The sequence below is a fragment of the Halomonas sp. H10-59 genome (assembly GCF_040070555.1).
Taxonomy (GTDB): domain Bacteria; phylum Pseudomonadota; class Gammaproteobacteria; order Pseudomonadales; family Halomonadaceae; genus Halomonas; species Halomonas litopenaei.
Map to the genome: position 1 here is coordinate 2,340,482 of NZ_CP098828.1, position 57,671 is coordinate 2,398,152.

General features: G+C 63.5%; 52 protein-coding genes and 1 tRNA gene (1 of these 53 cut by a window edge). 33 read left to right on the forward strand and 20 right to left on the reverse strand.

All coding sequences use genetic code 11. From position 1 onward, the window contains the following. Window positions 1-2,372 carry the 5' portion of a bifunctional acetate--CoA ligase family protein/GNAT family N-acetyltransferase gene (locus NFG57_RS10130; protein WP_348816128.1) on the reverse strand. 376 nt of this gene lie to the left of the window's left edge, so only the first 2,372 of its 2,748 coding nucleotides appear in the window; its start codon is at window positions 2,370-2,372; the stop codon falls past the left edge of the window. Between the two features lie 228 nt (window positions 2,373-2,600). Between NFG57_RS10130 and NFG57_RS10135 the strand changes: the two genes are divergently transcribed. Both NFG57_RS10135 and NFG57_RS10140 read left to right on the forward strand, forming a co-directional pair. Next, window positions 2,601-3,536, forward strand: coding sequence for a histone deacetylase family protein (locus NFG57_RS10135; protein WP_348816129.1), 936 nt, complete (start codon window positions 2,601-2,603; stop codon window positions 3,534-3,536). 327 nt (window positions 3,537-3,863) lie between these two features. Further along, window positions 3,864-4,496, forward strand: a complete 633-nt coding sequence (locus NFG57_RS10140) for an XRE family transcriptional regulator (protein ID WP_045992207.1) — start codon at window positions 3,864-3,866, stop codon at window positions 4,494-4,496. Between the two features lie 31 nt (window positions 4,497-4,527). Here NFG57_RS10140 and NFG57_RS10145 read toward each other — a convergent pair whose 3' ends face one another. Then, on the reverse strand, window positions 4,528-5,385 hold the full coding sequence (locus tag NFG57_RS10145) for a formate dehydrogenase accessory sulfurtransferase FdhD (protein WP_348816131.1): 858 nt from the start codon (window positions 5,383-5,385) through the stop codon (window positions 4,528-4,530). Between the two features lie 236 nt (window positions 5,386-5,621). Between NFG57_RS10145 and NFG57_RS10150 the strand changes: the two genes are divergently transcribed. The 11 genes from NFG57_RS10150 (at window position 5,622) to glp (ending at window position 16,465) form a co-directional block, all read left to right on the forward strand. Further along, window positions 5,622-6,053 carry a DUF3305 domain-containing protein gene (locus NFG57_RS10150; protein ID WP_045992209.1) on the forward strand — a complete coding sequence of 144 codons (432 nt, stop codon included), beginning with the start codon at window positions 5,622-5,624 and terminating at the stop codon, window positions 6,051-6,053. Beyond that, on the forward strand, window positions 6,050-6,862 hold the full coding sequence (locus NFG57_RS10155) for a DUF3306 domain-containing protein (protein WP_348816132.1): 813 nt from the start codon (window positions 6,050-6,052) through the stop codon (window positions 6,860-6,862). The genes NFG57_RS10150 and NFG57_RS10155 overlap by 4 nt, the downstream gene beginning before the upstream one ends. A 119-nt stretch (window positions 6,863-6,981) precedes the next feature. Then, a complete protein-coding gene (locus NFG57_RS10160; RefSeq protein ID WP_348816133.1) occupies window positions 6,982-8,784 on the forward strand; it encodes a 4Fe-4S binding protein in 1,803 nt (600 codons plus the stop codon). Next, on the forward strand, window positions 8,781-9,440 hold the full coding sequence (locus tag NFG57_RS10165; protein WP_045992211.1) for a molecular chaperone TorD family protein: 660 nt from the start codon (window positions 8,781-8,783) through the stop codon (window positions 9,438-9,440). The genes NFG57_RS10160 and NFG57_RS10165 overlap by 4 nt, the downstream gene beginning before the upstream one ends. 2 nt (window positions 9,441-9,442) lie before the next feature. After that, window positions 9,443-9,655, forward strand: coding sequence for a twin-arginine translocation pathway signal (locus NFG57_RS10170; protein WP_045992212.1), 213 nt, complete (start codon window positions 9,443-9,445; stop codon window positions 9,653-9,655). A gap of 18 nt (window positions 9,656-9,673) precedes the next feature. Beyond that, a complete protein-coding gene (locus tag NFG57_RS10175) occupies window positions 9,674-12,529 on the forward strand; it encodes a formate dehydrogenase subunit alpha (protein ID WP_348816134.1) in 2,856 nt (951 codons plus the stop codon). A 34-nt stretch (window positions 12,530-12,563) separates the two neighbouring features. Beyond that, on the forward strand, window positions 12,564-13,187 hold the full coding sequence (gene fdh3B / locus NFG57_RS10180; protein ID WP_045992214.1) for a formate dehydrogenase FDH3 subunit beta: 624 nt from the start codon (window positions 12,564-12,566) through the stop codon (window positions 13,185-13,187). A gap of 9 nt (window positions 13,188-13,196) precedes the next feature. Continuing rightward, window positions 13,197-14,240, forward strand: coding sequence for a formate dehydrogenase subunit gamma (locus NFG57_RS10185; protein ID WP_108133400.1), 1,044 nt, complete (start codon window positions 13,197-13,199; stop codon window positions 14,238-14,240). Between the two features lie 149 nt (window positions 14,241-14,389). Further along, on the forward strand, window positions 14,390-14,719 hold the full coding sequence (locus tag NFG57_RS10190; protein ID WP_108133399.1) for a DUF1244 domain-containing protein: 330 nt from the start codon (window positions 14,390-14,392) through the stop codon (window positions 14,717-14,719). Between the two features lie 20 nt (window positions 14,720-14,739). Next, the gene (gene moaB / locus NFG57_RS10195; RefSeq protein ID WP_045992220.1) at window positions 14,740-15,252 is read left to right on the forward strand and encodes a molybdenum cofactor biosynthesis protein B; all 513 of its coding nucleotides are present in this window, start codon (window positions 14,740-14,742) and stop codon (window positions 15,250-15,252) included. Beyond that, a complete protein-coding gene (glp, locus tag NFG57_RS10200) occupies window positions 15,242-16,465 on the forward strand; it encodes a gephyrin-like molybdotransferase Glp (protein WP_348816135.1) in 1,224 nt (407 codons plus the stop codon). The genes moaB and glp overlap by 11 nt, the downstream gene beginning before the upstream one ends. 68 nt (window positions 16,466-16,533) lie before the next feature. Here the strand turns inward: glp and NFG57_RS10205 are convergent, their stop codons facing one another. From NFG57_RS10205 to NFG57_RS10230, 6 genes are all read right to left on the reverse strand, one after another. Further along, window positions 16,534-17,109, reverse strand: coding sequence for an ACP phosphodiesterase (locus tag NFG57_RS10205; RefSeq protein WP_348816137.1), 576 nt, complete (start codon window positions 17,107-17,109; stop codon window positions 16,534-16,536). A gap of 10 nt (window positions 17,110-17,119) precedes the next feature. After that, complete coding sequence (locus NFG57_RS10210) at window positions 17,120-17,473, reverse strand: TusE/DsrC/DsvC family sulfur relay protein (RefSeq protein WP_348816138.1); 354 nt, start codon at window positions 17,471-17,473, stop codon at window positions 17,120-17,122. A gap of 9 nt (window positions 17,474-17,482) precedes the next feature. Next, window positions 17,483-17,773, reverse strand: a complete 291-nt coding sequence (gene tusB, locus NFG57_RS10215) for a sulfurtransferase complex subunit TusB (RefSeq protein WP_108449307.1) — start codon at window positions 17,771-17,773, stop codon at window positions 17,483-17,485. Window positions 17,774-17,885: 112 nt separating this feature from the next. Continuing rightward, window positions 17,886-18,266, reverse strand: coding sequence for a DsrE family protein (locus tag NFG57_RS10220; RefSeq protein WP_348816139.1), 381 nt, complete (start codon window positions 18,264-18,266; stop codon window positions 17,886-17,888). An 81-nt stretch (window positions 18,267-18,347) separates the two neighbouring features. Then, window positions 18,348-18,740 carry a sulfurtransferase complex subunit TusD gene (gene tusD, locus NFG57_RS10225; protein ID WP_348816140.1) on the reverse strand — a complete coding sequence of 131 codons (393 nt, stop codon included), beginning with the start codon at window positions 18,738-18,740 and terminating at the stop codon, window positions 18,348-18,350. Between the two features lie 121 nt (window positions 18,741-18,861). Further along, entirely contained in the window at window positions 18,862-19,533 is a 672-nt protein-coding gene (locus NFG57_RS10230; protein ID WP_348816141.1) for a Bax inhibitor-1/YccA family protein, read from the reverse strand. Window positions 19,534-19,852: 319 nt separating this feature from the next. Between NFG57_RS10230 and NFG57_RS10235 the strand changes: the two genes are divergently transcribed. From NFG57_RS10235 to NFG57_RS10250, 4 genes are all read left to right on the forward strand, one after another. Beyond that, window positions 19,853-19,942 (forward strand) — tRNA-Ser (locus tag NFG57_RS10235). A 389-nt stretch (window positions 19,943-20,331) separates the two neighbouring features. Beyond that, window positions 20,332-21,657 carry an MFS transporter gene (locus NFG57_RS10240; protein ID WP_287164677.1) on the forward strand — a complete coding sequence of 442 codons (1,326 nt, stop codon included), beginning with the start codon at window positions 20,332-20,334 and terminating at the stop codon, window positions 21,655-21,657. Window positions 21,658-22,123: 466 nt separating this feature from the next. Beyond that, window positions 22,124-24,337, forward strand: a complete 2,214-nt coding sequence (locus NFG57_RS10245) for an arylsulfatase (RefSeq protein WP_348816142.1) — start codon at window positions 22,124-22,126, stop codon at window positions 24,335-24,337. A 70-nt stretch (window positions 24,338-24,407) separates the two neighbouring features. Further along, the gene (locus NFG57_RS10250; RefSeq protein WP_124804775.1) at window positions 24,408-24,605 is read left to right on the forward strand and encodes a hypothetical protein; all 198 of its coding nucleotides are present in this window, start codon (window positions 24,408-24,410) and stop codon (window positions 24,603-24,605) included. A 205-nt stretch (window positions 24,606-24,810) separates the two neighbouring features. On the opposite strand, the gene NFG57_RS10255 is transcribed toward NFG57_RS10250, so the two are convergent. After that, a complete protein-coding gene (locus NFG57_RS10255; RefSeq protein WP_045993710.1) occupies window positions 24,811-25,608 on the reverse strand; it encodes a M48 family metallopeptidase in 798 nt (265 codons plus the stop codon). 215 nt (window positions 25,609-25,823) lie between these two features. On the opposite strand from NFG57_RS10255, the gene gdhA reads away from it, so the two are divergent. Together gdhA and NFG57_RS10265 are read left to right on the forward strand one after the other, a co-directional pair. Further along, complete coding sequence (gene gdhA, locus NFG57_RS10260; protein WP_045993711.1) at window positions 25,824-27,176, forward strand: NADP-specific glutamate dehydrogenase; 1,353 nt, start codon at window positions 25,824-25,826, stop codon at window positions 27,174-27,176. 231 nt (window positions 27,177-27,407) lie between these two features. Beyond that, window positions 27,408-28,184 (forward strand): hypothetical protein, encoded by a 777-nt coding sequence (locus NFG57_RS10265; RefSeq protein WP_124804776.1) that lies wholly within the window; start codon window positions 27,408-27,410, stop codon window positions 28,182-28,184. Window positions 28,185-28,306: 122 nt separating this feature from the next. Here the strand turns inward: NFG57_RS10265 and NFG57_RS10270 are convergent, their stop codons facing one another. Further along, the gene (locus NFG57_RS10270) at window positions 28,307-30,013 is read right to left on the reverse strand and encodes a potassium/proton antiporter (protein WP_348816143.1); all 1,707 of its coding nucleotides are present in this window, start codon (window positions 30,011-30,013) and stop codon (window positions 28,307-28,309) included. A gap of 188 nt (window positions 30,014-30,201) precedes the next feature. Here NFG57_RS10270 and NFG57_RS10275 point away from each other — a divergent pair, with 188 nt between their 5' ends. Further along, a complete protein-coding gene (locus NFG57_RS10275) occupies window positions 30,202-31,428 on the forward strand; it encodes an ABC transporter substrate-binding protein (protein ID WP_348816144.1) in 1,227 nt (408 codons plus the stop codon). A 55-nt stretch (window positions 31,429-31,483) separates the two neighbouring features. On the opposite strand, the gene NFG57_RS10280 is transcribed toward NFG57_RS10275, so the two are convergent. Then, window positions 31,484-32,263, reverse strand: a complete 780-nt coding sequence (locus NFG57_RS10280; RefSeq protein ID WP_348816145.1) for an alpha/beta fold hydrolase — start codon at window positions 32,261-32,263, stop codon at window positions 31,484-31,486. A 236-nt stretch (window positions 32,264-32,499) separates the two neighbouring features. After that, window positions 32,500-33,189, reverse strand: a complete 690-nt coding sequence (locus NFG57_RS10285) for a 7-cyano-7-deazaguanine/7-aminomethyl-7-deazaguanine transporter (protein ID WP_108133390.1) — start codon at window positions 33,187-33,189, stop codon at window positions 32,500-32,502. A 711-nt stretch (window positions 33,190-33,900) separates the two neighbouring features. Here NFG57_RS10285 and NFG57_RS10290 point away from each other — a divergent pair. Continuing rightward, entirely contained in the window at window positions 33,901-34,230 is a 330-nt protein-coding gene (locus tag NFG57_RS10290) for a metalloregulator ArsR/SmtB family transcription factor (RefSeq protein ID WP_045993715.1), read from the forward strand. Window positions 34,231-34,405: 175 nt separating this feature from the next. Here the strand turns inward: NFG57_RS10290 and sohB are convergent, their stop codons facing one another. Next, entirely contained in the window at window positions 34,406-35,437 is a 1,032-nt protein-coding gene (gene sohB, locus NFG57_RS10295) for a protease SohB (protein ID WP_348816147.1), read from the reverse strand. Between the two features lie 143 nt (window positions 35,438-35,580). On the opposite strand from sohB, the gene NFG57_RS10300 reads away from it, so the two are divergent. After that, a complete protein-coding gene (locus tag NFG57_RS10300) occupies window positions 35,581-35,889 on the forward strand; it encodes an SCP2 sterol-binding domain-containing protein (protein WP_045993717.1) in 309 nt (102 codons plus the stop codon). 38 nt (window positions 35,890-35,927) lie between these two features. Here the strand turns inward: NFG57_RS10300 and nudC are convergent, their stop codons facing one another. From nudC to NFG57_RS10320, 4 genes are read right to left on the reverse strand one after another with little or no spacing between them, the layout of a single operon-like run. Further along, window positions 35,928-36,704, reverse strand: coding sequence for an NAD(+) diphosphatase (gene nudC / locus NFG57_RS10305; RefSeq protein WP_348816148.1), 777 nt, complete (start codon window positions 36,702-36,704; stop codon window positions 35,928-35,930). Next, complete coding sequence (gene dnaQ / locus NFG57_RS10310) at window positions 36,704-37,480, reverse strand: DNA polymerase III subunit epsilon (RefSeq protein WP_045993719.1); 777 nt, start codon at window positions 37,478-37,480, stop codon at window positions 36,704-36,706. Before dnaQ ends, nudC begins: the two co-directional genes overlap by 1 nt. A 47-nt stretch (window positions 37,481-37,527) precedes the next feature. Further along, window positions 37,528-37,962 carry a ribonuclease HI gene (gene rnhA, locus NFG57_RS10315; protein WP_231498692.1) on the reverse strand — a complete coding sequence of 145 codons (435 nt, stop codon included), beginning with the start codon at window positions 37,960-37,962 and terminating at the stop codon, window positions 37,528-37,530. Between the two features lie 23 nt (window positions 37,963-37,985). Next, window positions 37,986-38,687: a methyltransferase domain-containing protein gene (locus NFG57_RS10320; protein WP_231498691.1), complete on the reverse strand. Its 702-nt coding sequence runs from the start codon at window positions 38,685-38,687 to the stop codon at window positions 37,986-37,988. A 208-nt stretch (window positions 38,688-38,895) separates the two neighbouring features. Between NFG57_RS10320 and gloB the strand changes: the two genes are divergently transcribed. From gloB to NFG57_RS10355, 7 genes are all read left to right on the forward strand, one after another. Further along, window positions 38,896-39,663: a hydroxyacylglutathione hydrolase gene (gene gloB / locus NFG57_RS10325; protein WP_348816149.1), complete on the forward strand. Its 768-nt coding sequence runs from the start codon at window positions 38,896-38,898 to the stop codon at window positions 39,661-39,663. 194 nt (window positions 39,664-39,857) lie between these two features. Then, entirely contained in the window at window positions 39,858-40,931 is a 1,074-nt protein-coding gene (locus NFG57_RS10330; RefSeq protein WP_308812443.1) for a transglycosylase SLT domain-containing protein, read from the forward strand. Between the two features lie 45 nt (window positions 40,932-40,976). After that, window positions 40,977-42,803 carry an extracellular solute-binding protein gene (locus tag NFG57_RS10335; protein WP_108133385.1) on the forward strand — a complete coding sequence of 609 codons (1,827 nt, stop codon included), beginning with the start codon at window positions 40,977-40,979 and terminating at the stop codon, window positions 42,801-42,803. A 190-nt stretch (window positions 42,804-42,993) separates the two neighbouring features. Further along, a complete protein-coding gene (locus NFG57_RS10340; protein WP_083970510.1) occupies window positions 42,994-44,067 on the forward strand; it encodes a microcin C ABC transporter permease YejB in 1,074 nt (357 codons plus the stop codon). Between the two features lie 2 nt (window positions 44,068-44,069). Continuing rightward, on the forward strand, window positions 44,070-45,143 hold the full coding sequence (locus NFG57_RS10345; protein WP_231498690.1) for an ABC transporter permease: 1,074 nt from the start codon (window positions 44,070-44,072) through the stop codon (window positions 45,141-45,143). Continuing rightward, window positions 45,133-46,722, forward strand: coding sequence for a dipeptide ABC transporter ATP-binding protein (locus tag NFG57_RS10350; protein WP_045993726.1), 1,590 nt, complete (start codon window positions 45,133-45,135; stop codon window positions 46,720-46,722). Before NFG57_RS10345 ends, NFG57_RS10350 begins: the two co-directional genes overlap by 11 nt. A 206-nt stretch (window positions 46,723-46,928) precedes the next feature. After that, window positions 46,929-49,223, forward strand: coding sequence for a GGDEF domain-containing protein (locus NFG57_RS10355; protein ID WP_052704431.1), 2,295 nt, complete (start codon window positions 46,929-46,931; stop codon window positions 49,221-49,223). 65 nt (window positions 49,224-49,288) lie between these two features. On the opposite strand, the gene NFG57_RS10360 is transcribed toward NFG57_RS10355, so the two are convergent. Continuing rightward, entirely contained in the window at window positions 49,289-49,984 is a 696-nt protein-coding gene (locus tag NFG57_RS10360; protein ID WP_045993727.1) for a pseudouridine synthase, read from the reverse strand. Next, on the reverse strand, window positions 49,984-50,799 hold the full coding sequence (locus tag NFG57_RS10365; RefSeq protein WP_108133382.1) for an amidohydrolase: 816 nt from the start codon (window positions 50,797-50,799) through the stop codon (window positions 49,984-49,986). Before NFG57_RS10365 ends, NFG57_RS10360 begins: the two co-directional genes overlap by 1 nt. Window positions 50,800-50,875: 76 nt before the next feature. Here NFG57_RS10365 and NFG57_RS10370 point away from each other — a divergent pair, with 76 nt between their 5' ends. Together NFG57_RS10370 and rarD are read left to right on the forward strand one after the other, a co-directional pair. Further along, window positions 50,876-51,019 (forward strand): hypothetical protein, encoded by a 144-nt coding sequence (locus NFG57_RS10370; RefSeq protein WP_222569494.1) that lies wholly within the window; start codon window positions 50,876-50,878, stop codon window positions 51,017-51,019. Then, on the forward strand, window positions 51,016-51,915 hold the full coding sequence (rarD, locus tag NFG57_RS10375; RefSeq protein WP_045993729.1) for an EamA family transporter RarD: 900 nt from the start codon (window positions 51,016-51,018) through the stop codon (window positions 51,913-51,915). The genes NFG57_RS10370 and rarD overlap by 4 nt, the downstream gene beginning before the upstream one ends. Here rarD and NFG57_RS10380 read toward each other — a convergent pair. Then, window positions 51,891-54,320 carry an EAL domain-containing protein gene (locus NFG57_RS10380; protein ID WP_348814261.1) on the reverse strand — a complete coding sequence of 810 codons (2,430 nt, stop codon included), beginning with the start codon at window positions 54,318-54,320 and terminating at the stop codon, window positions 51,891-51,893. The two genes, rarD and NFG57_RS10380, sit on opposite strands and share 25 nt — an antisense overlap. Before the next feature lie 285 nt (window positions 54,321-54,605). Here NFG57_RS10380 and NFG57_RS10385 point away from each other — a divergent pair, with 285 nt between their 5' ends. After that, the gene (locus tag NFG57_RS10385; RefSeq protein WP_348814262.1) at window positions 54,606-55,763 is read left to right on the forward strand and encodes an FAD-dependent oxidoreductase; all 1,158 of its coding nucleotides are present in this window, start codon (window positions 54,606-54,608) and stop codon (window positions 55,761-55,763) included. A gap of 99 nt (window positions 55,764-55,862) precedes the next feature. Beyond that, on the forward strand, window positions 55,863-57,575 hold the full coding sequence (gene sulP, locus NFG57_RS10390) for a sulfate permease (protein ID WP_286985384.1): 1,713 nt from the start codon (window positions 55,863-55,865) through the stop codon (window positions 57,573-57,575). The last annotated feature ends 96 nt before the right edge of the window (window positions 57,576-57,671 follow it).

The following is a 57,671-nucleotide window of genomic DNA, read 5'->3' on the forward strand; positions in this document are numbered from 1 at the left end:
TTGATATGGGCCAGGCGCGACAGATCGCCCTGGCTTAAATCGGTCTTGTTGTGGAAGTAGCGAAAGCGGATGCTCTCCTCGGACAACTGCCCGTGGAAGTCGGTAATCAGCGGGGCATCTTCAGCCCGAATGGGCCTGAACTCGACGTCCCAGCCGTTTCTGAGCTTGACCCACTCCCTCAGTTCTTCGGGATAGGGCATGATCGCGAAGCGCGCAGGAGAACCGAGGTCCATGGCGAAGTCCACCGCCACCATGCCGTCTCGATTGAGCAGCAGCGGGTTGATCTCGAGACCACGCAGCCGAGGCAGGTCGGTGGCCATCTGCGACAGGGTCACCAGTAGTTGGCACAGCCTTTGTTCATCGCGCTCTGGATCACTCGAGTGCTCACGAATCAGCCGCGCGGCGTGGGTACGAGACACCATGTCCGCGGCCAGCGTCATGTTCAAGGGCGGCAGAGAGACCTGTCGATCCGCCAGAATATTGACCTTGTAGCCGCCGATGCCGAATAGAATCAGTGGTCCGAAGACCGGGTCCCGGGTGATGCCTGCGCACAGCTGCATCGAATGCTTGCCCCGTTGCATGGGCTGGAGACAGAACTCTCGCACGCGAAAGCCGGGAAATTTCTCGGAGACCTTCTCGCTGAGGCGATCCACCGCCTCGGCCACGTCGCCGGGTCTGGCCAGATCCTGGACCAGCCCCGCCGACAGCTTGTGAGGATGTCGCCGGTAACGAAATGGCCGACTGTTGCCGTCGTGCACGATCTTGATCGCGAAGGGGCCCGTCAGCTCCCGGGCGGCCTCCTCGGCGGCCTGGGCACCGTCGGGATAGCGACTCTCCGCCACTGGCAGGCCGTAGGCCTTGAGCACCTGGGCGGTCTCGCTATGGGTCAGGCTCTCGCGACCATCGGCGAGCACCTCGTCGATCAGCCGGTGGCAGCGCTCTCGCACCTCGGCCGAGGTCGAAAACGGCAGGCTCGGGGGCGTCTGCTGCAATAACGACTGGACCCGCTGATAGTCGACCATGTGCATGAAGGCCTTCACCGCCTTCTCCGGCGACAGATAGGTGGGCACACCCGCTTCGTGACACAGGTGACGAGCGCCGATCGCCTGTTCGAAGCCCATCCAGCTGGTCAACAAGTTACGCCGAAAGCGCTTGCGTTCACGGATCAGCGCCTCGGCGGTCGCCTTGGAAGGCGCCAGACGCGTCGGAGCATGGACCACCAGTACGGCGTCCACATTGGGGTCGGCGGCGACGATCTCCAACGCCGCCACGAAGCGTTCCGGGGTGGCGTAGCCCCCGAGATCCACCGGGTTTTCGCCGGGCTTGCTGATATCGAGGTCTCGCTCGCGCAGCGACGCCTGGGTAGCCTCCTCAAATTCGGCCAGACGACCTCCGGCGTTGATCAACTTGTCGATGGCCAGCATGGCCGGTCCCAGCCCGTTGGAGACGATCGCCAGACGGTCGCCCTTGAGTGGGCGCATCCGTGACAGTGTCTCCAGTGCGTCATACAGCTCGTCGGAATCGTTGACCCTTACCACGCCAGCCCGCGCGAAGGCCGCGTCGAAAACCCGATCACGGTGGGTGACGCCTGGTGTCGGTGGCAGGCCGCTGAGGTCGGCTTGGCTGGTCCTGCCACTCTTGATCGCCAGTACCAGCCGATTGCGCGACGCATCACGCACGGCGGTCATGAAGTGCTGGGCGTCGTGCACTCGCTCAAGGTGCAACAGGATCGCCTGGGTGGGCGAGTTCTGGTTGATGTAGTCGATCAGGTCGGGAAGCATGACATCGACGCTTTCCCCCAGCGTCAGCAGGTGAGAAAAGCCGATCCCGCGCCCGGCCGCCCAGTCGATCATGGCGTTGGCCAGCATGCCCGACTGCCCCAGATACGCCACCTTGCCCCTGGGCACCGTATGACTGGAGTAGGACGCATTGAGCCGTCGTCCCGGCACGATCAAGCCCATGCACTCCGGCCCCAGTATCCGGATGCCGGAGGACCGGGCCGCATCGAGCATGCGCTGGCGGATCGACGACTTGCCGCCTTCGTCCTGTTCGAGCTGACTGCCACCGGACAGTACCAGGGCCGCGCGCACCCCGCGTTCACCCAGCCGGCTCAACAGTTTCGGCAGGGTCGAGACCGGCGAACACAGGATCGCCAGGTCCACCACCTCGGGAAGTTGTGAGGTGCGAGCGACGCACTCGACCCCGTGGACGCTGGCGTACCCCTTGGGGTTGACTGCCCACAGCTTGCCGCCGTAGCCGCCGTCAAGCAGATTGCGAATGACCTGCCCACCCGTGGACTCTGGCTTCTCGGAGGCACCCACCACGGAGATCGAGGCGGGATCGAAAAAGCGACGAAGAAACTGGGTGCTCACAGGTGGTCTCCTCAGGCGACGGGTAGCCGACACCCTGGCGGCGAATTGTGCGCACTTGCGCACTTGAACGTTATGGAAATAGTGCCGGAGTGTGGCGCTACCCCACAACCACGTCCAGCGCTAGCTTGACCAGGAACAAGGCATCCTTGGCATCACGCTTCGACCATTTGCCACTGTCTCGGGGTTCGTATTACTCCTAAGGTGGCGCCAGACCAGTCGGAGATATCGATGATCACAGCCTTTCTCAGTCACCCGTACTGCCAGCGTCATGACATGGGGCCGGATCATCCCGAGAGTCCCTTGAGACTCGATGCCATCAGGGCGCAACTGATGCGCTCTGGCGTGCTGCAACACGCGATGCAGGCAGACGCTCGGGAGGCCACTGAAGAGCAGTTGCAGCGCGTGCATCCCGAGGCGCACCTCGCTCGGCTGGAGCAGACTTCGCCCCAGGAGGGGCACGCCTCGATCGACGCCGATACCCTGATGAACAGCGACAGCCTGCAGGCCGCACGTCTGGCCGCCGGCGCCGTGGTCAAGGGGGTCGATCAGGTGTTCCGCGGTCAGGCCGACAATGTCTTCTGTGCGGTCAGGCCTCCCGGTCACCACGCCGAGGCCCAGGAGGCTATGGGCTTCTGCTTCTACAACAATGTTGCCGTCGGCGCGGCCCACGCCCGCGCCGTCCACGGAGCGCGGCGCATCGCCATCCTCGACTTCGATGTCCACCAGTGCAACGGCACCATCGACATCTTCAAGAATGACCCCGAGGTGATGGTCTGCACCAGCTTCCAGTATCCCTTCTACCCCTGGCGCTATCTGGATACCCCTTACCCCAACGTGGTCCACACGCCGCTGCCCGCCGGCACCGAAAGCGCTGGTTTTCGCGCGGCCATCGAGCGTGACTGGTGGCCCGCTCTTGAAGACTTCGGCCCTGAGCTGATACTGGTCTCGGCGGGCTTCGACGCCCATCGCGACGACCCCATGGCAGAGTTGTGTCTCGCCGACGAGGACTACCACTGGATCACCCAGGGTATCCTCGATATTGCCCGGCGACATGCCGAGGGCCGCGTCGTCTCGGTGCTGGAAGGGGGCTATGACCTGGCGGCGCTGGGACGTTCGGTGGAAGCCCATCTGCGGGCCCTGCTGGGGTTGGCCTACCAGCCCTGACGACGGCGACTGGAGCCGTCATGGCGAATCGCCTTTCACCTGGTGGCTTGGCTCACCCCCTTGCCCTTGCTTTGCCTTGTCCTTGCTTTGCCCTGCCCCTGCCATCGGCCTGTGTTTCCCGATGCCGGGAAACATGTCCGGGAAATATCGACGCGCCGAACTGCCTCATGGTGGACTCGGCCGCCAGGCTGTCAGCAAACTCCAGTAGCAGGCCGGGGCAAATAGTCCAGATAGAAAACCCGGGTCGAATGCCCGCCGAGACACAGGCAGGGAGTGGCGACGCTGTGGTAGCCTAGAGGAAACCTGGTTTCCTATTGTGAACACGACATGGCGCAACACACCGATCAGGAGGCGGCACTCAAGATCGCCTCCGGCCGCAAGGCCTTCGTCGAACCCCTTCGTCTGGGGGAGCGACTCAAGGAGATTCGTCTGGCCAACCAGTGGACCCTGGAGGACGTCAGCCAGAAGACCGGTCTCGCGCGCTCGACCCTGTCGAAGATCGAGAACGATCAGATCTCGCCGACCTTTACCGCCGTGCAGAAGCTGATCGGCGGCCTCGACATCGACCTGCCCCAACTGCTGTCACCGCCCAGGCAGCAGACTCGCACCATGGGCAGGCGAGACATGACGCGCCGCGGCGAAGGCCAGCGCCACCCTACCCCAACCTACGAACACGAGCTGCTCAGCTGTGAGCTGGCGCAAAAGCGCATGATCCCGTTCAAGACCATCGTGCGCGCCAGACACTTCGAGGAATTTTCCGAGTGGGTGCGCCATGATGGCGAGGAATTCCTGATGGTGCTGGACGGCGAGATTCTGCTGTACTCGGAATTCTACGAGCCGCTGCGCCTGGTTGCAGGCGACAGCATCTACTTCGACAGCGACATGGGTCACGCGCTGGTTTCGGTGAGTGAAGAGGACGCCACCGTACTGTCGGTCTGCACCCGTCGCGAGAACACCTGAGCGACAACGTCTGGAAAGCCTCCGATCACGCCTAGTCTTTCGTCTGCCGGCGCTTGATATCTCCGGGACGCCGGGCCGGCTGTGCGTCGAAGTCGAAACGCTCGCGCCCATGGACAATCTGGAGCCTGCGCCCCTTGGCCCGAGCGATCAGCAGCACGCCGAAGCGCCGGGCCAGCTCCACGCCCTTCTGGGTAACGCCTGAGCGCGACACCAGCACCGAGATACCCATCTGGGCCACCTTGAGCACCATCTCAGACGTCAGCCGTCCGGTGGTATAGAAGATGTCCGCCTGGCCGAGCGGCAGGTCGTCGAGCCACTCTCGGCCAGCCAGGGTGTCCACCGCATTATGCCGGCCCACGTCTTCGACAAAGTCGAGCACCACGGTCTGGCGACATAACGCACAGCCATGGACCGCCCCCGCGCTGCGGTAGGTCTCGTTGTAGTCTCCCAGGTTGTCGAGCAGCCGATAGATCACCGACTGACTCACTCTGGCCTGGGACAGCCGGGTCTGTGGCACCGCATCGAGCAGGCGGCCGAATACCGTGCCCTGGCCGCAGCCGGTGGTAACGGTGCGCTGGCCTAGCCGTTGCTCCAGATCCTCCGGCGAATGGCGAGTGACCACCGCCGCAGCCTCGACTTCCCAGTCGACCATCACCGCCTCGAGGTCTTCGCGCTGCGTAATCAACCCCTGATTGCGCAAATAGCCCACCACCAACGCCTCCGGGTCCGCTCCCAGCGACATCAGGGTGACGATTTCCCGCCGGTTGAGGTACACCGTCAGCGAGCGCTCCGCGGCGATAGCCTGACGGTGCGACTCGCCGAACTCATCGACGACGTCGATCTCGATGGTAGGCGGCAACAGGGCGTGACTACGTTGTATGGTCGACATCTCGATCCCCGATAAACGTTCCCGATAAACATTCCCAACAAACCTTTCCGATAGACCTTCCCATCGGACAATAAGCGCTGAGGTGGCCGGATAACGTCGAATTGACGGCGTGATGCGGAAACTGCTTTGCTAATACTACTTGCTGACACGAGTCGGCCGATAAAAGCAGTCGGAACCACGGATCAGGTTCGACGGCATGACTGACCGCATCCTGCCATTGCCAAGGACATTACGCCATGACGAGGCTAGCCAATCGCCGGCCACTCAGTGTGACGATCACGCCACAGGACAAGGTGATCAAGGGCTTTCGCCAGCGCAGCTGGGCAGTCGAGCGTCTGGAGCCTGGCGATCAGGGGCCCAGCGTCGTGACGCTGGTGCTCAGTCTGACCGAGCGGGCGGCTTATCGGTTCAACCTTCAGGCCGCGGCCCCACGTCTGTTTATCCGCGCCGGACACAGCGACGGAGAGCCCCACATCGATGCCATCACCGCCAGCCAGGACGTCGCGGCCAATTGGATGGACGGAGAACACCGAGTGCTCGCCACAGAGATGCCACTGGCGATCCAGGCCTGGATAGAGGCCTATCTGGTGGCCCATGGCGAGGCGCCGATCGAGGGACGCAAGAAAAAGCGCAAGGGTGCCGGACGTGCCCGGGAGAACACCCCATGAGTCGACTGTCACAGTGGTCCCGCAGAAAGCTCAAGGACCCGTCGGTTGTCGACGGCGCCCCCCCTGACGCAACCGCCGCCAGTGATGCTGCTGTCGACACGCAGGGAGCCCCCGCCGCCCCAATTGCCAGCAGCGATGCCGAATCGTCCCACTCCGAGGTCGATACCGCTGCCGCGCCCGAGCACGATGAGCACCACGGCGCACCACCCGCGGACACGACCTCTGATGCGGACGTCGAGCTACCGCCTCCCGAGTCGCTGGCGCCCGGCAGCGATATTCGGGCATACCTCGCCTCGGGCGTGGACCGGGCGCTCAAGAAACGCGCCCTGCGCCAGCTGTTTCGCGGTGAACGCTACAACCTGCGCGACGGGCTGGATGACTATGATGATGACTTTCGCGCCAAGCTGACCCCCTTGCCCAGCGAGACCGCCCAGCGCCTGCGCCGGTGGTGGGATAACGTCGATGACGAGGAGACCGCGGAAGATAGCGTCGCCGACTCAGCGGGCGAAACGCCAGACGCTCTTTCAGACACCCCGCCAGACGCCCTGCCAGACACCCCGCCAGGGCACAGCGATCAGGGAGACGGCGCTAGCGACGAGGACGTCGCCGATACCACCACGACGCCATCACCGTCACAGTCACAGTCGCAAGCCAACGCCACAACGTCGGAGGCCATGACACAAGCTGGCGAACGAGGTGTCAGCCACACCTCCGCATCCGCCAAGGCAGGCCGTGCAGCGCCAGCCGCTGGCCGGGCGCTGGCTGCCAGCGAGGAAGATCCCGAGGGGCCTGGTCCCACCTCGTCATAGCGGTGCTTACCGCCTTCGACCAAGGAGTGTTGGCGCATTTGATGTAGAGCGCTCACACTTGGGGATGACACATAAGAAAAAAATCATAACGAACACAAAGTTTTCGACCGTGAGTCAGCATGAACCAGAAAATCGCAACCGTGCCGGTGGACACCGAGGTCAACCGGCAGGCCCGTGAGCGAGCCCTTGGCGCCGTCTCCTGGCCGCTCAATCTCGTCGCAGCAACGGTGGGTTACCAAAGCCATGGCCATCTACTGGCGATTGGCGACAGCGCGTCCCTGCTGGAAGTGCTGGAGCGTGCACGAGGGCTTGAACAAGGGCTTGCCAGTATCACGCTGGTGGTGACCGATGTGCCGGATGATGCTCTGTTGCAGCGTGCCGAGGCTGCCGATGTGCAGCTCCAGCCGCTACTCGCCTCCCAACTCGGACGGCTGCACCTGGAAGGCTACCTTGGCCACTTCAGCGCCTGGCTCGACGGCCATGAGGGCCCCATCGAGCTTGCCCGGGCACTGCTGGGCCGAGAACACCATGACCTGGTGCTGGATCTGACACCGACACCGCGCCTGCCCCTGGAACTGCCACCTCCCGGCTATTTTCATGCCCCGGTCGCCGGTGAAGCGCGCACGACACTGATCGACGGCCTCGGCGACTATATCGGTGAATTCGAAAAGCCCCGCTACTTCGAGGTCCACGCCGATCGCTGCGCCCACTCCACTCGTGGCTTCGGTGGCTGTACCCGCTGTCTGGAAGTGTGTCCCGCCGACGCCATCAAGAGCGTCCCCGGACGCATCGATGCCCGCATCGAGATCGATCCCTACCTGTGTCAGGGGGTCGGTAGCTGTACCAGCGCCTGCCCCACCGGGGCCATCGAATTCCGCCAACCGCATAGCCTGCGTCAGCAGGACACCCTGCTCGCCTGGCTCGACCACTACCACGCCGCCGGCGGCCAGTCGGCGGTGCTGCGCTTCGTTCAGGCCGATCACGCCCAGCACCTGCAACCCGACGCGGCCGGCCACGTCATCGATGTGGCGCTGGAAGATCTGGGTTCTGCCGGCGTCGACCATTGGCTGTCGGCCATTGCCGCCGGCGCCTGCGAAGTGCGCATCCAGGCCTACTCCGACATGCCGGACAGGCTGGTCGCTCACCTGGAGGATCAGCTGGCCCAGGGCAGAGCGATCCTCGAGGCGCTGGGGCATGATCCCGGCCGACTGCAGTGGTTCAGCGACGAGGAGCAGGAAAGCTCGCTCGCCCTGCCTCGCCATGCGGGTCTGACGCCCCAGCTGCGCTCCCTGGAACAGGCTCAAGCGTTCGGGAGCGACAAGGACACGCCGTCGGCCACGGTACAAATGGCCGGCGGGCGAACCGGCAATACAGGGGCAACAGATGGCGCAGAAGCGCCGGGCAAGCGCGAGCGTCTCACCCTGGTACTGGACCATCTGGCCACCACTGGCCATGTGGACGGCGAGCGGCACCCGATGCCTCCGGGCAGCCCATTCGGGGGCATCGAGGTCAATGCCGATGCCTGCACTCTGTGCATGGGCTGTGTTGCCAGCTGCCCGACCGGCGCGCTCGGCGCCGGAGGCGACACCCCGCGCCTCGACTTTCGCGAAGCAGACTGCGTCCAGTGCGGCCTGTGCAGCAAGAGCTGTCCAGAATCCGCCATCCGCCTGTCTCCCGGCTTCCTCGCCAGCGCGGAACGCAGCCAGTGGCGAGTGTGCCACGAAGACGCACCCTTTCACTGCATCGTCTGTGGCAGCGCCTTCGCCAACGCCCGCACCATCGCCGCCATCCAGCAGAAGCTGGCCAACCATGCGTACTTCAGTGGTGACCAGGCACGTCGGCTGGAAATGTGTCAGGACTGCCGGGTCAAGGACGTATGGCACAAGATGGCGACCAATCCGGAGGCCCAGCTCAAGCTATGACCACGCACGACATTCCTGACTCCCGCACCGAAGAAGCCGATCTGAGGGCCGACATCTACGCCCTGCTGGCGGCACTGCTGCGCGAGCCCCCCAGCGAAGCCCTTCGCCAGTGGCTTGCCGGCCTCGAGGGAGAGCCGGACGACATTCGTCTGAGCCAGGCCTGGAGCCGGCTGGCCGCTGCTGCTGCCGACAGCGACGTCGAACGCCTGGAGCGTGCCCACTTTCGTCATCTGATCGGGGTCATCCAGGGCGACGTGCTGCCCTACGCCTCCTACTACCGCGAAGGCGGCCTGATGGAAGCATCACTGGTCGCACTTCGACGGGATCTCAAGACGCTGGGCATCCAGCGCTCTGCCGACGTCTCGGAGCCGGAAGATCATCTGGCGGCAATGTGCGAGGTCATGGCGATGCTGATCGGCCAGAACGATCAGCGAGCCGGCAGCTTCTTCCATCGCCACCTGGCACCCTGGGCCAACCGCTGCATGCACGATCTTGCCCGGGTCGACACCCCCTTCTATGCGGCGCTGGGTGAACTGGCGACGCTGTTTTTCCAGCGCGAGAGCGCCATCCTGATCGACAACACTACCCTTGGAACCCCTGTGCCCGGCACCAGCGTCCACGAGGACCGAGGCCAGGCCCTTGGAGCAGGAGAATGAGCATGAGCACAACGCCCAACACTCAACGCCGTCGTCTTCTCAAGGCCCTGGGGGGCGGCACCGTGGCCGCCGGTGCCGCGGTGGTGGTCGGCCAGGCCTCGGTTGCTGTGGCGCGCGATGACAGCGCCACGACCGCCACCGAGAAAGCCGATGACAGCGCCGGTTACCGCGAGACAGAACACGTACGTGCCTTCTACGCATCCCTGCGCGACTGACAACAAGGAGAGCCTGCCATGCGACTGACACGTACCTCCACCACACCCAAGGTCTCCGGTCTCGGCATTTCCCGGCGCCAGTTCCTCAAGCGCAGTGGCGCAGCGACCAGCGGTGTCGCCGGTCTTGGACTGTTCGGCTCACCGATGATGCAACGCGCCGAGGCGGTCGAGAAGACGCCCTACAGCGATGCTCCGGTGGAAACCCGCCGCACCATCTGCTCCCACTGTTCGGTGGGCTGTGGCGTCTACGCCGAGGTCCAGGAAGGGGTCTGGACCCACCAGGAACCGGCCTTCGATCACCCGATCAATCGCGGTGCCCACTGCGCCAAGGGCGCTTCACTACGCCAGCACGGTCACTCCACCCGCCGCCTCAAGTACCCGATGAAGCTGGTCGGGGGCGAGTGGCAACGTCTGTCCTGGGACCAGGCCATCGACGAAATCGGTGCCAAGGTGCTGGAACTGACCGAGCAGCATGGCCCGGACAGCGTCTACTGGCTCGGCTCGGCCAAGTTCAGCAACGAACAGGCCTACCTGATGCGCAAGTTCGCGGCGCTGGCCGGTACCAACAATACCGACCACCAGGCGCGCATCTGCCACTCCACCACCGTGGCGGGCGTCGCCAATACCTGGGGCTACGGAGCGATGACCAACTCGCTCAACGACCTCCAGAACAGCCGCTCGATCATGTTCATCGGCTCCAACCCCAGCGAAGCGCACCCGGTGGCGATGCAGCACATCCTGCTGGCCAAGGAGCGCAGCCAGGCCGAAATCATCGTCGTCGATCCGCGCTTCACCCGCACGGCGGCCAAGGCCGACCACTACGTGCGGATCCGGCCGGGTTCCGACGTGGCCTTCATCTGGGGCCTGCTCTGGCACATCTTCGAGAACGGCTGGGAAGACCAGCAGTACATCGACCAGCGCGTCTACGCCATGGACGAGGTCCGCAACGAGGTCGCCAACTTCCCGCCGAGTGAAGTGGAGCGCATCACCGGGGTGCCGGAAGCCGCCATGTACGATACCGCCAGGCGGCTGGCGGAAAACCGTCCCGGCTGCATCGTCTGGTGCATGGGTGGCACCCAGCACACCACCGGCAACAACAACACCCGTGCCTACTGCATCCTCGAACTGGCGCTGGGCAATATCGGCAAGTCAGGCGGCGGCGCCAACATCTTCCGGGGGCACGACAATGTCCAGGGGGCGACCGATCTCGGCCTGATGTCGCATTCGCTACCCGGCTATTACGGTCTGTCGGAAGCCGCCTGGAAGCACTGGGCGCAGATCTGGGACCTCGATTACGAATGGCTCAAGAGCCGCTTCGATCAGACCGAGTACGCCGACGGCTACCCCATGCACTCCAGCGGCATCACGGTATCGCGCTGGATCGATGGCGTCCTCGAGGAAGACCAGGACATCTCCCAGCGCACCAGCCTGAAGGCGATGTTCTACTGGGGTCACGCGGTCAACTCCCAGACCCGCGGCACCGAAATGCAGAAAGCCATGCAGAAGCTCGAGATGATGGTCATCGTCGACCCCTATCCTACCGTCGCCGGGGTCATGCACGATCGCAGCGATGGCGTCTATCTTCTGCCGGCGGCCACCCAGTTCGAGACCTACGGCAGCGTCACCGCCACCAACCGCTCTCTGCAGTGGCGTGACCGGGTGGTGGAACCCGCCTTCGAGGCCAAGCCCGACCACACCATCATGTACCTGCTGAGCCAGCGCCTCGGCTTCGCCGACGAGCTGTTCAAGAACATTCAGATCAACGGCGAGGAGCCGCTGATCGAGGACATTACCCGGGAGTTCAACCGCGGCATGTGGACCGTGGGTTACACCGGGCAGAGCCCGGAGCGGCTCAAGACCCACCAGCAGAACTGGCATACCTTCAGCTTCCGCGATCTGCGTGCCGAAGGCGGCCCGGCCGACGGCGATTACTACGGCCTGCCATGGCCCTGCTGGGGTACCGCAGAGCTCAATCACCCCGGCACCCCCATTCTGTACGACACCAGCAAACCGGTGTCCCAGGGCGGCCTGACCTTCCGTGCGCGTTTTGGCATCGAGCACGAAGGCACCCCGATTCTCGCCGACAACTCGTTCAGCGCTGGCTCCGATCTCGAGGACGGCTACCCCGAGTTCAGCGCCCAGATGCTCAAGGACCTGGGCTGGTGGGATGAGCTGACCGACGAAGAAAAGGCCGCGGCGGAAGGCAAGAACTGGAAGACCGACCTGTCCGGCGGCATCCAGCGCGTTGCCATCGCCCATGAATGCTCACCTTTCGGCAACGCCAAGGCGCGCTGCAACGTCTGGACCTTCCCCGACCCGATTCCCAAGCACCGCGAGCCGCTCTATACCTCACGCCGGGATCTGGTCGAGGACTACCCCACCTGGGATGACGTCGCCTCGCACTACCGCCTGCCGACGCTGTACCAGAGCATTCAGCAGAATGATGCCAGCAAGAAGTACCCGATCATCATGACTTCTGGCCGCCTGGTCGAGTACGAAGGCGGCGGCGAGGAAACGCGCTCCATGTCCTGGCTGGCCGAGCTGCAGCAGGAGATGTTCGTCGAGATCAACCCTGCCCTGGCCAACGACCTGGGGGTCAAGGACGGCAACATGGTGTGGGTGGAAGGCGCCGAAGGCGGCCGTATCAAGGTCAAGGCCATGGTGACGCCTCGGGTAGCACGGGAAGTGGTGTTCATGCCCTTCCACTTCGGCGGCATGTTCCAGGGCGAAAGCCTGGCCGACCGCTATCCGGATGGCACCACGCCTTACGTGATCGGTGAGGCGGTCAACACCGCCACCACCTACGGCTACGACTCGGTGACCCAGATGCAGGAAACCAAGTGCACCCTGTGTCGCATCGAACTCGCCAGCTAGACACCGACGTCACCGAACCAACAGGAGTTTCGACATGGCCCAGATGAAATTCATGTGTGACGCCGAGCGCTGCATCGAGTGCAATGGTTGCGTCACCGCCTGCAAGAACGCCAACGAGGTCGAGTGGGGCATCCAGCGCCGCCGGGTGGTCACCCTGAACGACGGCGAGCCGTCCGAGGTGTCCATCTCGGTGGCCTGCATGCACTGCGATGACGCACCCTGCATGGCGGTCTGCCCCACCGACTGCTTCTACAAGACCGACGACGGCATCGTGCTGCACGACAAGGATCTGTGCATCGGCTGCGGTTACTGCCTGTACGCCTGCCCCTTCGGCGCGCCGCAGTTTCCCCAGCAGGACGCCTTCGGCGAGCGCGGCAAGATGGACAAGTGCACCTTCTGCGCCGGCGGCCCCGCCGACAGCCCCGAAGAAGAGTACGAGAAATACGGCGCCAACCGCATCGCCGAGGGCAAGCTGCCGCTGTGCGCCGAAATGTGCTCGACCAAGGCGCTGCTGGCAGGCGATGCCCAGACCGTTGCTGACATCTTCCGCGAGCGGGTGGTGCGCCGTGGTCACAAGGATGGCGCCTGGTCGGATATCGGCAATGGCTCGCCCTCGGCGATCGACGCCATGGCCTACGACGCCACACGTAACCAGTGAGGAGGCCCCATGAACCTTCGTGATGCCTTGCCTCGACCGGGTGGAGCCCTGGGGCTGGTGCTGCCGGCACTGCTGCTGTTGTTGCTGGCCTGCGCCGCTCCCGCCATGGGTGCCGACCCCAATGCCGAGATCGCCACCGCCGTGCCCAGCGCCGACGCCGACACCTGGCGCCAGGTGAAGGATGGCGAGTCCTTTATCGATACTCGCCATGATTCGACCTACAGCCTGATCAACCAGAGCGGCGAGAGCTGGCGCCAATGGCGCAACAAGTGGGTCTCGCCCTTCGGGCTGATCGCCGTGGGCGGCATGCTGGCGATGATCACCATCTTCTATCTGATCGTCGGCCGCAGCCGCCTCGATGAGCCACGCACCGGGCGTAAGCTGTTGCGCTGGTCGGTACTCAGCCGGGCGCTGCACTGGACCCTGGCGACGCTGTTCATCATCCTGGCGCTGACGGGCCTCAACATTCTCTACGGCAAGTTCGTGTTCAAGCCAGTGTTTGGCGACGCCTTCTGGGCTGCGATGATCAGCGGCACAAAGTTCCTGCACAACTACATCGGTCCGTTCTTCGGTCTGCTGCTGATCTTCGTGCTGTTGCGCTTTCTCAAGCACAACTGGATCAAGGCCCACGATATCGAGTGGTTCAAGCAAGGCGGCGGCATGGTCGGCGACAAGCATCCAGACGCCGGCTTTGCCAACGGAGGCGAGAAGGCCTGGTTCTGGCTGTTGGCCACGGCCGGCATGGTTGTCTTCGTCAGTGGCCTGGTACTGGATTTCCCGAACTTCGACCAGAGCCGGGACACCATGCAGTGGGCCAACATCATCCATGCGGTGGGTGCCCTCGCGCTTACCGCCGTCTCCTTCGGTCACATCTATATCGGCACCCTGGGGACCGAGGGTGCGCTCGAGGGCATGACCACCGGCTACGTCGACGAAAGCTGGGCCAAGCAGCACCACAACCTGTGGTACGAAGAGGTCAAGGATCAGGCCGAGGCCCCGGCTGACGTCGAGGCAACGGACGATACCAAACCGGAATCTCCCAGCCCCTCCTGAGCGCAGCCCCACCCACGGTGACCGCTATCCCTCTCGCCGCCCCGGGCTCACTTGGGGCGGCATTCTTTTGCCGCTGTTCTTGTGACGGTCTTGCGTTACCATCGTGGGACAGTCGCCCGACTGATCGTTTTCTGTTACTGGAGTCCCCCATGCAGCACCTCGATGAGGCCACTCGCACCGAACTCGAGGCGGCCGCCTTCCGCCGCCTGCTTCGCCACCTTGACGACAACAAGGATGTGCAGAACATCGATTTGATGATTCTGGCGGACTTCTGCCGCAACTGCCTGTCCAAGTGGCTGGTCGCCGCTGCCGAAGAGCGCGGTGAGACGCTTGACTACGAAAGCGCCCGTGAACACGTCTACGGCATGCCCTACAGCGAATGGAAGGACATGTATCAGGCCAAGGCCACCCCCGAACAGATGGCGGCCTTCGAGGCTCGCCAGCAGGCCAAGCAGCAGCGTACCGGTGACAAGGAGTGACGCCAGTGAGTCAGGACAGCATGATCGGGTTGAAGGTGGCGGTGCTGACCGTCTCCGACACCCGCACCGAAGACACCGATCGCAGCGGTCAGGCGCTGGTGCAGCGACTCGAGGACGCCGGCCACCAGCTCGCCGACAAGCAGATCGTGATCGACGACATCTATCGTATCCGCGCGGTGGTGTCAGGCTGGATCGCCGACCCCGAAGTGCAGGTGATCCTGACCACCGGCGGTACCGGCTTCACCGGACGGGATTCCACCCCGGAGGCGGTATCGGCCCTGCTCGACAAGCGCATCGAGGGCTTCGGCGAGCTGTTCCGCCAGCTGTCCTATCAGGAAATCGGCAGCTCCACCGTGCAAAGCCGCTGCCTGGGAGGCATGGCCAATCACACCGTGGTGTTCTGCCTGCCGGGCTCCACCGGCGCTTGCCGCACCGCCTGGGACGGCATCCTTGCCGAGCAGCTCGACAGCCGTCACCGGCCCTGCAACTTCGCCAATCTGGTGATACCGGAGCGGGGGCAGCATGACGTCTAGCCACGCAGCGTCACTGGCGCCCATGGAGGACGCCCTGGCCACCCTGCTCGATGGCGTCGCGCCGCTGCCGGTGGAGCGCCAGCCCTGCGAACAGGCCGAAGGCCGTGTGCTGGCAGCCCCGGTCGTGGCGGCCCTGGATGTACCGCCGTTCGACAATAGCGCCATGGACGGTTACGCCCTGCACCATGAAGACGCCGGACAACGCCTGCCGGTGGCCCTGCGAGTGGCCGCCGGGGCCCCGGGCGAGCGACTGGAGCGCGGCCGCTGTGCCCGCATCTTTACCGGTGGCCAGCTGCCCGAAGGCGCCGACTGTGTGGTTATGCAGGAGAAGGTCCAGCGCGAGGGTGATGAGGCCGTCATTCCCGCCGACATCCCGGCGGGCGACAACGTGCGCCGGCGGGGCCGCGACGTACGCGCAGGCGCCCCGCTGCTGGACGCCGGCACTCGGCTGGACGCCGCCGCACTTGGCCACCTGGCAGGCCAGGGTATCGTCGAAGTGGACGTCCACCGCCGACCCAGGGTGGCCTTGCTGTCCACCGGCGACGAGATCATCGATCCGGGCAAGCCCCTGGCAGCTGGCCAGATCTACAACTCCAACCGCCCCATGCTCAAGAGCCTGCTGGAGCGCTTCGGCGCCGAAATAGTGCTCACGCGCAGCGTACCGGATAGCCCGGAGGGTACCCGCGCCTGTCTGAAGGAGGCCGCCGAGGTAGCGGACCTGGTGGTCTCCACCGGCGGCGTCAGCGTCGGTGAGGAAGATCACGTCAAGGCGGCGCTGGAGTCACTGGGCACGCTGAACCTGTGGCGCCTGGCCATTCGTCCCGGCAAGCCGCTGGCCCTGGGCCAGATGGAAGGTCCTGGCGGCACGCCGGTGCGGTTTGTCGGCTTGCCCGGCAATCCGGTGTCCAGCTATGTCGGTGCCTGGCTATTCTTGCGCCCGCTGCTGGGTGCCCTGCAGGGCTGTGAGTCCATGGCGGAGCTACCGCGGCTATGGGCCCGCAGCGACTTTGCCACCTCCACCGGTCCGCGCCAGCACTACATGCGGGTGCGCCTCGCCTTCGGCCCGGAAAGCGTCAGCGCCCTGGCGTTTTCCGACCAGAACTCCGGAGTACTGTCATCCTGCATTGATGCCGACGCCCTGGCGGTGATCCCGCCCCATTGCGAGATAGCGCCGGGCGACAAGGTGGAATGCCTGTGGCTGCGTACCTGGTAGCGGTCCGCTGAAGCAGCGCGGTAGTCGCTAGGCGCGGTCCGAAAAGTCGACGAGCGAAGGTTAGAGCCCTAGGAACCCGAGGTCTCGAGTTCCGTGCGGGTATCGCGCCACAGGGTCGCAAAGTCGTCGTCCAGTTGACGATAGTCATCGCGCAGATGCGGTACCAGTTCGGCCAGTCGGTTGGGCCCGGACAGGCGTGAGCCAATGCCGGCGATGGCACGGCAGGTGAAGGCGAGGTTTGCGTAGCGGCGCAGCCAGTCCTCACGCACCAGTACCGGCACCATGGTGGCCAGCCGCTGCGGTGCGCCGTGGTACTCGAACAGTCGATAGCATCGCTCGATCACGACCTCGCGCTCGTGCGGGTCGCTGGTAGCCAGATCCCGAGCGAGAAAGTGGTCCCACATCAGATCCAGGGCGATACCGGCCACACGACGACTCGCCACAGGTGCCCGACGTCGAGCGGCAAGTACCGAGGGATGGCGATCGACGAAGGCGTCCACCCGCCGGTGATGATGTATGCCTGCGGCGACGCCTTCGGGCCACTGGCCGAGATCGCGCCCCTTGACGCCGTCGGCGATCAGGTTGCCGAGCAGAAAGTCGTCGTCACCGGCACGGACAAGCCAGGCGTGGGCGAGAAAGTTCAACGCCTCACGTCTACAGGCAGTTGGTTGGTTTGGGCAGGCCCGCCAAGCGGGCGCCCAGCTTGGGGGGACTGCCGGGGAACAGCTTCATCAGGTACAGCGAGCTCCCCTTGTCCTTGCCCAGCGCCTGGCCCACCGCCTTGACCAGCGGGCGCATGGCCGGTGCCTGCTCGAAGCGCGCATAGAAGTCTCGCAGGACGTCGATCACCTGCCAGTGTTCGTCGCCGAGGGTGATGCCCTCTTCCGACGCCAGCGCCTCGGCGACGGCGGGACTCCAGTCATCGAGATTGACCAGATAGCCTTCCGGGTCCAGGGGGACGGAGGCCTGGCCGAGTTCCAGGGTTCGTGCAGTTTCAGTGCTTGCCATCGTGTTACCTCAGTACCAGCTGACCACTTTATCGGCCTCTTCGGTGAGCCTGACAAAACCGTCCACGTCGACGACTTCGATGCCGGTGGCACAGTGTTCGCTCAAGCCGCGCGCCTCGAGATCTTCGGCCAGCGCCAGTAGACGACCGGGCAGAGACGACCACAGCGCCTGCTGGGCCGGCAGAGCGCCAAGCACGGCGTCTTCGATCAATAACAGCTTGTCGTCTTCTGCCAACGCCCGTAGCGCCTGCCGATAGACCGTCGACTCCAGCGGTGAACGATTGAGGGTGTGCAGTATCATCCCGATTCCTGGTAGTGGTCGTGGGTGAGTCCAGTGGCTGACGTCGATGGGTAAAACCTGGCGGGAGCGAGCCCCGACAGAGACGCGGTCTGGAGTCGTCTGTGACGCCGATTCAGAAGGTCAGCACCAATGCGTGCTCCGCCATCAGGGCGGCAATGGCGTCACCCTCGATGACAATGGCATCCGGCGTCAGCGTCTCAGGCGCCACGCCCAACTCGGCAAGTCCTGCCCCATCCACGAACAGCCGGTCGATGTCGTACATCTCGAGCATGGCCAGCGTCGGCTGGGTGCCCTTCTGCCCCAGCGGGCCGGCGCCCTGCCCCGGCACCAGTGCCGCCACGCCACTGGCCAGGAACAACAGGGATACCCGGCGTCCGAAGGCGGCGGCCACCAGCGCCGTGTCGAGACCTTCTTTCACGTAGCTGGTGCCATGGGGGCCATGACGAAGAATCACCAGCAGATCCCCCGAATCGTCGTTGGGTTCCTCAATCATCGACCTTTCACTCTTCTCGGTTCAGCGTTGCCCTGCTCGGGACCCATTGCCTGGCGGCAGTCGGCAGCAGCTCGGTGTTGTTCAGGCACCAAAGGTTACCAGCCTGTCACACTCGAGGCCCAGGTCCACCAGCTGGCCGAGGCCGGTCAGCTCGAACGGCGCCTGGACGCTGTGGCCTTGCTTGCCGTGCCTGGCCGCCTCGTCGGCGTCGACGATGCCTCGGCGCAGTGCGGCGGCGATGCACACCTCGAGACGCACGCCATGCTTCTGGTTCAGCGTGGTCCAGCCGTCGACCAGATGAGGCTCGTCCTGGGGCGGCGATGCCAGGCGCGCGGCATTGTGAACGCCATCGCGATAGAAGAAGACGGCCTCCAGGTGGTGACCGCGGGCGATCACCGCACGGGCGAAGCGCAGCGCGCTGTGTGCGGCCTGATGGCTGTAGGGGGCACCCAGCAGCAGGATGGCATAACGCATGGTATTCCCTTGGCTCCCGCCAACGTCGGGAGTTGAACAAAGCGGGTCATCAAAAACACGTCGGCCCCGCCAAGGCGGGGCCGACAGTGTACGACAGTTGTGCCAGAACGTCTTGCGACGATCAGTCCTGGCTTACCACGCCCAGCAGCGACAGCAGGCTGATGAACAGGTTGTAGATCGACACATAGAGAGTGATGGTGGCGAGGATGTAGTTGGTCTCGCCGGCACGGTGCACGATCTCGCTGGTCTGGTACAGGATCGCCGCGGAGGAGAACAGCACGAAGCCAGCCGATACCATCAGCGACAGCGACGGAATGTTGAAGATCAACGCCGCCACCATGGCCAGGATCAGCACGATGGCGCCAGCCATCATGAAGTTCGCCAGGAAGCTGAAGTCCTTGCGAGTGATCAAAGCCACCGCCGACAGACCAAAGAAGGTCAGGCCGGTCATGCCCAGTGCGGTCATGATCAGCTCGGAACCGTTGGACAGCGTCAGATAGGCGCTCAGGATCGGGCCGAGGGTGAAGCCCATGAAGCCAGTGAAGGCAAAGGTCGCCAGCAGGCCGAGGGCCGAGTTGGCGGTCTTGTGGACCAGGAACATCAGGCCGTAGGCGCCGATGAAGAACACCAGAATGTTCATCTGCTGTACACCGAGGGCCACGGCAGCCCCTGCGGTGATGGCAGAGAACAGTAGTGTCATCGCCAGCAAGCCGTAGGTGTTGCGCAGAACCTTGTTCGTCGCAGCGACCTGCGTCTGGGTCTGACGATTCACCTGTGACTCTTGATAAGCCATGTATCCAGAGCTCCCTGTTGGTTGACATGCATTCGACACAGCATGCCCCCAGCAAGTTCCCGACGCAAGCCGCCTGGCGACGGGGTTTCAACGCCATTCAAGCGATCAGACTGGCCCATGGGCCCGCCATGGGCGGCGCGAACACTGTTTCCTATCGGCGACAAAAAATTGCTTAGCTGCACAATTTTTGCGCAGTCACCCTATTGCAACAGCTCCCTTGAAGGCATCAGGGAGGGGTGTCGCTCTATCGCGTAAGACATTGATCGCACAGAAGTGTTGACGTGAGGAGAAAAGCTGGTAAAGTACACCGCCGTGAGCCGGAGGGATGGCAGAGCGGTTGAATGCACCGGTCTTGAAAACCGGCAAGGGTTAACGCCCTTCCAGGGTTCGAATCCCTGTCCCTCCGCCACCTCGAATCCAGAAGGGGATCAGTCGACAGACTGATCCCCTTCTTCGTTTCTTCCCTCTTCCCTCTTCCTACAACAGCTCCCTGCCTGTCGGCACGCCAGTCCTTCGACGGTCTCGAGGCGCTGCCCCGCCATGGTTCTTCACACCAGGGACTGCACACCAGCTACTGCACACCTGGTTCGGTACACCAGCCCCCCAGCAGCAAGGTTTGTTCACCGGTTGTCGTGAAAAGGTCACCGATTGTCGTTGATGGATTGGCGACAACGCCGCAAATCGTGCACCCTGCTTGCATCTGTTGCTCCAGGCAGCACGACAGGGACGAACCAGACACGATGCATCAAGGCGCCAGAGCACTTCAGGTGGCGCAACGTGCATGTCGGAGGAGCTAGCATGAGGTCTCTTTCCAGCACCGGTTTTGCGATTTTCGGCGCGGCCCTGGTCGCCATCAGCTACGGACTCGCCCGTTTTGCCTTCGGCCTGTTTGTCCCCCAGATTCGCGATGAGCTGTCGCTGACGCCTGATGCCATCGGCATCATCGGCGCCCTTCCCCTCATCAGCTTCCTGCTGTCCACGGCGGTGGCGCCTTACGCCACCGATCGTCTTGGCGCCCGCTACGCAGCGGTACTGTCCGGGCTTTTCGGTATCGTCGGCCTGGCACTGATCAGCCGAGCGGCCGATGCGACCATGCTCAGCATCGGGGTGTTCGCCTGCGGCATCTGTACCGGCCTGATGATGCCCGCACTCACCGCCGGGATGCAGGCGCTGGTGAGACGCTCACTGCATGCTCGTGTCAGTTCGGTCATGAATGCGGGAACCAGTATCGGCGTGATCGTCGCCGTACCAACGGTACTGTTCATGGCCGACGCCTGGCGACTGGCCTATCTGTCCTTCGCCCTGCTGACGGTCATCGGCGTGTGCGCTACCTGGCTGTACCTACCCTCGGTGTCGCGCATCACGCCTTCCAACGCCGCCGACCCACCTGCATTGCGTGAACTGCCGTGGTCACGGCTCGTGAGGCTCACCCTGTTTTCCTACGCGATGGGCTTCATCTCGGCCGCCTACTGGATCTTTGCTCCGGACCTGGTGGTGACCCTTGGCGGTCTGTCACCAAGCGCCACGGGGTGGTTGTGGCTCGCCGTCGGCATCGCCGGTCTAGGCGGTGCGGTGGTGGCGGATCTGGCCGACCGCAACAATCCGCCCATCACCCAGGCCTTGATGCTGACCATGCTGGCGGCAAGCCTGGCATTGCTTGCCGCCAGCCCCGCCCAACCCGTGCTGGCGGCATTCTCCGCTCTGGTCTTTGGCCTCGCCTACATGAGCTTGACGGGTCTTTACCTGATGACCGGCATTCGCCTGCTGCCCGGACGCCTGGCGATGGGGCCGGTGCTGCCTTTCATGGCCGTGTCGCTTGGCCAGGCCACCGGCTCGCCGGTCATCGGCGCTCTGCTCAATGTCTTCAGCTATGCCGAGGGGTTCGCCATTTTCGCGTCAATCGGCATCCTGGTTGCCCTGCTGTCGCCCTTGTACCCAGGCCATATTCATCAGGTGGGCGATGAAGAGGTGGAAGATCCGCCGGGCCTCCAGTCCGCCTACGATCTACAGCTTCAGAACGAAGCGGGCGAGCCACTGGAGGACCCTGAATACTTGGCTGGAGAAGACCCACGAGATGAGCCGACCGCCGGTCTTGAACACAGCCATAAAGAAGAACGGGGCTGACCCACGGCGCAGCCCCAAATAGCGCTATGCCCGGCATAAGCCATGCCCCTGCCAGGACCATGCGGCAATCGTGACCGGGGTCAATCACCCCAGATAACGTCGCGTCATCTCCCCTCAGTGTTATCGCCGCCGATAGCTCGGCCTGCTGTGATAGGCGCTCAACGATTTCTGAACGAGTCGCTACCGAAACACAGCAACGATTGTCGCCAGGGACACGCCCGTCGAGCCAGCGTTTCCATGCGCAGCAATCCGCTATCGAGGAAGGTGTGTCATGCAGAGGTCCGCGCAAAGGTCCATGCAAGTCATGGTCGGCGTTCTCGCCGGCCTGGTGCTGCTCTCTCCCGTATCGGGCCCGGTTGGGGCAAGCCAGCCCGAGACCGGTCGGCCCGAGACGGACGGAGCGTTATTACCCTTCGCCCCCGCCCCCATGCCGAGCGATGTACCACCTCGCCTCCAGGACGCCACCATGCAGTGGCCGGACGAGCCGTCCCACCTGCCGGAAGACGCCCCCAATGTTCTGATCGTCATGCTGGATGATGTGGGCTTCGGGGTGTCCGAGGTCTTCGGTGGCGAGATCAGGATGCCAGCGCTGTCGCGCCTGGCCGATGAAGGCATCGAGTACACCGGCTTTCATACCACGTCCATCTGCTCTCCCACGCGGGCGTCCCTGCTGACCGGTCGCAATCATACCCGGGTGGGCTCCGGTACCATTGCCGAACGGGCGGTGGCCTTCGACGGCTATACCGGCGTGATTCCGAAGAATGCCGCCACCATGGCCGAGGTGCTCAAGCAGTACGGCTACCACACCGCCGCCTTCGGCAAGTGGCACAACACCCCGGCGGTCGAGACGACAGCGATCGGCCCCAAGGATCGCTGGCCCACCGGCTATGGTTTCGAGCACTTCTACGGCTTTCTGGGGGGCGAGACGTCTCAGTGGGAGCCACGCCTGACCGTGGACACCCTGCATGTCGAGCCCCCCGAAGACGATCCCGACTACCACCTGACCGAGGACCTGACCGACCAGGCGCTCGCGTGGCTCGCCGACTACCGGGCCTTCGATCCGGACAAGCCGTTTTTCATGTACTGGGCGCCGGGTGGGGCCCACGGCCCCCATCACGTTGCACCGCAATGGGCCGATCGCTACGACGGCCAGTTCGACGATGGCTGGGATGCCTACCGCGTGCGTACCCACCAGCGACAGCTCGAGATGGGCATCATCCCGCCGGGCACAGCACTCACGCCACGCGACGACAGCCTGCAAGGGTGGGACGAGATTCCCGAGAGCCAACGCGACTTCCAGACTCGCCTGATGGAAATCTACGCCGGCTTCGTGGAGCACACCGACAGCCAGGTCGAGCGTCTGCTCGAGGGCATGGCGGAAATGGGGCTTAGAGACAATACCCTGGTCATCTATATTGTCGGCGACAACGGCTCCAGCGCCGAAGGCCAGCACGGCTCGATCAGCGAACTGCTGGCCCAGAACAATATCGGCAGCAGTGTCGCCCAGCAGCTGGAGGTACTGGATCGCATGGGCGGCCTCGACGTTCTCGGCAGCCCCCAGACCGAAAACATGTACCACGCCGGCTGGGCCTGGGCAGGCAGCACACCCTTCAAGGGCACCAAGCTGCTCGGTGCCTATTTCGGCGGGACCCGCAACCCCATGGTCATCTCCTGGCCCGGCCATATCGCACCGGATGAGCAGGTACGTCACCAGTTCCACCACGTGGTGGATATTGCCCCGACCCTCTACGACATTCTGGACATCCCGCTGCCGGACGTCGTCAACGGCTACCCGCAGATGCCGATGGACGGTATCAGCCTGGCCTACACCTTCGACGACGCCGATGCCCCCGGACGCAAGCACCACCAGTTCTTCGACAATAACGGCAGTCGAGGGCTCTACCTGGATGGCTACTTTGCCGGTACCTTTGGCCCGCTGGTTCCCTGGGATACCTCGAGCGCGGCACAGCGGATCGCCGACTGGGATTCCGCCGACGATGTGTGGGAACTCTACGAACTGCGAAGCGATTTTTCCCAGGCCAGAGATCTGGCCGATGCTCAGCCTGAGCGACTGGCCATGATGAAACAACGCTTCATGGATATCGCCGAGGACAACAAGGCCTTCCCCACCGGTGCGGGCAACTGGCTTCGCGTCCACCCCGAGGACCGGGTCAAGACGCGCTACGATCACTGGACCTTTACCCAGACGACCCAACGCATGCCGGAATTTTCGGCCCCCGGCGTTGGTCGCCAGAGCACCCGGGCCAGCCTGCGTATCGACACCGGCCAGGGCGATTCCGAGGGCGTGCTGTATGCCATCGGAGGTGCCGGCGGCGGGCTCAGCGTCTATCTTGATCAGGGCAGGCTGACCTACGAGTACAATATGCTGCTGATGGAGAATACCCGCATTCACACAGCCGCCCTGGCCCCGGGTAGCCACGACATCATCATCACCACCCGGATCCCGGTGCCCGGTAAAGCGGCGCAGGTGACGATCGAGGTGGATGGACAGACCGCGGCGGAAGGTCAGGTGCCCTCGACGGTTCCCCTGGCCTTCAGCGCCAGCGAGACCTTCGACGTGGGCCGCGATCTGGGCTCCCCCGTCTCACGCCACTACGCAGAGCGACGCCCTTTCGCCTTTGGCGGCAAGATAGAAGCCTTTACGATCGAGCTGCTCTAATTGGTGAGGCTTTCGAACTTTACGTCGGCAATCAGGGTCATACCCGTGAACTATGCCGAGATGGATGGACATGAAGCATTATCGTGTAGAGAGTTATCAGACAAGAACGATGAAGCGCACTCGCTGGGCGGTGGTGGCATTTTCGGATTCCTCTCCCAACGCCTCACGGCGGGTGGTCTCTCGCCACGATGGACAGGACGAAGCCAGGGCCGCCGCCGCGGCCCTGGCCTTTGAAGACAAGCTCGGTCGAACGCCTACCAACGTCTGACCCACCTGTTGATCTGATTTTTAACGCCGTATTACCCAGCGCAGGCGCTTTTGGCACAAGCCCTAGGCGCTGTCAGAAAAGTCGACGAGCGAAGGTTAGACAAGGCAAAAATCGGTGAGAAAGCGCAGTTTACGGGGTGTAAATGAGCATTTTGATCCGATTTTTAACGCCGTATTACCCAGCGCAGGCACTTTTCAGACAAGCCCTAGCAGCGGCTGGGCGAAACGCCTCTGTAAACCTCCTTGGCCTGCACCATCTCGGCACGCAACCCTTCGATACGTGACTGATGCCCCGGATGAGTGGACAGGATCTCCGGCGGTTGATCACCGCCAACCGATGCCATATTGCGCCAGAGGGCGACGCTCTCGCCGGGATCGAATCCGGCGCGCGCCATGATGGCCAGCCCCATCACGTCGGCTTCGGACTCATGGGCACGACTGAACGGCAAGGCGATACCGAGCTGGCTGCCGATGCCCAGCGCCTGGAGCAAGGGCTCCTGACCCACGTCGCCCTCGCTCATCAGTCCTACCACCAGCAGCACGGCCTTGATGCCCAACTGCTGGGTCAATCGTTCGTTGCCATGGTCGGCGAGCACATGGGCGATCTCGTGACCGACCACCGCGGCCAGCTGGGCGGGCGTCTGAGCGACCTGCAACAGCCCCGAGTGCACGCCGATGCGCCCTCCCGGCAAGGCAAAGGCATTTGGCGAGGGATTGTCGAACACGACCACCTGCCAGTCGTCAGGCATCTCGACCTTGGGATAGACGAGCCGCGCCGACTTGATCAAGGCGTCGCTGACACATTGGACCTCGGCTTTGATGGCGGCATCGGTGGAAAGCGGTAGCTGGCTTCGCATCTGCTCAAAGGCGTCACCCCCCATGTCGCTCATCACGAAGCCAGGCACCAAGGCAAGCTGGCTACGCCCGGTGGGTGTCTCGTCGCAGCCCCCCAGCCCGACGGCCAGCAATAGCGTCAGTACCACGGGAAAATAGGATCGTTTCATCGAGCCTGACCTTTTCATGAAAAGCTGCTGGGCGACCATCGCCCTATCGTCTGAATGATGCCGTTTGTCACGGTGTTTGACTACGGCCGACGTCAGACGCATCTGGAATTCGCCATAAAGCGCATCCTGCTGTCTGACCAGCCGCCCCACTCCTATAGTGAACGAGCCAGCGACGGCACAACGCCGAAGGAAGCCTCAAGAAAGGAGACGCGGCCGTGGATTACCTGCACAACACTCTGGAAGGGCTGAAAGCCACCAGTCCCGCCCAGGCGGAGTTCTATGCCGCTGCAGAGAAGATCCTGGCGTCCCTGAGGCCCCTGCTGGAGTCAGACGCCCGCTACCTCGAGCACGCCATCATCGAGCGACTGGTGGAGCCCGAGCGCCAGCTGATGTTTCGCGTCTGCTGGACCGACGACAACGGCAAGATCCAGGTCAACAAGGGGTACCGTGTCCAGTTCAACTCGGCTCTCGGCCCCTACAAGGGGGGCCTTCGCTTTCACCCCAGCGTCAACGCCAGCATCATCAAGTTTCTCGGGTTCGAGCAGATCTTCAAGAACGCTCTGACTGGACTCGCGCTCGGTGGCGCCAAGGGCGGCGCCAACTTCGACCCGCGCGGACGCTCTGACGGGGAAATCATGCGCTTCTGCCAGGCGTTCATGACCCAACTGGTGGATCATCTTGGGCCCACCGTGGATGTCCCTGCGGGCGATATCGGCGTCGGCGCCAGAGAGATCGGCTACCTCTATGGCCAGTACAAGCGACTGACGCGACGTCACGAAGGGGTGATTACCGGCAAGGGGCTGGACTGGGGCGGATCGCTGGGCCGCAAGGAGGCCACCGGCTACGGCGCCGCCTACTTTGCCCAGCACATGCTGGCAGCCCGGGGTGAAGAACTACGCGGCAAGACCTGCCTGGTCTCCGGTGCAGGCAATGTCGCCATCTATACCATCGAGAAGCTCCATCAGCTGGATGCCCTGCCGGTCACCTGCAGCGATTCCGGTGGCTGCCTCCACGACCCGGACGGCATCGATCTGGAGGCTCTCAAGCGCTTGAAGGAGGTCGAGCGCGTCTCGCTTGAAGGCTACCTGAAGGATCACCCCCGGGCCCGCTTCATTGCGCTGGACGACTACCCCGCCGACGGCCACGCCGTCTGGCGCATCCCTGGCCAGGTCGCCTTTCCCTGCGCGACCCAGGGCGAGGTCACCCTGGCCGACGCCGAGGCGATGCTCGCCAATGGGCTCGAGTGTCTATGCGAGGGGGCCAACCTGCCGACCCTGCCGTTGGCGGTGGACCGTCTGCTGGAGGCCCGCATCGCCTACGCCCCCGGCAAGGCGGCCAACGCCGGCGGCGTCTCCACCAGTCAACTGGAAATGGCGCAGAACGCCAGCATGCAGATCTGGCCGCTGGAGAAGGTCGATGCCCACCTCCAGGCGATCATGGCCAATATCCATCGCTGCTGTGCGTCCACCGCAGAGGAATTCGGCGAGCCCCACAACCTGGTGCTGGGCGCCAACATTGCGGGATTCAGGCGCGTCGCCAATGCCATGATCGACCAGGGGGCCTGGTAAATCCTGGGACAGGTTTGTCCGGGGGACGGTTGGCAACAAGGCCCCTGCCGATCTAACCGCCGGCAGATAAGCACAAAAGCGCATATTACATGCAAGACCGACTACACTATGCCGAAATAGCAATCGAGCCCGCGTTGCAGGGGCTCTCTCATTGGCTGGGGGAATGTCGGGATGCATCAGGGAAGAGTCAGGATTCGGGGCGGCGAGCTCTGCGAACAGAATGGCCTGAGGGTGAACGTTCCGTTAGCCAGCAGATCCGTTGGTGCCGCGCTGCTGATCGGCACACTGGCGATCAGCCCCGGCGTCCTGGCCGAGCAGGAACTCGGACAGGCCGCCTCCGACCCCACTGCACCACTGATGAACTTCCAGCTACAGAATTCCTGGAGCCCGGAAGTCCACGGCACCAATGATTCACAGAACATCGTCCAGTTCAGAACGGCGCTGCCCTACCGGCTGGCGGGCCACCAGCACATCTTTCGCCTGACGGTGCCCTCACTGACCGAGGATCCCGGCGGTTCCACCGGCCTTAGCGATTCTACGGTGTTCGACCTCACCACCTTCGAACACTCCTGGGGTCGTTCTGGCTTCGGTGTGGTCGCCCTTCTGCCGACCGGCGGTGAGCATCGTGGCGCCGAACAGTGGGGTCTGGGTCCGGCGGTCGGGTTTGCGGCCTCGCGGGGCTCCTTCCTGTATGGCGCCTTCAACCAGAACATCTTCAGTGTCGCCGGTGAGGACGATCGCGAGGACGTCAACCTGAGCATCCTGCAGCCCATCATCAATCTCGGGCTCGGCCAGGGCTGGTCAGTGGGCACTTCGGAGATGAACATCACCTACGACTGGGAGCACAGCGACTGGAGCAGCCTCCCCGTGGGGGGCCGACTCAGCAAACTGGTAAAGCTGGGAGACTCCCCGCTGCAGATCAGTGGTCTGTATGAACACAACTTCGCCGACGACTACGCCGTGCCCGAAGACCAATTTTCGCTGCAGTTCAAGTTGCTGGTGCCCTGACGGGCTCTTCCAGGGCATCTTGGCAAGGGGCTTTCTCGACAGACCCCGCTCGATAATTTCCGCCCGGTTATTTCCGCTCGATGCTTTCCGCTCGATTCTTTCCGATACTGGAACGCTGCGCCTCAGTAGAGGCGCAGACCCACACGGGTGATATGGTTGCCTTCCATCTCGCTCACCACCCAGTGGATGCCATGCCAGTCGACGTCGTCGCCTACCACCGGATGCCCGCCCAAGCGTAGTCCCATGAATTCACCCAGTGTCAGCGAGGCCTCGCCGGGGCTCAGGGTCAACGCATAGGCATCGGCCACATCGCCCATCCTGGCGTCTGCATCCAGGGTGAAGGTGCCGAAGAAGGCGCGCTGCTGGCGATGCTTGGCATCGCCGTTGAACAGCCGGTTCAATGCTGGCAGATCGTCGCTCTTGCCGATGACACAGATGATGTCGTCGATGCGCAACTGTGTACTGCCCTTGGGGTGCAGCATCACGTGCTGGCGGAACAGGGCAGAGATCAAGGCACCTGAGGGAAAGCGCAGCAGCCGGATCGGGATGTCCTCGAGATCGGCATTTTCGACCTTGTAGACGAACATCTCGAAGTCGTTTTCAGGCAGGATCCCAAGTGGCCCCCGATGATTGGGAGTGGCACTGTCCGGCACCATGACCTTCATGCGGCGTGCCATCCAGGGCAAGCTTCCGCCCTGGATCAACAGCGACAGCAACACCACCGCGAAGGCCACATTGAAGTAGAGGCCGGCTTGCTCGACGCCACCGATGACAGGAAAGATCGCCAGCACGATGGGCACGGCACCGCGAAGCCCCACCCAGGAAATGAATCCCACCTCGCGCCAGCGGAAATGGAAGAACGGCTTGAGCGTCAGCACCACCGCCAACGGACGCGCCACGAAGATCAGCGCCAGGGCCACCACCGATGCAGGCAACAGCACCTCCAGCAGTGCCGAAGGTGTCACCAGCAAGCCAAGCACCAGAAATAGCCCGATCTGACTTAGCCAGGCCAGTCCGTCATGCACCGGCAAGATGAAGTTGAGGTGCCGCCCCGGCTGGTTGCCGATCATCAATCCGGCCAGATAAATCGCCAGGAAGCCACTGCCCCCCAGGGCACTGGTCAAGCCAAAGACGCAGAACCCCAACGCCAGGGCCAGCAGCGAGTAAAGTCCCGGTGCAAGATCCACATAGCGCAGCAAGCGACCGATCAGCCAGCCCGCGCCAAGCCCGATGGCGATGGCCATGGCGAACTGCTGAACAAAGAACAGCAGCATGTCCATGGGGCCACCGAGGTCCCCCACCAGCGCCTCGACCAGCACCAGGGTGAGAAAGATCGCCATGGGATCGTTGGTGCCGGACTCGATTTCCAGGGTGGCGCCGACCCGTTCATTGAGGTTGAGCCCTCTGCCACTGAGCATCGAGAAGACCGCCGCAGCGTCGGTAGAACCGACGATGGCCCCGACCAGCAGGCCCTGCAGCAACGATAGATCGAAGACCCACATCGCCAGCAGACCGACCAGACCGCTGGTGATGAAGACCCCGACGGTAGCGAGCCCCAGGGCGGGTTTGAAACCGACACGAAAGGTCTTGAGCCGTGTCCTCAGGCCACCATCCAGCAGGATCATCGCCAGGGCGAGATGGCCGATGACAAAGGCCAGCGAGTAATTGTCGAAGTCGATACCCAGCAGGCCGTCTTCACCCGCCAGCATGCCGAGTATCAGGAACAGCACCAGCAGTGGCACACCGGCCAGAGCGGAAAGCCGACTGGCCAGCACACTCAGCGCAATCAGCGTTCCACACAGAAGAAAGAGACTATTGATCGAATCCATGCGCATCCCTTGCAACGTTCATCGTGATTGTCTCACGCCCGGCCCCACGCCGCGATCTGTCGAGTGTAACGTGATTCATCGAGCGCACTTCGAATTACCAGGATGTTGATGGATGCCGCTGGTGAACGAAGCTCGCCCTTGGATACACTAGCGCGCTGGTACGAATGCCTGACCCATGGAGATTGTTGATGCCCAAGTCGTCGCCCAGGCAACACCGGCTAATCCGGCTTGCGGGCTTGAGCTTGCTACTGGCAAGCCTCGGCGCGTTGTCCCCTGCCCTGGCCGAGCCGGAGGCGCCCGCTGAAGCCGCAGCGCAGCAACAGACAGCGCCGCCCCTCGCCCAGGAGCAACAGGTCGAGACTTCTTCCGAGCAGGTCGACGGAACGCCCCCCACAAGCGCCGAAGCAACGGTGGTGCGCGATATCCTCGAGCGCTACCGTGGATTGCCTGGTGGACCCGGTATCGACACGCCCGCGATGCCGGTGGCACCGTCGGCCACGGCGGCTCCTGCCGACCCGATCGCGCCGCCGCCGGTCACCGAGCTGACTCTAGTGCTGGAATGGTCACCCGGGCCGCAGCACGCTGCCTTGCTGGTGGCTCAGGAGAGGGGGCTGTTCTCGCGGCGCGGACTGAACGTCGTGCTGCAGACGCCCGCCGATCCCGACGTGCCTGCCAAGCTGGTGGCGGCATCCCAGGCGGATCTGGCTCTGACCGACCAGCTGACCCTGCACCGACTGGTGGACCAGGGGCGCCCCATCATCAGGGTAGCCACCTTGAGCGAATTGCCACTGTCGGCGCTGCTGGTACGCGAAGATGCGGACATCGACTCGGTGCTGGGACTGATCGATCACCGGATCGGCTACGCGCAGCGCTCGGGACAAGACGTCTTGCTCAGGGCCATCCTTCAACACGAAGGGTTGAACCTGTCCCATGTCGAGGCCAAGGACGTGCACTTCAGCGTGATACGCGCGATGAACGAAGGCTGGATCGATGCCTTTATCGGCGGCGCGGCACTGTCCCTGCCGCGAGAGCTCGCCGACCTCGGCATCGCTACCCGCGCCATGCCGACCGAGACACTGGGTATCCCGGTGCACGACGGCCTGGTCGTCGTGGCCAACCAGGACCACTTTCAGGCACAGAAGGACGCCATTCGCGCCTTCGTCGACGCACTGGAACAAGCCACACGCTGGATCATCGACCATCCCGCCGCGAGCTGGGAGATCATGACTCGACTCGAGCCGACCATGGACAGCCCCGCCAATGCCGAGGCCTGGCCCGACATCAGGCGCCGACTCAGCCTGCGCCCCGGCGCCATGGACCACGGCCGCTATCGTCGCCTGGAGCGCTATCTACATGACCAGAAGATCGTCGAACGCTTGACCCCGATCTCGCGCCTGGGCAAGGACCCCGGCTAATCACTGGCGCCTGGGCAAGCACCCCGGCTAATCACTGGCGCCTTGATTGCACTGGCTAGTCGTCCAGAGAGGCCAGAAATTCGGCCACTTGCTCCTGAAACTCCTGCGCCCGCTCGGTGTGCAGCCAGTGACCAGCGTCCAGGGTCTTGACTTCGGCCCTGGGCAGGACGGCGCGCAGCGACTCCAGCAGGTCATCGGCGACGTAGTCGGAGCGACTTCCGCGCAACACCAGCGTCGGCACATCGATGCTTCCTTCGCCACCGGGCGGTGCCATGATCTGGCCGTAGCCGGCTTCGATCGCATCGAGATTGACCCGCAAGCGTAGTACGCGATCGTCGCCGCGCACCAGATTGGTAGCCAGAAACATGCGGGTGGGCTTGTCGTCGATCACCTCAGCCATCAAGGCATCGGCCTCTCGCCGGTCGGTGGGCTCACCCTGCTCGACACGCCGCAGTGCGCTGAAAACGCTATCGTGACGGTGTTCATAGGCGACCGGCGCGATATCGGCAACGATCAGCGACGCCACCAGCTCAGGATGCAGCCTGGCCAGGGTCATCACCACCTTGCCGCCCATGGAATGGCCAAGCAGGTGCCCTCTGGTGACGCCGCAGAGGTCCATCACCGCTGCCACGTCTTCGGCCATCTGGGCATAGTCCATACCCTCGGCATGGGGAGAACGGCCATGATTGCGAAGATCAAGGGCGATCACACGGCGCTCGCCCGACCACTGTTTGACATGGGAGCGCCAGTTGTCGGCGCTACCCAGCAGGCCATGAACGATGACCAATGGCTCTCCCTGACCACCACTGTCCGTATATTCCAGGGAAACCGTCATAGCTGCACTCCTTTGAGCGATCGAAGGTTGGAAGAGAGCCGGTAGAACGTCGTGCTTCACGACACCAGCATAGTACTGAACGTGCCAGGCGGGGCGCGGAGCCAGGCTGCAAGCACAACCAGAGCAAACCAGGGCGGGGCTAGGTCGGAACCAGATCGGAACCAGATCAGAACCAGAGCAGAACCAGATCGTAATACCGGCCCAGCAGGCTCAACCGCCGGGGATCGAGGCCCTTATCAGCGCCCCTCTCCCCGAGCGACCTGCTCCGGCCAGACGTCCTGACTGCCGGTCACCGCCACCAGTCGCTGGCTCAGATAACGCAGCAGCACGCCGTACAGGGGCAGGAAAAAGACCAGACTGATCGCAAGTTTGATGGCGTAGTCGACCGCTGCGATTTCTGGCCAATGCTGCGCCATGAACGGGTCAGGGCCAGCCTCGAAGGCGATGGAGAAGAACGCCACGGTATCGACCAGATTACCGACCAGGGTCGACGCCGCCGGCGCCACCCACCAGTGCTTGAGTCGCCGGAGCCGGTCGAAGACCTGCACGTCGAGCAATTGTCCAAGCAGGTAGGCCATGAAACTGGCCAGTGCGATCCGGGCGACGAACAGATCGAAACCATCGAAGGCTGCAAGGCCAGCGAAGCCGCCCTGCGGGAAGACCACCGAGACAACGTACGACACCACCAGTGCGGGCAGCATCACGCGCATCACGATGGCGCGCGCCGGCCCCTTGCCGAACAGGCGCACCGTCAGATCGGTGGCCAGGAAGATGAAGGGAAAGCTGAAAGCGCCCCAGGTCGTGTGCAAGCCAAACACCGTAAACGGCAACTGGACCAGGTAGTTGCTGGCGGCGATAACGACGATATGGAAAACGACCATCAGCGCCAGCAGGCGACGGCGCTGTTCGAAGGACAGAGTGAACATCATGATTCCTTTTTCGCAAGGGGTGAGGGAACCCTGGGAACAACCACAATACGGCTACAGGCACGCCTGGCTGCGATACCTCTGGATGGCGCAAGATTTCGAGCCGTATGGCGATAAGTCTCGCGCCACCGCGTGGGGTGCAAATTTTGCGGCAGAAATTATACGAGACAAGCCTGCGCCTTGCCAGCACTCCCTTGCTCGACCCCTTCCCCTTTACCCACAGGCCACCCGGCGTAGACGGGCAAAACCAGATAACTGCAGATCCAGGCACCAGATGTGCCATACAGGATACCTAGAGAAACCTGATATTGCACAATATTGTCAGTCTGCTAAATACAAATACAAGAAACAACGCGATGGACACACTTTGAAAAACTTATTATCGAATTCTGCCGAAACGGTCACAAACACGCGTTTAAGACGCGTTTACTTCAACAATGCGCTATTATTGAGAAGTTTCTTAATCACTAACGGAAAGAAAGGCTTCGGCTTTCATCAGCGACCAAATGAATGGAGTCCTGCGCCCCGGACCAACACTATTCCGAGGAGCCGGATACGCCGAATCCGACTAGCGGATCTCTTCGATGAGGATGACAAGCCATCCATGCACAACACCTCGATCCCTATTGCCGTCCATCTCGGGTGGCGCCTAGCGCCACGACGTCCAACGGGTGAAATTCGTGTCAGTCACCGCTGCAAGGGAGAGTGCTGATGAACAGCTCACAACGTGTTGCCGGCCGCCTGCTTGAGGGTGGAGATGCCGTGGTAGACAGAGCGAGCGGCCTGCTGAAAGCCATCGCCAACGACAATCGCCTAAGAATCCTGTGTCTACTTGAAGGCAACGAGCTGTCCGTGACAGAGCTCAATCAACGCCTGAGCCTGAGCCAGTCGGCCCTATCCCAGCACCTTGCCATCCTCAGGCGAGCCGAGCTGGTCAGTACTCGGCGCTCCTCCCAGACCATCTACTACTCATTGCAAGGCGACAGCGCGAGCATCATGATCGCCGCCATCGTCAAGATGAACGCAGCCAACGACGACTGAAGCGCGACCACAGACTCTGGTCAGGCGCTTCGCACCCGATAGCCCTCGCTGGAGGGCATCGGGCTCGCTCGATGGATAGAACGACTTGGACAGGCGGAGCTGGGGCGGCTCAGGTCAGGCAGTATTGCGATCCAATATTGCGATCCAATGTTATGAACCGCGACGCACGCTTCGCCTACCGATGCTCCCAGCCGGACGCATCGACACGCTCTTCCACCCGGTCGAGCGCCTGCTCGACCATGCCAGAGGCGGAAAAACCAAGACGCTCGGCCAGTGATGGCACCGCCGCAAGCCTCAGGCTCAGCACCTTGCCACGTTCCATCGCCTTGCTGAGATAAGCCTCGCTGGTGGTGACCTCATCCGCCAACCCTCTGGACACGGCCTCTTCTCCGTACCAGACCTCACCGGTGGACACGGCGTCGATATCTACGCCGGAGCGGCGCTGGTCGACGTAGTCCTTGAACTTGGCATGGATGGCGTCGAGGTCCGCCTGCAGCTTGTCTCTGCCTTCCTCGGTGTTTTCGCCCAGCACGGTGAGCGTGCGCTTGTAGCGCCCGGCGGTCACCAGCTCCACATCGACGTCATGGCGCTTGAGCAGGCGGTGGATATTGGGGATCTGGGCCACCACCCCGATGGAGCCGATTACCGCAAACGGGGCCACCAGGATGCGTTGTGCGTTGCACGCCATCAGGTAGCCGCCGCTGGCCGCTACCTTGTCCACGCAGACCGTGGTCTTGAGGCCCCCCTCGGTGAGCCGGTGCAGTTCCGCCGCACCCTGCCCATAGGTGTGGACCAGGCCTCCGGGGCTCTCCAGCCGAATGACCACCTCGTCCCCTTCCTTAGCCACACCAAGCAGCAAGGACACTTCGCGAGCCAGGCGGTCCACGCCGCTGGCCTTGAGGTTGCCATGAAAATCGATCACCCAGGTGGTGGCGCTCGATGCCACGCCTTCGTCCTGCCTGGGCTTGGTATCCCGACGCCACGGCCAGCGCAGGCGAGACCGCTTTTCTGTGCCTGTCCTGGCTTGTATCAAACGCTCACGCCACTGACGCTGACGCTGACCCAGGTCCTCGATCCTGAGTTGCTCCCTGGGTACACTGCCGCCACCCTTGGCCCGGGCAAGCACGATCAGCGCCAACAGCACGCCCCCTGCCACCAGCAGCAGCTGAACAAAAAAGGTCAGGATCTCACCCAGCCAGTCTTCCATCGCTCTCTCCCTGTCAGCCGGCACGATTCTGCAAAGACCTGGACCTTGACGGTCATAGGCCCTGAACGGCGCCCGGCCTTGATTGAAACATTCGTTTGAAATACGCTGCCTGACAGCGACTCACACAACTGCAAGGAATTCTCATGTCACAGACACTCGATACGCTACGCTCTCGCTTCAATCCCGACGCTGCCCAGGGCATGCACGAGATCTTCCAGTTCCATTTCAGCGATACCGAGGATCACTATGTCGTCATCGACGATGGCGCACTGGACATCCAGCAGGGCGAGCACGACGATCCCTCTGTCAGCCTGAGCATGAGCAGCGACACCCTCAAGGGCATCATGACCGGTGATATCAACGGCATGACAGCCTTCATGACCGGCAAGCTCAAGGCGACCGGCAATATCATGCTGGCGACCCGCCTGACCGAGCTGTTTCCCGAGAAGTGATGCTCAAATGGGCAGTGGCCCCTCCCGGCGACTGCCCGTCAGGACCGACCGTCACGCACCTCGGACAGGTGCAACTCGATCAACTCCCGCGAGATCGAATAAAGCGGCGGCAACTGCGGTAGCTGCCGTGGCGAGAACCAGGCGGCGTCTTCGATCTCGTGGCCGTCGATCACGATGCGTCGGCTTGCCGCCTCGACCAGATAGCCCAGCATCAGGGAGTGGGGAAAAGGCCAGGCCTGACTGCGAATATAACGCAGCCTCCCCAGCTTCAGACCGACCTCCTCGTGGACCTCGCGATGCACCGCCTGCTCCGCCGACTCTCCCGGTTCGATGAATCCTGCCAGGGTGGAATAGCGTCCGGGTGGAAAACGCGGGCTACGAGCCAGCAAGAGCGACTCCCCGTGGGTCACCAGGGTGATGATGCAGGGCGAGATGCGCGGGTAGTTGCGATGGCCGCAATTGTCGCAGTGCATCGCAAACTCGTGTTCCAGGCGCCTCGCTTGGCTGCCGCAACGCCCGCAGAAGCGATGGTTGTCCATCCAGGCGCCCACCTGCAGCGCCGTTGACACCAGCCCGTACCATGACTCGGGCAACCTCGACAGCCAGCTACGGCCGTCTGGCCAGTCGGCGCCTGGGCTGTCTTCAAGACGCAGCCCCACCGGTTCGTCCGACCACCAGCACAACGGCTGAACACGCTCATCCCAGGGCTCGACCGGCCCCAGTGGCGTATTGTCCAGGCCAGGCGCCATACAGCCTTTCGCCAGGCGAATGATACGCCCCGACTCGACACCTCTTGGCAGCTCCCGATGCAGCATCAGACACCGTCCTGCGTGGCGCTGCCGGGGCCGGCGTAGGCAGGGTCCAGGTCGTCCCAGCGACACTCTCCTGCCTTGCCACGCACCTTGTCGAGCTTGGCCAGATGGGCCGCCATCTCCTGCTCTGTCGGGCGTACCACGCTCAACCGCCCCGGCTCCAATGACAACCGACGCACCGAAAGCTCGCCGGGCACCGCCGCCTGCTGGTCGCTGTCGTTGCCCGCATCCAGGGTCAGGGCGGTCTGCCCACCGGTCATCGCCAGATAGACGTCTGCCAGGATCTCGGCATCGAGCAAGGCCCCGTGCAGCACGCGGTGACCATTGTCGATATCGTAGCGCTTGCAAAGGGCGTCGAGGCTGTTGCGCTGCCCCGGGTGCAGTCCCCGTGCCATGGTCAGGGTATCGAGGATACGACAGTGATCCTTGACGGGCCCTGCATATAGCTCGGGGTGGGTGGCCTTCAGCAGCTTGAATTCGTGGTCGATGAAGCCGACATCGAAGGGCGCGTTATGAATGACCAGCTCGGCCCCGCGAATAAACTCCCAGAAGTCGGCCGCCACCTCGGCGAACACCGGCTCATTGGCGACCCGCTCGTTGGTGATGCCGTGGACACCGATCGCCTCGGCATCGATCTCACGCTCGGGATTGATGTATTGATGGTAGGAATTTCCGGTCAGACGCCGGTTTATCATCTCCACGGCGCCGATCTCGATGAGACGGTGGCCGTCGCGAGTCTCGATACCGGTGGTCTCGGTATCCAGTACAATCTGTCGCATTCTGGGTCCCTGAAGTCGGATGGGCTGTGGGGTGTGGGCCGACGGCGTCAGGCGCCTTCCAGCAACTCGTCGATGGCCTCGTTGACCAGGGCGTCGGCGGCCTCGTTTCCAGGGTGGCCGCTGTGCCCCTTGACCCAATGCCAGCTGACCTGGTGTCGGCGTGTCTGCTCATGCAGCTCGCGCCACAGATCGGCGTTCTTCACCGGCTGCCTGGAAGCCGTCTTCCAGCCACGCTTGATCCAGCCATGGATCCATTCGGTGATGCCCTTGCGCAGATACTCCGAATCGGTCCAGAGATCCACGTGACACTCGCGCTTGAGCGTCTTCAGCGCCATGATCGCGGCGGTCAGCTCCATTCGGTTGTTGGTGGTATCACGCTCGGCGCCCTTGAGCGACTTGCGGTGATCCCCGCTTTCCAGCAGCGCTCCCCAGCCGCCGGGTCCGGGATTGCCGCGGCAACCCCCGTCGGTGTAAATGGTCACGACAGGGAGTGAATCGGGAGTGGTCAACGCATTGCTACCTTCTTCTGCTTGGGGGTCTGCCGCACACTGGGCTCGAGCCTGGTGGTGCCGAGTGCGGTGTTACCGACCGGCAAGCCGAACAGTGGGCGTTTTCCCTGGGTACAGGCCAGCTGCGAGCGGCAGCGAGCCTGGATGATATAACAATCGCCCAGGGGCAGGTTGTGGCGCCGGCCAAGGGTCTCCAGCATGCCATTGCCACCGGCGAGCCCCGGCAGGCGAAATCGGCAGTAGTCTACCCGCTCGATCTCGAAGTCGACAAACTGAAGCCAGTCCTTCATCGTCCGCGGCGTTCGCCATACGCCCTGCCCCGGCAGCTGCCGCCGGCGGCGAGGCCGAACCCTCATCAAGCCCGACGATGACAGCGGGGACCAGCCGAGCAGCACCAGTCGCCCCTGCGGCGAGACCACCCGGGCGGCCTCCTGCAGAAGCTGGTGGGGGTGGGACACCACCTCCAGCAAGTGATTGAGCACCACCACGTCCATCGCTCCGTCGGGCAGTGCCAAGCGCTCAGGACGGCAAACCAGCGTGCTGGAACTTTCCGCCAGCTCCCTGGTCGGAGACCACCGTATCCAGTGGCGCACCGCGCTCATGTCGGCCAGTGGCTCGGCCAGTGACATTTCAAGACCGTGCTGGCCGCACCAACGTTCGGCCAGCGGACCCAGGCAGGCTCGTTCGGAACGCCGCACGGCGCATCCGCTGTCACTGGACCAATAGCGTCGAGCGTGCCGCACCAGGCACGCGAGCTCCATCGGCTCCGACGCATTTGACATAGTCGACCTGTGCCTCCAAAGTGTCTGATTTTGCAAGGCGAAAAAACGAAGTTTACTGAAGTCTGCGCCGGCCGCCCAGCTAGATGCTGCCCGCTCAAGGCTCGCTCCGAGGACCCTGCCGACCATGTTAAGCGTGACACCGATTCCAGCCTTTAGCGACAACTATATCTGGCTGCTGCGCCAGGATTCGAGTCAAGAGGTCTGCGTCGTGGATCCCGGTGACGCCGAGCCTGTTCTGCGCTTTCTCGAACGTGAAGGGCTGAGCCTGGGCTGCATCCTGCTGACCCATCACCACCATGACCACACCGGCGGCGTTGCCGAACTGATCCAGCGCTATTCGCCCCGGGTGATCGGGCCGGATAACCCCGAGATCGCAGGCATCGACGAGATCGTGCGTGACGGTGACGAGTTTCGCGTCATGGGCCGCCTGTTCGAGGTGATGGCGGTGCCTGGGCATACCCTGGACCATCTGGCCTTCTTTACCGCTGGTATCCCGCCGCTGCTGTTCTGTGGGGACACCCTGTTCAGCGGTGGCTGCGGACGCCTGTTCGAAGGTACCCCGGAGCAGATGAAGGGGTCCCTCGACCGACTGAATTCCCTGCCGGCGGATACACTGGTATTCTCCGCGCACGAATATACATTGGCCAACCTCGCTTTTGCGAAGGCGGCCAACCCCGGCAACCCCGACGTTGCCACCGCCTTCGACGAATGTCAGAAGGCACGAGATCTGGACCGACCCACGCTGCCTACAACGATGGAACGTGAGCGCCGCATCAATCCCTTCCTTCGTTGCGGTGATGAAGATGTCAAGCGCGCTGCCTCAGCCCATGGGTCGACCGATAGCACGGACGCCACCTTTGCCACGCTAAGAGCCTGGAAGGATTCCTTCTGAACGGCTCGGCGTCCTGAACCATCGTCCCACAGGACGCCCGCGATAAGCATCGCGGGCCAGGAGTTTCTGTACGCATGACATTTCACACGACCCGTAGACGACTTCTTGGCGCGGCCAGCAGTCTGGCCCTCCTTGGCTCGTTGATGGCCGGTGCCTATACATCCCAGGCCTCGCCACTCCCCCCCGGTGGCGCCATGCCATATGGCGGAACCAGCGCTGACGCAAGCGCCGCGCCTTCGCATCAACACCTGACTCGCCACTTCTGGGATGCCCTGGAACTCGAGCCGCAGGATGCGTGGACGAGTCTGCGGGCGGATTTCCAGTGGCAGGACCAGCCGGTCAATGCCCGCGTGCAGGAATGGATCGACTACTACCAGGACAGCCCCCATAACGTGGCGGAGATCACCGAGCGCGCCCGCCCCTGGCTCGCCTGGATCACCCAGCAGGTCGAATCACGTGGTCTGCCGGGCGAGATCGCGCTGATCCCCTTCGTCGAGAGCTCCTTCGATCCCAAGGCACGTAGCCACTTTGGCGCCGTCGGACTGTGGCAGATCATGCCGCGTACCGGTGACGCCCTCGGCCTCAAGCGCAATGGTGCCTGGGATGGCCGCAATGATGTCGTGGCCTCCACCCGCGCCGCCCTGGACTACATAGAGATGCAGGCGGATCAGTGGTACGAGGGCGACCTCCAGTTGTCACTCGCGGCGTACAACGCCGGCGCCGGCACCGTCAACAATGCCCGCCGTGCGGCGCAGGCTCGCGGGCTCGCCGGCGACTACTGGGATCTCAACCTACCCTCGGAGACCATGGCGTACGTGCCGAAGCTGATGGCCATCTCGCGGATCATCAATGATCCCGAGCGCTACGGCGTCAATCTTCCGGAGATCAGCGGCTCGGCGGCCTTTGCCAAGGTCTCGGTCACCGCACCGATCTCGTTGAACAAGGCAGCCGCTCTGGCCGGAGTGACCACCCACGAGCTGAGCGAACTGAATCCCGGACTCAAGTCGCGCAACGTCAACCCGCGTCACACCCGTCAGATTCTGGTGCCGGCAGAGAGCGCCGCCACCCTGCGCAATGCCTTGAGCAACCTGGGGCAGATCGAAGTGGCCAGCGCCTCCGACGAGACCCATGTCGTCGAGAGCGGAGACACCTTGAACCGCATCGCCATGCTTCATTCCATCTCGCCTCGGGACCTGGCACGCTGGAATGGCATCGACAACCCGCAGGCTCTTCAACCCGGTCAGCAACTGACACTTTCCGGTCGGTAAAGCGGGCGCCACGGTGGCGCCCCTCAGGACAAGGACTCCACCGCCATGCGACAGGTGGCAATTGGCGCCTGCCTGCTGGGCGCCCTGCTGGCGACCGCCAGCGAGGCCGCAGACGTTTCCAGCGTGCCCACCGTGCACGCCCTTCCGCTCTATGGTGAGCCGGCCCTGCCGGCTGACTTTCGCCACTTTCCCCATGCCAATCCTGATGCTCCGTCAGGCGGTGATTTGATTCGCGCCGCCCAGGGCAGCTTCGATTCGACCAATCCGTTTATTGTTCGTGGCACGCCAGCCTCTGGCCTTACACAGATCTACGACACCCTGCTCGAATCGAACCCGGGAGAGCCCTTCACCATGTATGGGCTCCTGGCCGAGGGTATCCGCCTGGACCCCGAACGGCGCTGGGTCGAGTTCGACCTGCGCCCCGAAGCGCGCTTCCATGACGGCGAACCCGTGGACGCCCAGGACGTGGTATTCAGCTTCGAGACGCTGACCACCAAGGGGCAGCCCTTCTACCGCGCCTACTACAGCGATGTCGACAGCGTCACCGCCATCGACAGCGACACCGTGCACTTCGATCTGGGTGACAGCGAAAGCCGCGAACTGCCGCTGATCCTGGGCCAGATGCCGATCCTGCCTGAGCACTACTGGCGTGATCGCGACTTCGAGGCGGTGACCCGCGATTCGCTGCTCGGCTCCGGCCCCTATCGGATCGCCGAGGTCGATCCGGGCCGCCGCATCGTCTACGAGCGCGTCGACGACTACTGGGGTAGCGAGGTACCGGTCAACGTCGGCCGACACAATATCGGACGGCTGATCTACGACTACTATCGCGACCAGACGGTGGCACTGGAGGCCTTCAAGGCCGGCAATCTCGACTTCCGCCTCGAGAATTCCGCGAGCAACTGGGCCACGGCCTACGACTTCCCGGCGCGCGAGCAGGGCTTCGTCAGGCAGCTTCAGGTCCATGACGGCCAGCCCGCTGGCATGCAGGCCTACGTCATGAACCTGCGCAAGGCCAAGTTTCAGGATCGCCGCGTGCGCGAGGCGATCACTCTTGCCTTCGACTTCCCGTGGCTGAACAGAAACCTGTTCTACGACGCCTATGCGCGCACCGACAGCTACTTCGAGAATTCCGAGATGGAAGCCACCGGCTTGCCGTCCGAAGACGAGCTGGCACTGCTCAAGCCCTTCCGCGACCAGCTGCCGGAGAGCGTCTTCAGCGAGCCACTGCCGATGCAGCAGCCCCAGGAGATGCGTCCACGCCTGAGGAAGGCCCTGGAACTTCTGCGTGAGGCCGGCTACGAGGCCCGTGACGGGGTAATGATCGACCCCGAGAATGGCGAGCCACTGCACGTCGAGATCCTGCTTTACAGCACCCAGTTCGAGCGCATCGCCCAACCGCTGCTGCGAAGGCTGGCCCGACTGGGGGTGCAGGGCAATATCCGTACCGTCGACGTCAATCAGTACCTCAATCGTCTGCGCAGCTTCGACTTCGACATGGTGGTGGGCAGCTTTCCGCAGTCCTTGAGTCCCGGCAATGAACAGCGTGAGTTCTGGGGCAGCGAGTATGCCGAACGCCCCCAGAGCCGGAATCTGATCGGCCTTCAGGATCCCGTCATCGACGCTCTGGTCGATCGCCTAATCGCCGCCGACTCGCGCCAGGCACTGGACACCGCCGCCCAGGCGCTGGACAGAGTGCTGCGCTGGGGCTTCTACGTGGTCCCGCAGTTCCATCTGGCCGCCCACCGCATCGCGGTGTGGGACAAGTTTGCCTGGCAGGAGCCCTTCCCCGAGTACACGCTGGACCTGAGCGCCTGGTGGGTAGACCCTGAACGCGAGGCGGTCATCGAGGATCGTCAGCGTAGCCGTTGATTCAACGGCGGCCCAAGGGCGCCGTGCTGTGGTAAGAAGGTCAAAGATTCAGAGGGCAGGCGCACGTGTCCAGCCCGAACGGCAGGCCCGACCACGCCGGCGGCCCTGATACAGAAAATGTTTCTGGTGGTGCGAAGCGTCGTGCGAAACGACGCTTCGCCTTGGCAAACCCAATCCTCAAGGAAATGCCGTGGGTGCCTACGTACTGCGCCGTCTGCTGCTGATGATCCCCACCTTGCTGGGGATCATGCTGCTCAACTTCATCATCGTCCAGGCCGCGCCGGGCGGGCCCATCGACCAGTTGCTGGCACGTTTCGAGGGCTTTTCCAGCGAGGCCAGTACGCGCCTGCAGGGCGGTGGCGGCGAGACCATCGATAGCGGCGAGTCTCGCGGCAGCCGCGGGATCCCCGAGCAGTTCATCACCCAGCTTGAGCAGCAGTTCGGCTTCGACAAGCCGGCCCATGAACGCTTTATCGACATGATGGTGGACTACGCCACCTTCGACTTCGGCGAGAGCTTCTTTCGCGGCGAGGCGGTCACCACCCTGATGTTCGAGCGACTTCCGGTGTCGATCTCGCTAGGTCTGTGGACCACCCTGCTGGTGTATCTGGTGTCGATCCCGTTGGGTGTACGCAAGGCCCTGAGACACGGCTCCGCCTTCGATGTCTGGACCTCCGGCCTGGTCATCGTCGGCTACGCCATTCCCGGCTTCCTGTTCGCTATCCTGCTGATCGTGCTGTTCGCCGGCGGCAGCTACTTCGACGTCTTCCCGCTGCGAGGGCTGACGTCACCGGACTTTTCCGAGCTCAGCGCCTGGGGCAAGGTCAAGGACTACCTGTGGCATATCGTGCTGCCGGTCAGCGCCTCGGCCATCGGCAGCTTCGCCACCCTGACCATGCTGACCAAGAACAGCTTTCTCGACGAGATCCACCGCCAGTACGTGCTGACCGCCCGGGCCAAGGGTGCCAGCGACAGGCGGGTGCTCTATGGCCACGTCTTCCGCAACGCCATGCTGATCATCATTGCCGGGATGCCGTCGGCGCTGATCGGGATCTTCTTCACCGGCTCGCTGTTGATCGAGGTGATCTTCTCGCTCAACGGGCTGGGCCTGCTCGGTTTCGAGGCGGTCATGCAGCGTGACTATCCGGTGATCTTCGGCACCCTCTACCTCTACACCCTGATCGGCCTGATACTCAAACTGGTTTCCGACCTGACGTACGTCTGGGTGGATCCGCGCATCGACTTCGAGACACGGGAATCCTGATCGTGCCTAGCCTTTCTCCCATCACCCGCCGTCGCCTCGCCGTCTTTCGCCACCAGCGCCGTGCCTGGTGGTCACTGTGGGCCTTCGGCCTACTGTTCGTGCTCAGCCTCGGGGCCGAACTCATCGCCAATGACAAGCCGCTGCTGGTGCAGTATCAGCAGCAATGGTACTTCCCGATGCTGGTCGACTATCCGGATACCGTCTTCGACGGCTTTCTGCCGACCGCGGCGGACTATCACGATGACTTTACCCGCAACGCCATCGAGTCGGATGGCTGGATGCTGTGGGCGCCGATTCCGTTCTCCTACGACACCCTGGACGAGTATCTCGACCACCCTGCGCCGTCACCCCCGGATGGCCGCCATTGGCTGGGTACCGATGACCAGGGACGTGACGTGCTGGCGCGGGTGATCTACGGCTTTCGCCTGTCGGTGATCTTTGCTCTGGTGCTGACCGCCGGATCGCTGGTGCTGGGGGTGCTGGCCGGTGGGGTGCAGGGCTATTTCGGCGGCAAGGTCGACCTGATCGGCCAGCGCCTGACCGAGATATGGTCGGGGTTGCCGGTGCTGTTCCTGCTGATCATCCTGGCCAGCCTGGTGGAACCCAATCTGTGGTGGCTGCTCGGGATCATGCTGCTGTTTTCCTGGCTCGGACTGGTGGATATCGTGCGTGCCGAGTTTCTGCGTGCGCGCAATCTGGAGTACGTACGGGCGGCCAAGGCCATGGGGCTGCCGTCACATCTGATCATGTGGCGCCATGTGCTGCCCAACGCCATGGTGGCGACCCTGACCTTCATACCCTTCCTCTTCACCGGCGCCATCACCACCCTCACGGCGCTGGATTTTCTCGGTTTCGGGCTGCCGCCAGGTTCGCCTTCCCTGGGCGAGCTGGTGGCCCAGGGCAAGAACAACCTCCAGGCGCCATGGCTTGGGATTACCGCCTTCATGACCCTGGCGGTCATGCTGTCGCTGCTGGTGTTCATCGGCGAGGGGATCCGCGACGCCTTCGATCCGCGCCACGTCCAAAGCGCCAGCGGCAACACGACACCGCAAGGAAGCCCCGCGCATGAACAATGACACCCTGCTGTCGCTGGATCGTCTGTCGATCGGCTTCGGCGACACCACCGTAGTCAAGGAACTGTCGCTGGACGTCAGGCGCGGAGAGACACTGGCGCTGGTGGGTGAATCGGGGTCCGGCAAGTCGGTCACCGCGCTTGGCGCGCTCAACCTGCTGCCGCCCAACGCCACGATCAAGGGCGGTAGATGGCTCGGCGACACCGACCTGTCGCGGCTGACGCCGCGCAAATGGCAGGGGCTGCTCGGCAACCGCGTCGGTTTCGTGTTTCAGGAGCCGATGACCTCGCTCAATCCGCTGCACACCATCGGACGACAGCTGGCGGAGACCCTGCGCCTGCATCAGGGCCTGCGAGGCCGCGGGGCTCGCCACCGCTGCCGCGAATTGCTGGAACAGGTAAAACTGCCGCGAGCCGAGGAACTGCTCGATGCCTGGCCCCACCAGCTTTCCGGCGGGCAGCGTCAGCGGGTAATGATCGCCATGGCCATCGCCAACCAGCCTGAGCTGCTGGTGGCCGATGAACCCACCACCGCCCTGGACGTGACCGTACAGCAGGAGGTACTCGCCCTGCTGGCCGAGCTGCGTGATCACCACGGCATGGGCATGCTGTTCATCACCCACGACCTGAATCTGGTGCGTCGACACGCCGACCGTGTGTGTGTCATGCGTCATGGCGAGCACCAGGAAACCGGGACCGTAGAGCGGGTCTTCCAATCCCCCCAGAGCGCCCACGCGCGGGAGTTGCTGGACGCCGAGCCGGAAGGTGTCCCGACCCCCTGTGGCGATGCCCCGACCCTGATCGAGGCCCGCCAGCTAAGCGTCACCTTCGAACGGCGCCGACGCCTGTTCCAGCGTCCCCAGCCTGGCTTCGAGGCGCTGGCCCCGCTGGACTTGCACATCGCCGCCGGCGAGACCCTGGGCGTGGTCGGCGAATCGGGATCCGGCAAGACCACCCTGGCCTCCGCTCTACTGCGCCTGAACCAGGCCAAGGGGGTCATCGACTTCGCCGGCGCCAGGCTGGATCAGCTATCGGGCAAGGCACTGCGCCAGCAGCGCAGAAATCTGCAGATCGTGTTCCAGGACCCCTACGGCTCTCTCTCTCCGCGAATGCCGGTGGCGGATATCATCAGCGAGGGACTTCGCTATCATCAGCCTGAGCTTTCCGAGCAGGAAGTCAGCGCTCGGGTCCGTGCGACCTTGCGTGAGGTGGAGCTCCCGGAACACGTCGCCCAACGCTATCCCCACGAGTTCTCCGGCGGTCAGCGCCAACGCATCGCGGTGGCCCGAGCGATCATCCTCGAGCCGCGCCTGATCGTACTCGATGAACCGACCTCGGCACTGGACAGGACAGTGCAGAAACAACTGATCGCCCTGCTCAGGGACCTCCAGGCACGGCGCGGACTGAGCTATCTGTTCATCAGCCACGACCTGGCGGTGGTGCGCGCCATGGCCCACAGGGTGATGGTGCTGAAGGAAGGCCGTCTGATCGAACAGGGGGCCTGCATGGACGTACTTTCCCGGCCGGCCGATCCCTACACCAGGGCTCTGGTCAAGGCGGCGGGGCTTGAGCCCCAGAGATGAAGCAAGGCTGACAGGAGGTGTCCCGACAGGGGGGCGGTAGAAGGCATGGCATCTGAGCGCGGTTGCAGCCAAATGCGCTCCATGGCGGTTCATGCCGGGACTGGGGCCGTCCAGGCCTCAAACGTTTATTCTTTCGACTATGCCGTCGAATGTTGTTATTGCCACCTCGTTCTATACTGGCCGGGTTACCGTCCATAGGTCTCGCCATGTTCCGCTGCATCACGCTTCTTGTACTCGCCCTGCTCTGGCTGCCCGGCAGTCAGGTACTGGCTGGCGAGCTCGCGTTGAATGATGACTGGCAATATCGTTGGGGGGACTCGCCCCGCACTCCTGACGGAGAGCTTGAGTGGCTCACCGCCGCTGAAGGGGAATGGAAGTCCCTGGAGGGCATCGGCAATCCCCCGGGTCGTGACGGTCGCGACAGCCTCTGGCTGCGTCGGGAGTTGCCCGCCGGTGACTGGCTTCAGCCGGCGCTGTTCGTCTCAAGCCTCAACCTGGTCGCCGAAGCCTACGTCGATGGGCAACACGTCTATCGCCACGGTCAGCTCGAAGGACCGGACGCCGGGGCCTTCGCCGGCTGGACCTGGCACGCCATCGAGCTGCCCTCGCCCACCCAGGGCAAGACCCTGTACCTGCGCCTGAAGTCGTCCTACAAGGACATCGGGCTTTGGGGCAAGGTCGTGATCATGGAACAGTCACGGATACTGCCCTCGATTCTCGAGGCCACCAAGGGCGAACTAGTGATCGCGCTTGCCTGCCTTATCGTCGCAGCCCTGGCGCTCGTGTTGATCCTGACCCAGCCCGAACGCTGGCGGCTGGGTAGCCTCGGGCTCTTCTCGCTGGCGGTCGGTTTGATGGTGCTGGCCGAGAGCGACGCCAGCCAATTGATCGTGTTCGCGCCCCTGGCGTGGGACTATGTCGCCGCCATTGCCTATTTTTCTTTGCCGGTGGCCATGGCGCTGATCCTCGAGCACTGGTTTCCGCAGATCCCGCGACAGGGCATGCGACGTCTGTGGCTAGGCTTGCTGGCCTACGCCATCATCGCCCCGGCGCTGGCGATGCTGGACGTGGTATCGCTTCCTCCGACCTTTCCTTTGTTCGACCTGATACTGCTCGGGGCGCTGGCCTATATGGCACGCTGGCTGTTTCGCTATCGACGAGAGTTCGACAGCGACCAACGCCTGATCGTCGCCAGCTACGCCATCTTTGCTGCCATCGCCATCACCGACATGCTGGTGGCCCACGGCCTGGTGGGCTGGATCAGTGTACCGGTTCACCTTGGTGCCCTGGCCTTCATCGTCGCCATGATCGTCATCTCGACACGCCACTATGCTCGCTCCCAACGCCAGTTGCAGCGACTCAACGATCACCTCGAGCAAGAGGTGGCCGAGCGCACCCGACAACTGGAAAGCCTCGCAGAACAGGAGAGACAACGTGCCCTGGTGCTGGCCACCGAACACCACAAGACCCAGCGACTGGCCAGCCTAATCGACACGTTGCAGGCATGTACCAGCCTCGAGGAAGCGCTATGCCTGACCCAGCGGGCCATGCCGGAGATACTGGAACCGATGCAGGGCGCCTTCTACCGGCCTCAGGATCAGCCGGACAACATGACGCTGGAACTGTTCTGGCCCACCACCTATCGCCCCCCGGCTTGTCTGGACACCACCGCGATTCCGCCGCTTCGAACGCGCACGGAAGAAAGCCTGCCTGCCCTGGATGACCTGCTTTCGATCTCCGTCAGGAGGCCCCACTCGGACCCTTCGGCACCTTCCCCTGCCGACAACCTGCCTCACTGGGTCTTTCCGTTGGACTTGACCGGCCCGGATCGCCAGCACCGCCGACTGGGCGTGATCTGCGTCGTGCCCGACGGGCCACTGGTCAAGCGCCCGCAGTACTGGGATCGCACCCGCAGCTTCATCGAACTCGGCGTCAGCCGCCTGGCCCTGGTATTGTCGAGCATCGCCCTGCAGGAAGAACTATCGGCGCTATCCTATCGCGATGATCTGACCGGATTGCACAACCGTCGCTACTTCGATGAGCTTTTTGCCCACGAGACGGCTATTTCGTTGCGCAAGAAGAGTCCCTTGGCGGTGGTCATCCTGGACATCGACCACTTCAAGAAATTCAATGACCGCTATGGTCATGCGGCGGGTGACACGGTGCTTGAAGGGGTTGGCAGAATGCTGGCCAACAGCTTTCGTGACATCGACGTGGTCTGTCGCTTTGGTGGAGAGGAGTTCGTCGTGCTGCTGCCCGGCGCCGAGGCCGACGACGCTCATCATCGCATGCAGCGCATGTGCCACGCCCTGGCCAGCGCGAGCTTCCGCCACGAGGGCCAGAGCCTGGGTACGGTATCGGTATCCTGCGGCATCGCCAGCTTCCCGGCTACCAGCGACGATCCGAGCTGCCTGCTGGCGATGGCAGACAGCGCCCTGTATCGGGCCAAGCACGCAGGCCGGGCGCGCATCGCACTCGCCACGCCTCACGAGAACGGCTAGCCGGCTGGGGAGCCCTGAAGCACATTAGCGACAGCGCCCGGCCCCGCGCAGTCAAACCAGCGCTGTTAAAACAGCTCGCGTTCCTCGGCTGTCAATTCACGCCATTGGCCGGGTTCGAGTGACGCATCCAGTGTCAAGGGGCCGATCGTGTGGCGATGCAGCGTTTCGACATGGTTGCCGATGGCGGCGAACATGCGACGGACCTGATGATAACGCCCTTCGACGATGGCGAGTTCGACCTCCCTCGGCCCGTGACAGGTCAGGGTAGCGGGACGCGTCGGGGTCTCCTCGCCCTCCAGCATGATGCCCTCGGCAAAACGTGCGACTGCCTCGTCAGGGTCGTCCAGGTCCCGCGCCAGCAGGGCCTGGTATATCTTGGCGCTGCGATGGCGAGGCGAGGTGATGCGGTGGGACCACTGGCCATCGTCGCTCAACAACAGCAAGCCAGTGGTGTCGACGTCCAGCCGCCCTACCGGCTGCAGACGCTCGGCCTTGGGCAGATCGATCAGGTCAACCGCCCGCGGGTAGAGTCCCCGTCTGGCCGTGCACTCCACCCCGACGGGCTTGTGCAGCATGATGTAACGAAGTCCAACCAGCTCAAGAAGTCGTCCCTCCCAGCGCACCTCGTCATCACTCGCCACATGTCGCGCAGCCTTCTTTTCAAGCTCGCCGTTGACCGTTACCTCCCCGCGCACCAGGGCTCGCTTGGCCAGGCTGCGCGTCAGGTCGGTGGTCTCGCTGAGAAAGCGGTCCAGACGCATCAGTTGGCCTCGTCATCGGCGAGTTGAAAGGCGTCGGCATCCTGCCATGCCGGGAACTTCTCCCGGAATGCCGCCAATTCGTCGCGGTCGAGCACACCGGTCTTGACAAAGGGCTCATCACGCGCCTCGTCGATCAGCGCCTCACCCTTGGCATCGATCAACATGGAGTCACCCGAGTAGGCGAGGCCCTTGGCGTCCTCACCGACGCGGTTGACACCGATCACAGGGGCCAGGTTCTCGATGGCACGCGCCTGCAGCAGCGTGCGCCAGGGGTGGCGCCTCGGCGCCGGCCAGTTGGCAACACATAGAAGGGCGTCATATTCGAAGTGGGTCGATGGGTTCTGGCGTTGACGCAGCCATACCGGAAAGCGCAGGTCGTAGCAGACGCTCAGCAGGATGCGGAAGCCATTGAGCTCGACGATCACGCGCTCACGACCCATGTCGTAGCGTTCATGCTCGCCTGCCATGCGGAAGAGATGGCGCTTGTCGTACCAGCTGATGTCGCCGTCCGGTCGCGCCCAGACCAGGCGGTTGAAGTACTCGCCCTGCTCCTCGATGGCAACGCTGCCGGTGACCACGCAGCCTCGTTGGCGAGCCTGATCCACAAGCCATGCCACCACGCTGCTGTCCGCCATGGGCTGGGCCATCTCGCGTGAGTTCATGGTGAACCCGGTGGCGAACATTTCCGGCAGCACGATCAGGTCGGTATCGTTGGCGCCCAGGTCCGCCAGGCTGTCCTCCAGCATCCGGCAGTTGGACTCGGGATCTTCCCAGTGAAGGTTGCACTGGACAAGCGTCGTACGCAGCTGTGTCATGGTAGTCTCATCAATTGACGTCGTCCCCCTAGCCTAAACGACACAGCGCCTTGTCGCAGCAGGTGGCAACGGTCGAATGCCCCAGGCCCCGGAAAACCCCACCGTCATCCGGCCTGACGCGACGATCGGCTCAACCTTCGCTACCAACATCGATACCATCATCGATACCAACGTCGACACCAACTTCGGCACCAACTCTGAACGGGAATTCGCGGCATGAAAGGACTCTCCACACCCTCGGCCCAGGGCGTCGCCTTTGCGCTGCTGGCTTATGGCACCTGGGGTGGATTCCCCCTTTTCTTCGCATTGTTCGACGGCGTAGGTGCACTCGAGATACTCGCCCATCGTGTCATCTGGTCGTGCCTCTTTCTGGCACTGGTCATCAGTCTGCTCAAGCGCTGGTCGGTCATCGCCAACATTCGCCAGGCACCTCGACAACTACTGCCGGCGCTCGCCTGCGCTCTGCTCATCGGTGCCAACTGGGGCCTTTATATCTACTCGGTAGAGACTCACCGGGTGCTGCAGGCGAGCCTGGGCTATTTCATGACACCGCTGGTCAACGTGGCGCTGGGCGTGGTGGTGCTCAAGGAACGCGTCGCGCCGACGCAGCGCCTGGCCATTGGCCTTGCCCTCGGTGCCATCGTGCTGCAGCTGTTCCAGTTGGGCACCTTGCCCTGGCTGAGCCTGTGCCTGGCGGTGTCCTTCGGCACTTACGGACTGCTGCGCAAGCAGCTTGCGCTGGACGGGCTGTCGGGCCTGTTCATCGAAACGCTGCTGCTCCTTCCTCTGGCGCTGCTGCTGATACAACAGCTGCCGGTCAGCCACTTCGATGGGGCGCTATTCTTCACCGCCCCCTACAGCGCCGCGCTGCTGATGGCCTCCGGGGTGCTGACCGCCCTGCCGCTGCTGGCCTTTGCCGGCGCTGCGCGCCGGCTGACCCTCGGTACTCTGGGATTTCTGATGTACATCAATCCGACGCTGCAGTTTCTGATTGCGTTGTGGGTGTTCAACGAGCCCCTGGCGGTCGAGCAGCTTACTACCTTCGTGCTGATCTGGATCGCGCTGGCGCTCTACTCCTGGTCGAGCCTGCGTCAGCAGCGCCGAGTGCCCACCTGACGCAATACCGTCGTCGGTATGGGGCCCGCTGGCTTCTCGCCATAGACCGCGACCAGATCCTCCAGCTCCATCGGTGGCGCGAAGAAGTAGCCCTGCCCTTCCTGGACCCCCAGGGTGATCAGCCAACTTGCGTCCTCGACGGTCTCGACGCCTTCCGCCACCACCGTCAGTTCCATGCGATGGCAGAGTCCCACCAGCGCCGCATACGCCTGACGCGCCTGATCGAAACGCCGCGCGGCGTGGAGTAATGAATAATCCAGCTTGATCGCCGCCAGGGGCAGGCGCTGAAGCAGGTTGAAGGCAGTGTAGCCGCTACCGAAGTCGTCCAGGGCGACGCCAATACCGCGTTCGTGGAGCCGCCTCATCTGTCGCTGAACCCGCTCGACGTCATCGACATGCTCGTGCTCCACCAGTTCGAGTGCCAGGCAGCGTGGAGGCAGCCGACGTCGCGCCAGTTCAGTCACCATGAAATCGGGGAAGTCATCGGCCACGAGCGTCGAAAGGTGGACATTGACCGAGACGGTACCGAGCCAGGCAGCGCCTCGCAGTTCCATCAGCCAGTCGAGGGTGCGGCCGATCACCCAACGGTCGAAACGCTCCGCCAGGCCGATCATCAGAATGACCGGAAGAAACTCCGGTGGCGGAATATTGCCCGCGTCGGGATGACACCAGCGGATCAACACCTCGGCACCGACCAGGGTTCTGCTCGAGGGCGCCATCTTGGGTTGGGCCACCAAACGCCATTGATTGCCGGGATTCTCGATCAGCAGACTGACCTGCCGGCACAGCCAACGCAGCTGAGTCTCGTGATAGGGACCCGCCGCGGTCACCCTGAGCACCGGACGTACCCAGCCTTCGCTTTCCAGCCGCTGCACCCCCTCTTCCAGCGAAGCCAGACAGTTGGTCAAGTCGGTGGAATGGCCGGGCACCACCACCACACTGGCATGCCAGCGCAGGACCCGTGCGCTGTCGCGTTGCTGAAACTGCCCCACCAGGGCCAGGTAGCTATCGAGCTGGGATTCCACATCGGGTCCGTGGGCCTGGGCAGGGACCATGCCGATCAGCTGCTCTTCGCCCCCCAGATACAGCCGCCAGCCCTTGGGGAGGTGCGCCTTGAAGACATCGATACTGATCCGTAGAAGCCCCTCCAGGCTGCCGCTGCCAAAGCGCCTGCGATAGCTCCTGAGTTCGGGTGAGACCAGCACAAACAGCCACTCCACCTCCTCGCATCGACTGCCTCGATAGTCGCTTACCAACGCCAGCCTGGTAGGCAGACCAAAGCGCTGATCGACCATCAACTTGCGACGAAGACGTCGTGACCTGTTGCGCGCCACCAGCAAGGCCCCCACGCCCAGCAGCGAGCCAACCGCCACCACCGACACCCCGTACAACGCCTGACGATACTCCCGCGCGACCTGCTCCAGCCGCCCGCGAACGCCGATCCACTGGAACGGGAGGTTGTCATGGCCCTCGAACAGACGGTACCAGCGGGCATCGATCAGGTGACGCTGGGCCATCACCGAGGAACTGGCCGGTACCAGGTCAAAGGCTGGCGTCAGCGCCAGTTCCACGGCGGCGTGGGCAAGGAAGTCGACATCGAGAATCGCCCCGCCGGCACAGCCTATCGCCATCTGGAATTCGAAATGGCAGAACACCGGATAGCCCTGGGCGGCCAGCGCTTCCAGTCGATGGGCGGTACTTCCCGCCCCTTCGGACCAACCGGAGTCCTGCCCCCCTTGCATGTACAGTCGAGTACCCGGCGGGCTTCGGGATAATCGCTCGATCACCTCTTCCGGGGTCCAGCCAGTGACCACATCGACCAGGGTCACATCGGCGACACTGCCGATCACCTCCACCATGTCATCGACGACATTGAAGGCGTGTTCGGAGTCTTCGGCCAGCAACATCAAAGGCACCGGTGAGCCAAAGGTTTCCACCAGCATATTGAGCGACTGCGCCATGACCGGGTAGGACTTGAGCAGTTTCACTCCAAGCGCCTGGGCCTGCTCCCTGAAGCGGTCATCATTGAGTCCCAGTGCCACCACCTTGCGCGGCCAGGGGAGCTCGTCACGATACTCCAGATAGAAGGCCATGGCGGGGTCATCGGCAATGATCAGACTGCCGCTTTCATTCAAGGTGCTGGCGGTCAGTCGCTGGAGCAGGGCCTCATGGGCCAGCGGCCGCGCCAGGCGCAGCGCATCGACATACTCCACCAGCAGTTGTCGGTCTGCGCTGGCTTCGTGACGAAAACGCGCCTCGACACTGCTGACCACATCGTCATTCCACCGGTACCCCTGGTGGTAAGAGGTCAACAGTGTCAGTGAAGCACCCTGCGACTCGTCCAGTTCATCACCCGATAGCATCGCAGAAGCGACCATGGCCACCAGGCCAAGGGTGGTCGGCACAAGTCTCCTGAGTCTCACCAGTAGCAGTGACCTCAACCACGGGAGAGGGCACGGCCCGAGCAGGATGTGCATGAGTAAGGCTCCCACGGGAGCGTCTGCTGGCGACGTTCGATCAAGTGCTGTCTCGCCCCGTAGATGAAGCCTAGAAGCCACCGATGCTCCGCTCGCGCTCCCTTTGGAGGTAGCGATGGACTGAAGATGGGGTTAGGTCCAGCGCGCACCGTCTTTGACCTCGCGCATGTCAGCCGGGATGATCGCTACTCGCTTTCAGGATGACGGCCGCCCATGTCCTCGACCACCGCGCGATCCCGCCCCACCGCTATCGGCAGCAAGCCACGGCTGCTGCTGATCGGGGCAGGCCACGCCCATCTGCATCTGCTGCACCAGAGCTCCTTGCTGTCGCGCTTCGATGTCACCCTGGTCGACCCCGGCGCCTTCTGGTACTCGGGCCTGGCCAGCGGCGTGCTGGCCGGCGACCATTCCCCTGCGACCGACAGGATCGATCCAGCGGCGATCTGTCATGGGCGAGGGGTTGCGCTGGTCAGGGCGCGTCTTTGTGCGCTGAACACCGACATGCGCCAGGCGCTGCTGTCCAACGGGACCTCTCTGGCGTTTGATCGACTGGGGCTGAATCTGGGCTCTGCTCCTGCGTTGCGTTCGAGCGATGATGAAGCCAGCGGCGATAGCGCAGCCTCGCTACCAGGCGACAAGCAGACACACTGGCAGATCAAGCCCATCCCCCACCTGGTGCGGCTGCGTCGCAGCCTCGAGCGTCGGTTTCAGTGCCGACAGTCGGTGAGTGTCGAGATTCTCGGAGCCGGCGCCAGCGGGGTCGAGATCGCCTGCGCCATCGAAGCACTCGGCCGCCGCCACCAGCTCGCCGCTGGTGCTCTGACCATTCGCCTGCGACATCGCGGCTCTGGCCCCTTGCCAGAAGCGCCCGCGCGAGCCCGACGCTACCTGTTGGCAGCCCTGGAGCGTCGCGGAATCCTTGTCGTCGACAGCCTCCATGACCGACATCTGCCGGCGTCCGACATCATCGACGCCACTGGGCTGGGTCCTCCGCGAGGACTCGAGAGGTTCGGCCTGCCGACGATCGTTGGTCGCGGCATAGCCATCGACCCGTCGCTTAAGGTCCAGGGGACCGACGGCGTCTTTGCCAGCGGAGACTGTGCTGCACTGATCGACCATCCCTTGCCACGGCTGGGCGTCCACGGGGTTCGTCAGGGCCCCGTACTGGCTCGCAACCTGATCGCATCGCTGGACCCGCAGGCGTCACTGACCTCTTACCGCCCGCCTGCGCGGGCCTTGTCCATCGTCAATCTCGGCCACGGCGAAGCTTTAGCGCTCTACGGAAACGCCTGGTGGGGCGGACGACTGGCCAGCCGTCTGAAACGTCATCTGGACCTGAATTTCATGCAGCGTACCAGGCGTCTGCGCTGACAAGACTCTACTCGCTCACCGCTTTCGGCTAGGCTAGAGGTTTCTCGGCAAGCGCCTGCGCCAGGCCCCCAATACCCTGACTAGGACGTCGGCATTTCCATGATCAAGCGTTACCTTCCGATTCTTGCCTGGTTGCCACACTATACGCCGCGTCTGCTGGGGGGCGATCTGCTGGCGGGTATCATCGTCACCGTCATGGTCATCCCCCAGTCGCTGGCCTACGCCATTCTGGCGGGTCTGCCTGCCGTGGTCGGACTCTATGCCAGTCTGCTACCGGCGGTGGTCTACGCCATGCTGGGCACCAGCCGGTCGCTGGCGGTGGGCCCGGTGGCGATCATCGCTCTGATGACTGGCGCCGCTCTGACCAAGGTGGCCACTCCCGGTAGCGCCGCGTACGTCGAGGCGGCGCTGGTGCTGGCACTGCTGTCGGGACTGATGCTGACCGCCATGGGCATGCTGCGCCTGGGCTTTTTCGCCAACTTTCTCAGCCACCCGGTCATCGGTGGCTTTCTCTCGGCCTCGGGACTGCTGATCGCCATCAGTCAGCTATCTCACCTGCTGGGCATCGAGGCCGGTGGCTATACCGCCCTGGCACTGATCTACAGCCAGCTATCCCACCTCGACCAGACTAACCTGACGACCCTGGCGATGGGCGCCTCGACCCTGCTTTTCCTGTGGGCGACCCGCCGCTATGGGCAACACGCTCTGACGGCACTGGGCCTGCCCAGGGGGCCTGCCAGCATGCTGGTACGCGCAGGTCCCGTGGCGGCGGTGGTCATCACCACGCTGATCAGCTGGCGATGGGATCTTGCCTCCAGGGGGGTTGCGACCGTGGGGCAGATCCCCGCCGGCCTGCCAGCCTTCGGTCTGCCGACATTCGAGCTGGGCCTGTGGCACGCGCTGCTGGTGCCGGCGCTATTGATCAGTGTGGTGGGCTTTGTCGAGTCCATCTCGATGGCCCAGATGCTGGCCGCAAAGCGCCGCGAGCGCGTCTCCCCCAATCAGGAGTTGATCGGACTCGGCGGCGCCAACCTGGCCGCTGCTGTCACCACCGGCATGCCAGTCACCGGCGGACTGTCGCGCACCGTGATCAATCAGCAGTCTGGTGCACGCACCCCCATGGCCGGTCTGTTTGCCGCCATCGGTATCGGTGTGGTGACCCTGGCGCTCACTCCCCTGCTGGAACATCTTCCGATCGCCACCCTCGCCGCCACCATCACCGTGGCCATACTGACGCTGGTGGATATCCCGCTGATTCGCCAGACCTGGCGCTACTCCCGCAGCGACTTCTCGGCCCTGGCGGTGACCATGCTGCTAACGCTGGTGGAGGGCGTCGAAGCCGGCATCATCGCCGGGGTAGGTCTCTCGATTGCGCTTTTCCTGTACCGTACCAGTCGCCCCCACAGTGCCATCGTCGGTCGCATCCCTGGCAGTGAGCACTTCCGCTCGATCACCCGGCATCAGGTCGAGACCGTCAGCCATCTCGCCCTGTTCCGGGTCGACGAAAGCCTCTATTTCGCCAACGCCCGCTATCTCGAAGACACCCTCTATACACTGGTGGCCCAGCGCCCCGAGCTGAGCGACGTGGTACTTATCTGCTCTGCAGTGAATCTGATCGACGCCTCGGCGCTGGAAAGCCTGGACGCGATCAACGCCCGTCTGAAGGACTCTCGCGTCACCCTTCACCTGGCCGAGGTCAAGGGGCCGGTGATGGACCGGCTGAAGCATTCCGACTTTCTCGATGAATTGACCGGCCGCGTGTTCCTGAGTACCTATGCCGCCTGGACGGAGCTTCGACGTACCCGGGACTGAGGTTCACCAGACTCGCCTCGCCGGACGATACCCGGTATCTGCCCGGTAGCTGCCCGACAACTACCAGGCGAGTCCGGAGCCGTGTCGCTCTTGCGG

Bases quoted from the DNA above. Each gene is read 5' to 3' on its own strand.
- dnaQ (WP_045993719.1), bottom strand. From the start codon at position 37,480: ATGCGACAGATTGTACTGGATACCGAGACCACCGGTATCGAGACTCGC.
- fdh3B (WP_045992214.1), top strand. From the start codon at position 12,564: ATGGCCCAGATGAAATTCATGTGTGACGCCGAGCGCTGCATCGAGTGC.
- NFG57_RS10335 (WP_108133385.1), top strand. From the start codon at position 40,977: ATGCGACAGGTGGCAATTGGCGCCTGCCTGCTGGGCGCCCTGCTGGCG.
- NFG57_RS10210 (WP_348816138.1), bottom strand. From the start codon at position 17,473: ATGGCAAGCACTGAAACTGCACGAACCCTGGAACTCGGCCAGGCCTCC.
- NFG57_RS10220 (WP_348816139.1), bottom strand. From the start codon at position 18,266: ATGATTGAGGAACCCAACGACGATTCGGGGGATCTGCTGGTGATTCTT.
- NFG57_RS10330 (WP_308812443.1), top strand. From the start codon at position 39,858: ATGCCATATGGCGGAACCAGCGCTGACGCAAGCGCCGCGCCTTCGCAT.
- moaB (WP_045992220.1), top strand. From the start codon at position 14,740: ATGATCGGGTTGAAGGTGGCGGTGCTGACCGTCTCCGACACCCGCACC.
- NFG57_RS10280 (WP_348816145.1), bottom strand. From the start codon at position 32,263: ATGACGGTTTCCCTGGAATATACGGACAGTGGTGGTCAGGGAGAGCCA.
- tusD (WP_348816140.1), bottom strand. From the start codon at position 18,740: ATGCGTTATGCCATCCTGCTGCTGGGTGCCCCCTACAGCCATCAGGCC.
- NFG57_RS10160 (WP_348816133.1), top strand. From the start codon at position 6,982: ATGAACCAGAAAATCGCAACCGTGCCGGTGGACACCGAGGTCAACCGG.
- NFG57_RS10230 (WP_348816141.1), bottom strand. From the start codon at position 19,533: ATGGCTTATCAAGAGTCACAGGTGAATCGTCAGACCCAGACGCAGGTC.
- NFG57_RS10350 (WP_045993726.1), top strand. From the start codon at position 45,133: ATGAACAATGACACCCTGCTGTCGCTGGATCGTCTGTCGATCGGCTTC.
- NFG57_RS10360 (WP_045993727.1), bottom strand. From the start codon at position 49,984: ATGCGTCTGGACCGCTTTCTCAGCGAGACCACCGACCTGACGCGCAGC.
- NFG57_RS10370 (WP_222569494.1), top strand. From the start codon at position 50,876: ATGCCCCAGGCCCCGGAAAACCCCACCGTCATCCGGCCTGACGCGACG.
- sulP (WP_286985384.1), top strand. From the start codon at position 55,863: ATGATCAAGCGTTACCTTCCGATTCTTGCCTGGTTGCCACACTATACG.
- nudC (WP_348816148.1), bottom strand. From the start codon at position 36,704: ATGCTGCATCGGGAGCTGCCAAGAGGTGTCGAGTCGGGGCGTATCATT.
- glp (WP_348816135.1), top strand. From the start codon at position 15,242: ATGACGTCTAGCCACGCAGCGTCACTGGCGCCCATGGAGGACGCCCTG.
- NFG57_RS10270 (WP_348816143.1), bottom strand. From the start codon at position 30,013: ATGGATTCGATCAATAGTCTCTTTCTTCTGTGTGGAACGCTGATTGCG.
- NFG57_RS10355 (WP_052704431.1), top strand. From the start codon at position 46,929: ATGTTCCGCTGCATCACGCTTCTTGTACTCGCCCTGCTCTGGCTGCCC.
- NFG57_RS10245 (WP_348816142.1), top strand. From the start codon at position 22,124: ATGCAGTGGCCGGACGAGCCGTCCCACCTGCCGGAAGACGCCCCCAAT.
- NFG57_RS10135 (WP_348816129.1), top strand. From the start codon at position 2,601: ATGATCACAGCCTTTCTCAGTCACCCGTACTGCCAGCGTCATGACATG.
- NFG57_RS10170 (WP_045992212.1), top strand. From the start codon at position 9,443: ATGAGCACAACGCCCAACACTCAACGCCGTCGTCTTCTCAAGGCCCTG.
- NFG57_RS10255 (WP_045993710.1), bottom strand. From the start codon at position 25,608: ATGAAACGATCCTATTTTCCCGTGGTACTGACGCTATTGCTGGCCGTC.
- NFG57_RS10240 (WP_287164677.1), top strand. From the start codon at position 20,332: ATGAGGTCTCTTTCCAGCACCGGTTTTGCGATTTTCGGCGCGGCCCTG.
- NFG57_RS10300 (WP_045993717.1), top strand. From the start codon at position 35,581: ATGTCACAGACACTCGATACGCTACGCTCTCGCTTCAATCCCGACGCT.
- rarD (WP_045993729.1), top strand. From the start codon at position 51,016: ATGAAAGGACTCTCCACACCCTCGGCCCAGGGCGTCGCCTTTGCGCTG.
- NFG57_RS10140 (WP_045992207.1), top strand. From the start codon at position 3,864: ATGGCGCAACACACCGATCAGGAGGCGGCACTCAAGATCGCCTCCGGC.
- NFG57_RS10190 (WP_108133399.1), top strand. From the start codon at position 14,390: ATGCAGCACCTCGATGAGGCCACTCGCACCGAACTCGAGGCGGCCGCC.
- gloB (WP_348816149.1), top strand. From the start codon at position 38,896: ATGTTAAGCGTGACACCGATTCCAGCCTTTAGCGACAACTATATCTGG.
- NFG57_RS10250 (WP_124804775.1), top strand. From the start codon at position 24,408: ATGAAGCATTATCGTGTAGAGAGTTATCAGACAAGAACGATGAAGCGC.
- NFG57_RS10385 (WP_348814262.1), top strand. From the start codon at position 54,606: ATGTCCTCGACCACCGCGCGATCCCGCCCCACCGCTATCGGCAGCAAG.
- NFG57_RS10365 (WP_108133382.1), bottom strand. From the start codon at position 50,799: ATGACACAGCTGCGTACGACGCTTGTCCAGTGCAACCTTCACTGGGAA.
- sohB (WP_348816147.1), bottom strand. From the start codon at position 35,437: ATGGAAGACTGGCTGGGTGAGATCCTGACCTTTTTTGTTCAGCTGCTG.
- NFG57_RS10285 (WP_108133390.1), bottom strand. From the start codon at position 33,189: ATGTTCACTCTGTCCTTCGAACAGCGCCGTCGCCTGCTGGCGCTGATG.
- NFG57_RS10165 (WP_045992211.1), top strand. From the start codon at position 8,781: ATGACCACGCACGACATTCCTGACTCCCGCACCGAAGAAGCCGATCTG.
- NFG57_RS10155 (WP_348816132.1), top strand. From the start codon at position 6,050: ATGAGTCGACTGTCACAGTGGTCCCGCAGAAAGCTCAAGGACCCGTCG.
- NFG57_RS10145 (WP_348816131.1), bottom strand. From the start codon at position 5,385: ATGTCGACCATACAACGTAGTCACGCCCTGTTGCCGCCTACCATCGAG.
- tusB (WP_108449307.1), bottom strand. From the start codon at position 17,773: ATGATACTGCACACCCTCAATCGTTCACCGCTGGAGTCGACGGTCTAT.
- NFG57_RS10290 (WP_045993715.1), top strand. From the start codon at position 33,901: ATGAACAGCTCACAACGTGTTGCCGGCCGCCTGCTTGAGGGTGGAGAT.
- NFG57_RS10175 (WP_348816134.1), top strand. From the start codon at position 9,674: ATGCGACTGACACGTACCTCCACCACACCCAAGGTCTCCGGTCTCGGC.
- NFG57_RS10150 (WP_045992209.1), top strand. From the start codon at position 5,622: ATGACGAGGCTAGCCAATCGCCGGCCACTCAGTGTGACGATCACGCCA.
- NFG57_RS10275 (WP_348816144.1), top strand. From the start codon at position 30,202: ATGCCCAAGTCGTCGCCCAGGCAACACCGGCTAATCCGGCTTGCGGGC.
- NFG57_RS10185 (WP_108133400.1), top strand. From the start codon at position 13,197: ATGAACCTTCGTGATGCCTTGCCTCGACCGGGTGGAGCCCTGGGGCTG.